This window comes from Motilimonas sp. E26 (assembly GCF_021278025.1).
In the GTDB taxonomy this organism is placed as follows: domain Bacteria; phylum Pseudomonadota; class Gammaproteobacteria; order Enterobacterales; family CBDFNC01; genus Motilimonas.
This window is the reverse complement of sequence record NZ_JAIBHJ010000012.1, coordinates 57,672-115,342: the sequence shown is the minus strand read 5'-3', so window position 1 is coordinate 115,342 and position 57,671 is coordinate 57,672. Positions and strand designations below refer to the sequence as shown.

The window sequence follows — 57,671 nt, the reverse complement described above, 5'->3', positions numbered from 1 at the left end:
ACGAACGATTAGATGGCTCTGGCTATCCAAAACAAGCCACAGAAAATGCCTTAGATGAAATGACACAGCTACTTAGCCTAGTCGATGCATACGACAGTTATTGCTTCCCACATCCATCCAATAAAGCCTTAACACCGCGTAATGCCATTGCATTGTTATTTAAACAAAGTCAGAAGAAATTCAATCGCTCCATGCTGGAAGTGATGGTGAAATTACTGGGCATTTACCCTCCAGGCTCCTTAGTAATGCTGAGTAATGGCATTCCCGCTCTGGTTGTCTCAACCAATAACAGCAATGCCTTGTGTCCAAATGTGTTGATGTTTGAGTCCGGTAAAAATGAAAGCACTGGGCTTATCTTAAACCTGGCTAAAGAGTCGTTAGAAATTACGAAGGGAATAAGCTTTGATGACTTGGAAGAAGCACCTGCACGCTACTTCAATAGTCACGTCCGTTATTGCTTATACTTTTCACCACTCCCCCCCAGCCATTAAAACCTATACCTCAAGTGTGCGATGAATCAGGACTTTCAGGGACGCCAAATGCTTCAATACTGCTGGATACATGAGCAAGAAACTCATTGGGTAAATTAGCAATACCGGCCGAAAACAGTATTTTCTTGTGGGGTCTAATCATCAGCAACACATCATGTTGTAGTTGCTCCGTTTCATGTGCCTGCAACCAATGTTCTGTGTTGGATTCTAAAATCTTACGTATCACCATGTCTTCAATTTCTTGAATACATTTCTTGGTTAAAAACATCCGAGAGCAAGCAATATTGGCTTTTTCGCTATCATTCTCAAATACGAGCTGTTTGAGTTTTTGATTAAATAGATAGCTCAGTTTTGACTGCTCTGAAAAACGATAATGACAAGGGCCTTTAAGAAAGAATTTATTATTTGGCATCAGCTCAATTAAACCAATCATCTCAAGGGCTCTCAAGTAAGCATAGGTACTTGTAGGCGTAAGCTCATAGGCTGCCACCATTTTGTCTAATGATTCAGGAGCCAACCGTAATTCTTGGAAAAAATCATAAAGCTCAGGAAATTGAAAAAAGACTTCATCCTGTATCTCAGTAAATAAATCATCACTTTGCGACTGAAGCAGCTTAGCTTGTTTGATCAACTCATCTAAACTGAGCTCAACCACACGACAATATTCAATTAACTTGTCTAGGGAAATAGCGGTACTATGCAAATGACGTTTTAGGGTCGACAGAGGAACGTCCAATTGTTGAGCCAACTGCGCATAGGTAAGGTGACTTTCTTTAATTCGTTCTCGAAGGGCTCTCAATAAATAGTCTGGTTTAATATTATGCATTTGCTGTTCCTACTTCACTAAACACCTTATTTGGAAAAGAAAATATCAATTAATTCATGCTCAGCGGTATTTTGTCGTATTGCTATATTATAGATTAGCTCGTGCCATTATAACGAGATGAAAATTAACTTTTAGCAATACACTTTTTACCACTAATCGTTTAAATCGAAAAATAGTGACTCAGAGAGCAATTAAAATCACTCTTAGTAAAGTATTAATTAGTAATGAAATTCATTATTAGTAGTAGAACGTTTTAGAGGACTTGTTTATCATTGAAAATTCATATCAAATAAAAACAAATACACTGTTGTATTAAAGATAACCATACACAGAAGCTGCCAAACAAACCAAACTAAGAATAAAACACTATGTAAACAACTAAAACCCAGAATAAATAACAACCAAAATAGACACTTCAATATATCAACCTAGTTAAGAGCAAAATATCCTTATATCACTCCAAAAGTGTGCTCTTTTTCAATTTTCATACTCGAATCACCAGAAGATCCCCAAAGGTTCGCCAAGTGAACCCTTACCTTGCCAAGATAAAAAAATGTTCATTTTTCATTCATTACAGTTTAAAAATCTCCCTTCTGTTTGTATGGGCGTAGATCTATCAAGTAGAAATAGCAAGCACACATACATAAAAAAAATCACAGAGTAGGCCAAGAACATGATATGGAAATTTTCTCAAGGCATTTTGTCCGCCGCAATTTGCTGCGTACTTTCAAATAATGCATTCGCTCAAGATAGTGAAGCGACTGAAACGGCAGTATTCGATCGAATTTCCGGTGCTATTGCTGTGGACTATTCACGAAATGCTTATGACAGTGACAGCTACAAAGCCCGTCGCTCAACCGGTATTAGTTATGGACTTAACTACACCACTGAAAATGACATCAAATTGGGTGTGAACGGCAGAACACAATACAGTTATGATCAAGAAATAGGTTGGTTCCCACAAGACTATTGGGTTTCTATGAGCAAAGGAAACCTCTACCAGCCCACCGATTGGCTGACCATTGGCGGCGACATCCGCGCAGCGATTCCAGTATCAGAGTACTCAGATAAAACCAAGCTGAACACAGCCGTACGTGGCGCTGTCACTTTTGCATTTGATTTATCAGCTTGGCTTGAAGGCTTCACATTTACCTTCCAGCCTCGCTTACTGAAAAATTTTCATGAGTACAAAACCGCTGGCGGCAGAAATCTAGTGGAATACGATGCTGGCGCATATTACGAGCTCGCTTACAGCTACCAAGATTGGAGCTTCATTGTTGGTGCTATCAATAACCACACATGGACCTACAAAGGTAATTACAACCACCCTTCTCTAACCCATCAAGAATACATCGGTTACCGCCTAACCGAGAAAGTAAGCTTAGGGCTAGGACACACAAACAGCGTCAGTTTCTTCGACCCTTCGCGTGGACCGGCTCCGGTATCGCGATTACTCGATTACAAGAATTCAACCTTTTATGCACTCGCTGTTTATTCATTTTAAAACAATAAAAATAGAACATCGTAAACACACGAAATGGAGTTACCTATGAAACTAACTAAACTAGCCTTCAGCGTTGCTGTTGGTTTATCGCTAGTTGGATGTGGCGCTGGAGACGCGCCTTACGACGAAGTAGTCAAGCCAAAAGAACAGTTAAAAAAAGACGCATTTGATACCAACAAGGTATACATGTATATGCCTTCAATGAGTAAAGCACCGCGCTATGCTGTTGCTATGGCTCCTTTCATGCAAGGCGATGAACAGTTAGTACGCTTAAACTTTAGTGAAGATGGTCTGCAAGTTCGTGCTATTAATTCTGATGTTGTGAGTCAAGCGCAACTTAATAATGGCGACTTTGGTCGCTGGAACGACAGCGTAAACGATAACGCACCAGTTTTAACCATCCCCGGTGATTACGCAGACTACCGTTGTCGACTTGATGACTATGATGAATGTACAAATAAAGAAGAAGAAAATAAAGACGCTGATGTTGAGTGGCATGACAAGCAATTTTTTACCCCTGACTTTGCCAGTTTAGAAAACATAAGTGCTTCTTGGAATGATCTTTCTCGTAGTAGTCAGTGTTATAGCCCTGTCGGCAGTGCTCGCTTAACTGAAGACCCAACGAAGGGTTGGAAAGGCTATGAGGTTTCTGCAGACGGTTCAATTTTCATTGAGGTTGAACAAGAATATACGGTTAAAAAATCTTGGGGCTGTTTGATTAACGGCCTAATTGCTGCTGATTTTAACTTTACCGAACTATCATTTACCGTTGCTCATACCTATTCAATTGTCCCTATTGAAAACTTAACCAGTAAAGATTATGAACCCATTCTTTACTCTGTTAATGATGAAGATACTTTTGGCTTCTTTACTAGTGAAGTGGAGCGGCCAACGGCAGCGAATATCGATGGAGCTGTTGGTAACAAGCATCAGTACCTAAACCGATTCAATCCAAATTTAGCATTCGTTGACTACCATTTAAGCGATAGTTTTAACAATAACGAATCAACCAGATTTTTTAAGCAAATCACCTTTGATGTAATGAATCGCATCAACCCACAGCTTAAAGCAGCAGGCGTACCGCAAGTTAATCTTGTCGAGCCATCTGGTAAACATTCAGGCGACTTGCGTTATAACGTTATCAACCTGATTGATGAGCCATTAGCAAACGGCCTTGCAGGTTACGGACCTTCTGCAGCTAACCCTGTGACAGGGGAAATTGTACACGCGCACATCAATCAGTACTCTGGTGTACTTGAAGCCGGTGCAAATTTTTACTGGGATACTATCTCTAGTACTTACAACCGCGGTGGTACAACCCAAAAGCCAACGGTAAATACGGACACAATTGACTCACAAGCATCAAACAATAAGCCTAGCTACAATTCTAATAACTCGGCTTTAGCTAGTGATGACATTAATATCGCTAAATCTGTAGGAGAAGTGGTTACTGAACAGTCTATTCCAAATACACAATACCTAGATAAAGAGTTACTGAAACTTCAAGATGAAGTCCACACGGAAAGCTTAGAACTAGTATTAGAGGAAATTGCTCGTTTAGACAACTTAAATGAGGATGATCTAACCAATGAGCAACGCATTAAACGTGACGATCTTGAAAAACGCGTTTGGGCAGAAAATAACATGTTCCCAGCTGCGTCACTTTGGACCAGCACAACAGCAAAAGCCTTACCAACTGGTATTGCTGGTCATAACATCGACTATACAGATGCTTCTCTTTGGGTAAATGGCGTCGTTGCCGAAGAATTCTCTGGTGTAGCGACAGACAAGCCTGCTCAACTTAAAAAGTGGGCTGATTTAAGTAATGCTAACCAAGTTAAAATCGGCCGTATATTAGCAGGTATCTCTTACGCGAAAACCTTAGTTCATGAACTAGGCCATAACTTAGGCTTGCGTCATAACTTTAAAGGTAGTATCGATGCATCTAACTTCTTTAGCCAACAGCAAGCTAAAGAAAACGGTCTAATCCACGTGCCTGCTTACAGCTCTATCATGGATTACAATCCTTCCATCCTAGATGCGCTACCAGTGTTTGGTCCTTATGACCTAGCAGCGTTGCAGTTTGGCTATAAGCGTGAAGTAGCAGTACTCGATGCGAAAACCAAAGCAATTACTGGCGTTCGCAGTGTGAAAGCTTATGACGAGAAACTGCTAAAAGAATACCTCGATATTAACGCTAGCGTATCTCAAGAGCTTAATGATGGCGTTGTTGCTGCTCTCGCAGCTGATTTAGAAGCGGAGGCAACAGCAGATTCAACATCAGAAGTTAAACCGTATAAGTTCTGTACTGATGGTAACGTTAGCGGGAATTCTGATTGTAACCGTCACGACGAAGGCCGTAACCACAATGAAATCAATAAGTTCGCTATCCAGCGTTACAGAGATTTCTATGAAATTCGTAACACACGTAACAACCGAGAAGAGTATACGGAATATAACTTACGTGGCTACGCTGTTGCACGTGAAAGAGAATTCTCTGCAATGCGCGATAACCTCGAGTTTTTGAGTCGTGCTTGGGGTGGCGATCTTGCGCAAGTTAATAACCAACTTTTGTTTGCTAACCACAACCTTGCAGCCGAGTTGAATTGGCCTGCCGATAACTGGACTACACGCTGTGTAACACCAGAAGTGTCATCTTTCTGGAACGGCGAAACACCAGAGAAAGATGCTTTCTTATGGGATATCTACTGTGGCGTACCATCAGCAGTAGCTCGTACTCAAGAGTTCTTTATTGAAACTATTGCACAACCCGATCATACGTGTGAAATTAAAAACAGTTCGGGTGAAGTTCGCTATTCATTGCTAACTGATTTAATGAATGGTAAGTATGATGGAGAGCGCACTGACACTAGCTCTATGTCTGCTGCCCCTGAATTTGCAATGGGAGAAGTACCAACAAGCTGTTTCAATGATACATTAACAGCTGCACTTGCTATTGATAACTATGAAGTATTGTCAGAAGCTGGCCGCTTCCTTAATAGTGGTCGTGCACCAGTTCGCAATCCAAATCATAAATACTCAAGTGATCGTGATTACTTAGGTACCTGGGTTGATAAACTGGTTGCCATGGGTCAATTGGTTGAGCGAAACACAAAAATGCCGATATCTTCTCGTCAATCAATGGCATTAGCCGACTTGTATGACTTTCAAGATAGCCCAAGCGGCATCATGCAATACCCAGCATTTAATATGTTGTTGAAAGACATGGTACTTCAAGGTAAGCCATTCTATGCTCCAAAGTTTAGAAACGCACAAGGTGAAGAAGTCGCACCACAAGGAGAATACCCAGGCCAGTGGAGCTGGGATACCAAGATTGAAGAGTTACCTCTTTACTCGGGTTGTCTATCTTGGTGTTATGGCTTATCGCCTAAAGGTGAAAACAACCTTATTGAAGCCTTACTTGAACAAGTAATGATTGAAAGCCGTGACAGCAGCTTAGCGGGTCGTGACCAAGCAGAAGCTTTGGCTCGATTTGTATCAATTCGTGTCAACGATAACAGCACATATACTGATGCAGTATACTGGGACTACAAAGGCAAACGTTATGCTGCCACGCCAGAAAATGGCTTAGCACATGAGATTATTGTCAGCATGCAAGAACTTGAAATGATGCTTGAGTTTGGTCATGTTTGGTCTGAACTGACTCCAGAACAAAAGAGTAAGATTAACAACATGCAATATATGCTTAAGTTTGCTGAAGCATACTTTAACGGTAATGATGCACAACGAGCTGAAATTATTGAGAAAGTACAAGGCTACAAAGCAGCACTACCAATGTTACCCCGTACAATTAACTAATAATTAGTTCGTAGTCACATAACCTGAGCAAAGCCAGCTTATAGACTAAGCTGGCTTTTTTATATTTTAGATTTCAAGTAGGCTTTAAAGCTCAGTATTTACTACATCAAGCCTGACTATTAATTGTACACAAATTTGATTTAAAGCCATGCAATGGGCTTTATTACTGTATACTTCGCGACCAAACTATTTGGACGTCTGCTGCGCAGCTCGTTATCTGAATATTTATTAATAATTTCGAGGTACAAGCTTTTGATCTCCACCGCAAACATCACCATGCAATTTGGCCCAGAGCCGTTATTTGAAAATATCTCCGCTAAGTTCGGACACAACAATCGTTACGGCTTAATTGGCGCTAATGGCTGTGGTAAGTCGACTTTTATGAAGATCCTAAGCGGTGAGCTCACGCCCTCTTCAGGTAATGTGTCTATCACTCCGGGCTTAAAAGTGGGCACCCTGAGCCAAGACCAGTTTGCGTTTGAGCAATACAGTGTTATCGACACAGTGATCATGGGTGACGTAGCACTGTGGAAAGTCAAACAAGAGCGTGATCGCATTTACGCTAAACCCGATATGACCGAAGCCGATGGCATGCGAGTCGGCGATTTAGAAAGTGAATTTGCTGAAATGGACGGTTACAGCGCCGAAAGTCGCGCTGGAGAGATCTTACTTGAAGCGGGTATTGAAGAATCATTCCACTACGGTTTGATGCAACAAGTGGCGCCAGGCTGGAAACTGCGAGTGCTGCTTGCCCAAGCACTGTTTGCTAATCCGGATATCTTGCTACTCGATGAGCCAACCAACAACTTGGACATTCATACTATTTCGTGGTTAGAAGACGAACTCAACAAACGTAAATCCACCATGATCATTATTTCGCACGACCGGCATTTCTTGAATGCGGTATGCACCCACATGGCCGATATCGACTATGGTGAGCTGCGAATTTATCCGGGTAACTATGAGTACTTCCTTGAGCAATCAAGCTTACTACGTGAGCAATTATTAGCAGGAAACGCGAAAAAGAGCGCCGAAATTGATGAACTACAAGACTTTGTCAACCGCTTTGGCGCTAACGCATCAAAGGCGAAGCAAGCCAGCTCACGCGCGAAAAAACTCGATAAAATTAAGCTCGACGAAGTGAAGTCATCAAGCCGTATAATGCCTTCGATTAGCTTTGCAGCGGGCAAAAAAATGCATCGCCAAGCACTTATATTAGAAAACCTTGCCCACGGTTTTGATGATGAACTTCTGTTCCAAGGCGGCGATTTAATTTTAGAAGCCGGTGCCAAACTTGCCATTATCGGTGAAAACGGCGTTGGTAAAACTACGTTTTTACGCTGCTTAGTCAATGAATTAAGCCAAAAAGAAGGCGTTGTTAAATGGTCGGAAAACGCTTCCATCGGCTATTGCCCTCAAGACAGCGGTAACGAATTTGATAATGACTTAACACTAATGGACTGGATGTCGCAGTGGCGCAGGCCGATACATAACGACTTAATGGTGCGAGGCATGTTAGGTCGCTTACTCTTTACCGATGATGACGCCAATAAAAAAGCCCGCAATTGTTCCGGTGGTGAAAAGAACCGCTTACTATTTGGCAAGCTAATGATGCAAGACATTAACGTGTTGATCATGGATGAGCCAACTAACCACATGGATATGGAAGCCATCGAAGCCCTCAACAGCGCCCTTAAGGCTTTTGAAGGTACCTTGATATTTGTCAGTCATGACCGTGAGTTTGTATCCTCATTGGCCACGCGTATTATCGACATTAAAGATAAACAAGTGGTTAATTTTCAAGGTACCTTTGATGAGTACCTATCAAGCCAGAAAGAGGCGAAAAAAGTCGCTTAGCTCTAGTTTGGATAAATAAATCTAGTATGAGTTAATAAAAAGGCATTGCGTGGGTGCGATGCCTTTTACTGACCACATAAAATACCTTACAAATGCGCAGTCCGCTCTTCAACACATTCGTATGATCCCATTTCAAACTCACGACAAATCCACGGCCTCAGCTCATAAATGCTGCACATCATGGTATCGCGATCAAGCGCCGAGCACCAACCATCCTCAAGTCTAAGCATGGTTTCACCACCCCAAGAGTCCACCGCTATGTGCTCTTCAGGTACACCTGTATCTGAAATAATCATCACTTCGAGCCGACAGCAACAAGCTTGGCAATTAGCGCATGTAATTTCGGGGGCTGATAGGTTTATTACATCAATAGACATTAACAGTGGCCAGTAACTTAAACTCACTCATACTACGCCGATAGTGCCGGAATATGAATCGTTATCTCAACTAACACTGAGAGCCTGTAATCACTTGCCCTTCTATTTCAGGTGTAGATAACAAAGCCGAAATAGCGCTTTGCAGTGCCATAGTTTGCTTAGCCAGCGCCATACTCGGCTTATTAGTACCCTGAGTTTGCTCAGGCAATAGCGGTAAATGCATAAAGCCTGCCCGCACAGCACTATCTCGCAGTGAATGCAACAATGCATATAACACATGATTACAAACAAAGGTGCCGGCCGTATTTGAAATGCTAGCGTTAATCCCTTGCTGCAATATGGCTTGGCACATCGACTTGATCGGCAATGTACTAAAATACGCTGCGGGGCCACCCTCAATAATCACTTGGTCTAACGGCTGTTGTCCGTCATTATCAGCAATCGGAAAATCATCTACATTAATCCCCACGCGTTCAATTGTAACATCAGACCGCCCTGCAGCTTGGCCGAGCACAATCACTATATCAGCTTGATAACATTCAATTAACTGCAATAATTTCTTATGTGCTTTTTGCCCTACAACAGGTATTTGATGACAATATATTTGCCCTTCCGCGAAGCGAAAATTTGCCAACATGGGCAAGATCTGACTGGCAGGGTTAATGGCTTGGCCATTAAACGGTTCAAAACCCGCCACTAAAATAGTTTTCATTACTGTTATTCAACTAACACTAAGCATAAAAAAAACGCCGCCTGACAAAAAGTGCTCGGCGGCGTCAAGGATAACTGGCTTTACTAATTTGACTGCACTAAATGACACGCAGCTTGATGACCGTTTTCACCAACACTAACCAAATCGGGTCGCTGCTCGCGACATAAATCCGTGGCATGGATACAACGAGCATTGAAATGACATCCCGCAGGCGGATCCATTGGCGATGGCACATCACCTTTGAGAATAATCCGTTTGTTGCGTAAGCGTGGATTGGGAATAGGGATCGCCGATATTAACGCTTGAGTATAAGGATGCTTTGGCTCTTTATACAACGTTTCAGCAGCGCCAATTTCTACAATTTTGCCTAAATACATCACAGCTATGCGATCAGAGATATGCTTTACCACTGACAAATCATGGGCAATAAATATCAGTGCTAGGTTCATTTCTTGTTGCAGGTCAAGTAACAGATTCACAATCTGCGATTGCACCGAGACGTCCAGCGCTGATACCGCTTCATCACATACAATAATTTTTGGCTTTAAGGCGATAGCCCTTGCAATACCAATACGTTGACGCTGCCCCCCAGAGAATTCATGAGGATAGCGATCTGCCGCTGTCTTTGGTAACCCGACTTTTACTAATAGTTCTTCTACCCATACGCGACGCTCTTCCGGAGTCCCAATACCATGGATTTCAAACGGTTCAGCCATGATGCCACCCACTGTATGGCGCGCATTTAAACTTTCCATAGGGTCTTGGAAAATAATCTGCATTTCTTTGCGCAGCTCAGCCATTTCTCTGACCGGTAAGTCAGTGATATCACGCCCTTCAAAGAAAATCTTACCTGAGGTTGGCTCGTATAACTTAAGTAAAGTCCGCCCTACGGTACTTTTTCCACAGCCCGATTCGCCCACCAACCCTAATGTTTCGCCGGCCTTAACATCTAAACTGATACCATCAACGGCATAAACAAATTTTTTCTTTGAAAACAAGCCTCCGCCAATAGCAAAGTGCTGCTTAAGATCGCGAATCGATAATACAACATCACTCATTAGCTTAACTCCTTCAACCTTAAGCAGCTCACCATATGATCATCAGCGATCATTTCAGGTACTGGCGTTTGGCTCTCACACTTATTTTGACGATCTGGACAGCGATTGTAAAAACGACAACCCTTTGGCATATCGGCAAGGGATGGCACTGAGCCTTCAATGGTGTTTAACCGTGTTTTCGGTTTGTCATCAAGGCGAGGAATTGAATTAAGTAAACCACGGCTGTATGGATGACGTGGATTTTCAAACAGTTCAAACACATTGGTTTTTTCTACTGCTCTTCCCGCATACATCACCACCACTTCATCACAAATTTCAGCAACCACACCTAAGTCGTGAGTGATAAAAATAATTGCCATGCCTGTTTCTTTTTGCAAGTCTTTCATCAAGCTTAAAATTTGCGCTTGAATCGTCACATCTAACGCAGTGGTGGGCTCATCCGCAATCAAAATATCCGGCTTACACGCAAGGGCAATGGCAATCATTACTCGCTGACGCATGCCGCCCGATAGCTCATGAGGGTAAACATCAAAGCGCTTTTCAGGTGCTGGAATATCCACTTTTTTCAGCATTTTAATCGCTTCAATTTTGCGCTGCTGTTTATTAAATTCAGGGCGATGTAAACGAAACACCTCACAGAGCTGCTCACCAATAGTATGCACTGGGTTCAATGCTGTCATTGGCTCTTGGAAAATCATCGCAATACGATCACCACGCATTTCATAGAGCTTTTCTGGTGGCAATTTCGTTACGTCCTGCCCCTTATAAATCACTTCACCGCCAGTGACTTGGCCATGGGGACGAGGTAATAAACCCATGATAGAAAGTGAGGTAACACTTTTACCGCAGCCAGACTCACCGACAATACCAATAGTTTGACCGCGCTTGGCTTGAAAGCTTACGCCATCAAGAACCTTTATGGGGCCTTGCTCAGTCGTAAAGGTGGTTTCTAGCTGACGCACATCTAAAACCACCTCGCCTAAATTACTTATTGCCTCTTGCTGCTCATGACTTGAGCTAAGGTTAGATTTTAAAGGTTTCATCTATCTTCAACTCCGGCTCAAAAGGTTCACGCTTTTTCTTGGCTCTTAACACCGCTTTTTTCTCTTCTTCATCAATCCAGAACAAGCCAAAGCGCGTTGCTCCGCCTAGCCTGAACATTTCACGAGACGAGCGCGTAATAGGTACTTCAGGTAAGTGCACCCAGCGCCAATGTGCCGCTCGAGAGGTTGACTCTTGATAGCCCGGAATGAACATCGCTTGCTCGTGTAGCATGTGCTGAATTTGCTTAGCTTGTTTAATGCGTACTGCGACATCGAATTCGCTACGATAAGCTTCAATCAATTTATCAAGCTCAGGATCCGCGGTGTTAGTGGTGTTATTAGTATTGTTTTGACCCACATGTACAGAATGGAAGAACTGCCAGTAAGCAGGAGCTAAAACACCCACTCCCCAGCCTCCCCAGTAGGCTTGATGCTTATTCTCTCCAACGGTGCGAATTCGGGTCGTAAAGTCCACTTTATTAAGTACTAAATCAACACCGGCCTTTTTCGCTTCCTCACGTAAAATAACCATCATGTCGTTGCGCTCATCTCCGCTATACATCAGCTCTACGGATAGGGTTTGCCCATCTTTAACGCGAATGCCCATGTCGTCACGTGCTCCCCAACCCGCTTTTTCAAAGTATTCTGCGGCTTTTTTCAGGTCAAACTCGCGCGGCTGAATATCAGCTTGATAGTCTCCATTACCCGATGTGAACTGCGGTAAACGCTGTACATCGCCACGTAATGCTTTATTTATCCCTTTTTGCATGTTGATTGCGTGTTGCAAGCCAAGGCGCACATTAATGTCAGACAAAATCGGCGACTGAGTGTTGAGGTAAATGCCCCAAGGTATGCGTGGCTTGTCGTTATACGCCAGTGTGCGCTTAATATAACCGTGAGCAAACTCTCGCTTTTTGGTTTTTTCATGCCAATAAATCGGCTCAGGCATTTCAAAAGTATCTAGCTTGCCCTTTAAAAAGTGCTTATAAGCAATGGCTTTATCGCGAATTACCTTGATGCGGATTTTATCCACATTAAAGCGATTTTTTTGAAATTTAAGATCCTTCGCCCACCAGTCTTTATTGCGCGTTAAGGTAACCGTTTTACCTTTTTTAAATTTAGACAGAATGTAAGGGCCTGTATTAGGTGCCACTTCCCAGTTGGCATCTTTAACCCAGTTTTTACCAATTCGCCCCTTATAGAAGTGCTCAGGCACGGGGATAATGCTTGTTGAACCAATCAGCTCTTCTTTCGCTTTCGCTTCACCTAACGTTACCGATATTGTGTAATCATCATATTTGGTCACATTCACCAGCTGGTTGGTGTAATACTCATGGTACCAAGGCGCTTTAATATTCGGATTTAAGTGAAACTCACGGGTATAAACAAAATCGTCAGCAGTTACTTTTTCACCGTCAGACCAACGCGCTCTTGGATCAAGCTTGAAATAAACGGTTTTAAAGTCTTCAGTGATCGCCCAATCGGTAGCAATTTGCGGAATATATTTTTTCGTGTTGGGATGCAGCATAGTCAACGCCATTTGATTGGCTAGAATATACTCTCTAAATTCACCATTGGAGTTTGGTCCAACCACGCGAAATGTCGGCGGGTAACTATCAGCAAACAGACGCAGCGTACCACCTTTCTTTGCTTGGTCAGAGGCAAAAACAGGCTCATCATTGTTGTTTTCCCACTGCAAGTTTTCTGGCAACTCGGCGCTATAAGCCGCCGCAGAAACTAAGCTGGCAATAACAAAAATGGCCTGATGCAATTTAAGACTTAACTTCATAATCTGTCCTTTTACTTTTGTCCATCGCGCTGTCAGCCACGAACTATCATGGCGACAGCGGGGTTAATCTGGCGCAACTCATTCACTTAGCGCCAGCTCACCTAGTTAGATATATTTAGTGTGCTTTTTCGGGTCAAACGCTTCTCGAATGGCTTCACCGACAAAGGTCACCATGGTTAGCACCAACACAATCGCCGTCACTACCGAGGCCACAATCCACACTGCGTCTAAATTATCTTTACCTTGTGACAACATCTCCCCCCAACTCGGCGTTGGCGGCGCAAGCCCCAAACCTAAGTAATCGAGTGAGGTCAGTAAGGTTAAGTTACCGACTATGGTAAATGGTGCCATGGTCACTATCATCATCAAGGTATTAGGCATGATGTGTTTAAAAATAATACGAGCAGTTGAAGCCCCTTGTGCTTTGGCTGCCATCACGTATTCACGAGCCTTTTCCTTATAGGTCAACGTGCGCATATACCAAGTCATCGCGGTCCAGTTAAACATCACGATGATCATGACAAAGAGCCAGAAGTTAGAGCCAAATATCGACACGATAATCATGATCACATAGATACCCGGTAGTTGACTCCATATTTCAATAATACGCTGGCCAAACAAGTCAACCTTGCCGCCCCAATACCCCATAAAACAGCCCACGGTAACACCAATGGCGTAACAAATAGCCATAACCAAAAAGGCAAAGCCCATGGCTAAACGAAAACCGTAAATCAGGCGCGCAGCTACATCACGGCCGTAAGTGTCTGTGCCAAGGTAATGCTTATCTTCAAATGAAGGTGCCGTTGGTGGGTATTCCCCCTCTGAATAATTGTTTTCAAATGGGTTATAGGGAATGATCGGCATCACTACCCAGTTATCACTGCCATCTTGCTCAAATTGCAATTGTAATTCGCGATACTTGGTTTCATAAGCGTAATCAAGACCGAAGGTTTTACCTGGGTATACATCACTGTAAGTTGGAAAATACCAATTACCTTCATAGTTCACCACGATGGCTCGATTGTTCACCCACAGCTCGGCAAAAGCCGACAGCATCATTAAAATGAATAAAATAACAGCTGAATAATAACCACGCTTAATAGAACGAAAACGATTAAGTTTTTTTAGGGTTAATGGATTTAATTTCATATCATCTACTTCCCAAACTTAACGCGTGGATCGACTATAGCAACACAGATATCCGATAAGATATTTCCGATCATCATGGCAATGGAGGTCATCACCAAAATACCCATCACGACAGGGTAATCGCGCTGTAATATCGCGTCGTAACCCAGTAAACCAATACCGTCGATATTAAACACGGCTTCAATCAAAAACGAACCAGCAAAGAACACACTCACTACCGCGCCAAAATGACTGGCAATAGGGATCAAACTGTTGCGCAATGCATGTTGTTTTAATGCTTTGTCAAAAGGCAATCCTTTAGCAATCGCAGTACGAACATAATCTGCTGACAAATTTTCCATTAGCGAGTTTTTCATGGTCATGGTGAGGATGGCGAAATCGCCAATTGCATAGGCCAGCAAAGGCAGCACGGCATGCCAGAGGATCTCATATGCTTGTTCGCCAAGGGTTTCTAAGTCTTCAAATTCATCACTGACAAAACCGCCAAATGGGAACCATTCCAGTTGAAATGAAAATACTGTTAACAGCAATATACCGACCACGAATCCGGGCAGCGCAAAGCCAACAAATATCGCAATAGAAGATAAATTATCAAACCAGCTGCCATGGTGACGCGCTTTGGCAATCCCTAAGGGAATAGAGACCCCATAACTGATAAGGAATAAACAAACGCCATAAAAGGTTGAAACAGGAAGCCGATCAAGAATCAAGTCTAATACCGGATCTTGATAAAAAGTCGACTCACCTAAGTCACCTTGTAACAACTTACCCATCCAATCGAGATAGGCCTGCCAAACGGGTTTATCCATGCCATAAAAAGCGCTTAAATCAGCTAATTGCTCTTCTGACAGCGAGTTGCTGCTCATGCTGCTGCCTTGAGACAAGCTCATTTGCTGCATTTCAGCAATGGCTCGTTCCATTGGCCCACCGGGCACAAAACGAGTGATGGTAAATACCAATACGGTGATACCAATAAATGTAGGGATAACCAGCAATAAACGCCGGATAAAATAGGCTAGCACAACCCTCTCTCCTTTTTGAGCTAATGATTCGTTATGAATCAGTACTGCCGACTCGGCCAAGCAATCATGTTGCCCGATAAGACTAAACTGAGCACCACCCTAACCACCTTAGTGTTAACAGTGCCGATTAAACAATGATTGAACAATGTTGGCTGGCTGTTGATAGTTGTCGCACCATTTTAGAATTGGCGCATTCTAGCACGGCATTTCCTTTGTCTTACTGCGCTCACCCCTAAAACCTCACTGCACGATACGCTGAGTATCAGTAAATGATCCTGCCCATGGCTTACCCAGTTAATAGCGCGAAAAGCAAGGAACAAAATCGTGTTTGTAACACATAATCGATTTTTTATAAGTGAAAATAATTATCAATTGATATATACCTGTTGCTCAGCTCAAGCCTCACTGAGTGCGCCTTTAGAGCTTATTAATAGACACTTTGTTAACTCAATGCGCCTTGTGTTATGCCTTGATAGATCCAATTTGGCATTATTCCACTAATTTGGCTGACACCTATTTCTCACTTTGGTGGCTCGGAAAACCATTTCACCTTAAAATTTGGAGTACACATGGAACAAGACAACTATTTATGGTTAGAAGAAGTGGAAAGCCAACTTGCCCTTGATTGGGTAAAGGAGCAGAACCAACGCAGCCAAGCCGAGTTAGAGCAAATCCCTGTATTTAAGCCATTTCAAGATGCGATTTTAAGCAGCCTTGAGAACAACCAAAAAATCCCCTATGGGACTCGACGCGACGGCAATTACTTTAATTTTTGGCAAGACAAAGACCATATCAAAGGCGTATGGCGTAAAGCAGCCTTTTCCGATTTTGTGGCTGGCAAGCCCAAGTGGGAAACCTTACTTGACCTTGATGCTTTAAATAAACATGAGCAAGCCAACTGGGTTCTTGGCGGCATAGATGTACTGGCACCAGGGCACAACAAAGCCTTGGTTAAACTCAGCCCAGGCGGCAGTGATGCAGGCATTATTCGCGAATTTAACCTTGAAACAAACAGGTTTGAAAAAGAAGGGTTTCACTTACCTAAAGCCAAGAACATGGTCGCTTGGGTAAATGAACAGCAAATAATAGTGGCAACGGATTTTGGCCCAAGCAGCTTGACTGATTCTGGCTATCCGGCACAAGTTAAACTATGGAGCCGTCAAAAAGATCTTAATAATAGTCAGTCGCTACTGACTATTCCGACTTCAGAAATGGGCCTTTTTACTTTTCGTTTAGAGCAAGGCGAACAATCATACACAGGCGTCACTCGCTGTGTTGATTTTTTCCATCACCGCACTTATATCCTTATTGGCCAGCAATTGATCGAACTGCCCTTACCTGAACAACACGATATTCAAGGGCTGTTTAACGACCATGTACTGGTCAGCTTAAAAACAGATTGGCTTGAGTTTAAACAAGCCGATTTAGTCGCTTTGCCAATGGCAAGCTTATTATCTAAACAGCCTGAGCCAACGCTGGTGTATCGCCCTAGTGGCAAAGCGGCAATCCAGCGCATTACGCCAGCCAAAAACGTACTTTACCTTGAGCTACTTGAAAACGTTAGTTCGCGCTTACTTGGCCTCGACAAAAGCTGGCATGCCACTGATCTCACGCCACAGGCAAACTTAAGTTTATCGGTTATTGATGCCAGCGAAGAGGACGACAGCGTACTCGTTAAAGCTGAAGGCTTCCTGCTGCCAGAATCATTATTTTTACTTGCTCCTAATCAGCAGCCGAAAATTTTATACCAATTAGCGCCTCAATTTGATCAAAGCAATCTTCAGGTGCAGCAGCATTGGGTTAACTCAAAAGACGGTACGCAAGTTCCCTATTTTCTGATCGCACAAAAAGACCTGTTACTCGATAGCAACACCCCCACTATTTTGTATGGTTATGGCGGCTTCGAAATTGCATTAAAGCCAAGCTATCTGGCGCATGCGGGTAAAACTTGGCTCGCACAAGGGGGCGCATATGCCATCGCCAACATCCGCGGGGGTGGCGAGTTTGGCCCAGCTTGGCATCAGGCAGCTCTCACTCATCATCGCCAACGCGCCTATGATGACTTTTTTGCTGTTGCAGAAGATTTAATCAATCGTAAGGTGACCCAACCAAAACACCTTGGCGCAATGGGCGGCTCAAATGGCGGCTTGTTGATGGGCGTATGCTTAACTCAACGTCCTGAACTGTTTAATGCAATTAATATTCTGGTACCCTTACTGGACATGAAACGCTTTCATCTACTTTTAGCCGGTGCCAGTTGGATGGCAGAGTATGGAAATCCCGATATTGCAGAAGACTGGGCCGTTATCAAAACTTACTCGCCTTATCAAAATTTAGTCGAAAATCGCAACTACCCTAAAGTGTTGTTGAGAACATCAACCAAGGATGATCGTGTTCATCCTGCCCACGCCCGCAAACTAGCCGCTAAAATGGCAGAATTTGGCCACCCATTTTTCTACTATGAAAACATCGAAGGAGGTCATGCTGGCGCGGCTGATTTAAAACAAAGCGCTTATACCAAAGCCATGGATTTTGCCTACTTCTGGCATCGCCTAGGCCATAAATAAAGCGCGCAAATTTGAATCACGAAGGTGAAGCTCATTTAACTTCACCATGTAATACAACGAAATAAACTGAGTGGTAATATGAACTTTATTTTTGCAACACCAGAACAAGCAATAACGGGCTCCCTTGTGGTTCCTGTATTCAAAGATGATCTCTGCGCCCTTTCGGGTTTATCAGCTGAAGCGCAAATTAAAACCTTGATCGAACAAGAGCAGATCAGCACTAAAGCGGGTGTTGTCACCCCGTTCTTCAACGCAGAGCAACCACTGATACTTGTTGGCGCCGGCAAACGTGAAAAATTCAGTGAAAATGAACTACTCAAATTAGTACAAAACTTAGCTGTCACCCTAAAAGAAAGCCAAGCTCAACTTAGCCTCTTAGTTGACGTACTCGTTCCTGAAAAGCGTGACATTAGCTGGACCCTAACGCAAATCACTCAGCAGTGGCTCAGCAGCCTGTACAGCTACGACATCACTAAGTCAGAAAAAACACCAGTCACTAAAACCGAGCTACTGGTTTTTATTACTGAAAATACCAATGATGCCGCGGTGACGTTAGGTCAAGCCATCGCCAATGGTATGAATGTCACCAAACAGCTGGGCGATTTGCCGTCAAATATTTGTACGCCAACCTACCTCGCCAAATTTGCCGCTAAGCTGGCTGAGCAACACAGCGAGTTTGAAATAGAAGTACTTGAAGAAACAGATATGGAAGCCTTGGGCATGGGCTCATTTTTGTCAGTATCAAAAGGCAGCGATGAAGCGGCTAAGCTGATTGTGCTGCAATACCAAGGCGGCGAAGCCAATCAAGCCCCACACGTACTCGTGGGTAAAGGATTAACTTTTGACAGTGGCGGTATCAGCCTAAAGCCAGGTGCTGGCATGGAAGAAATGAAGTACGACATGGGCGGGGCCGCTGCCGTGTTAGGTACCATGCATGTCTTATCTGAACTGAAGCCTGCGTTAAACGTCATTGCTATCATAGCTGCAGCTGAGAACATGCCTTCGGCACGCGCTTCTAAGCCGGGTGACGTGGTCACTAGCATGAGTGGTAAGACCATTGAAATTATCAATACTGACGCCGAAGGCCGACTAGTATTAGCTGATGCTCTGACCTATGCAGAGCGTTTTAACCCAGCCAGTGTGGTAGATATTGCGACATTAACTGGCGCAGTGATCGTTGGTTTAGGGGTGCACCCTACTGCGGTTTATGCCAATGATGATAACTTAAGCAGCGAACTATTAGCAGCAGGGAATGAGTCATGGGATCGCGGCTGGCCAATGCCTTTATGGGACGATTACGCAGCTGAAATTACCTCTCCATTTGCTGATTTGCGTAATACCGGCTCAATTGCACGCGCGGGAGGCTCAATTACTGCCGCCATGTTCCTCAAAGCCTTTGCTGAAAAATACACTTGGGCACATTTAGACATTGCAGGTACAGCATGGCAAGGCAGTAAAGGTGCAACGGGCCGCCCGGTGCCAATGCTGACGCAATACCTACTTGCAAAGCAAGCAGAGTAAGCGCTATCTGTATTGCTTAAAATATGGCAAAGATAGCTTAACTAGCTGAAATAACACAGCAGTTAGCCGCTCGGTTAACTGCTTCTTGGTCTATTGCGCTAACCTAGTCCTTTTTTCTTCCCTCTCGTTACTTCATTATCCTGCCCAACCTGTGCATAATAGCGCCGTTAAGGAGAATTAAATGACGCGCTGCCACTGTGGTAATGATTTACCCTATGAAAAATGCTGCCAACCTTTACATTTAGGTGAATTCGCGGCCCCCACTTGTGAAGCTCTCATGCGCTCACGTTTTAGTGCTTATATTGAGCAATTAGGGGAATATTTATTTAACACTTGGCACCCCGATTATCGTGCCGACCTTACACCTGAAACCTTAGCCCAATCAGGCAAAGAAACCGATTGGCGCAGCTTGCAAATTTTAGCCAGCCAAGGTGGGCCGAATGATAGCCAAGGCTCGGTTGAATTTTGCGCTTGGTTTATGGTCAATAACGAACTGCATTATCATCACGAAATATCGCAGTTTAGCCGTGTTGATGGCGCATGGGTTTACACCGACGGGGCATTTAATCCGAATAAAAAATCACGACTACCGGGGCGCAATGATCCTTGCCCCTGTATGAGTCAAAAGAAATTTAAAGCCTGTTGTGGCAAATAATTAATTAAAAATAATTTGAGTTGAGCACTAAGATGGAACGTAAAATACTGTTAACCGATTGCCAAGATCAAAAAGGCCTAATCGCGCAAATTACCAACATTTGTTACAAGCACCAGCTAAATATCATTAAGAATAATGAGTTTGTTGATAATGACTTTGGCCGCTTCTTTATGCGTACCGAATTAGAAGGCCACTTTAATGATGCGACGTTCTTAGCCGATATTGATTCAGCACTGCCCAAAGGTGCTAATCGCAATTTAGTACAAGCTGGGCGTAAACGTATTGTTATTATGGTAACCAAAGAAGCACATGCCCTTGGTGATATCTTAATGAAGCAAGCTTACGGTGGCATGGATGTTGAAATTGCTGCGGTGATTGGTAACTACGATGCATTGGAAGACTTAGTAACTAAATTTGATATTCCTTACCACACTGTGAGCCACGAGGGTTTGTCTCGCCCTGAGCACGAAGCCAAAATTGTTGAATTGATTAATCAATATGATCCAAACTATGTGGTACTAGCAAAATACATGCGTATATTAACGCCGGAATTTGTAGCTAATTACCCGAATAAAATCATTAACATCCACCACAGTTTCTTACCTGCTTTTATCGGTGCCAGCCCATATAAGCAAGCGTTCGATCGCGGCGTTAAAATCATTGGCGCAACCTCGCACTTTGTTAATAATGATTTAGATGAAGGGCCTATCATTACCCAAGATGTGATCCACGTTGATCACAGCTTTAGTGCACAAGACATGGCGAAAGCGGGTAAAGACGTTGAAAAATTAGTATTAACGCGTGCATTGTCGCTGGTGTTAGATGAAAAAGTGTTTGTTTACGGTAACAAAACCGTCGTATTCAGATAGTCGCTTCGACATAATAAGGCCTGTTAAGCAGGCCTTAATTTACGCCACCATATCAAGCTTATGTAGTTTTAGCTCTTTATCGTAGTCAAAGCCTTCAATGATCTGATTCATGCTAATCTCGTCGTATTTAACGGGCTCGGGAACCGTTTTGTTCATTTTTTCCATCCACTGCAAGCGCGTTTTTAGACTGACATTATCCAAAACTTCTTGGCCTAAACCGCCAGTGGGATCATTTTGACATAAAGGCGTAGGTTGCAATAACTGTTGTAAGCGAACACTTGCATTAAGGCCTTGGGCCGTTAACTCACTGAACGATTTTGCTCTGTCTGCCGAAATACCAGGCCCACGAATAGGCAGAGGTTGACCTAAACCAAATTCAGCCCGTAAATCAGCCTCTGGCTTTTTCATCATAGGCTTATCGGCTAAACCAAATTGAGGTAGTTCAGGAACATCAGCACAAAGCATGCTTAACAACAACGAGAACTGCGCTCGCTGTCCGTGATGAATAGCTTGATTAAGGCTTTGCCCTAACTGCAGTTCATCGGTAAGCAAATGTTGGCGAATTTGTCCTGATATCATCTCATCACACAAGTTAGCAAGGTTAAGATTGATATCGGCACAATAGAAGAAAACATGAATAAATATTTATCTTCACTTTATAATGCAAGCCCGATACATTTTTGACTACACTTTTGTGGCTGGCTTAAATTGCTTAAAGTACTGAATAAACACTAGGAAACCTCATTGGAACCAAAAGCTTATAGTTACCACAACAAGAAAGTGCTGATCGTTGACGATCAACGTGCTTTCCAAGTCATGTTAAAAGCCATGCTCACTAACTTAGGCTGTGGCTCTGTTTCTTTTGCCGACACTGCTGAAGCGGCGGTAAAACTCTGTCGTGAAACCTCCTTTGACTTATTGTTAGTGGACTACAACCTAGGTTCAGGTAAAAATGGCCGCCAGTTACTTGAATACTTACGTAACCACAACCTAGTCAGTGTTGACGCTATGTTATTTATAGTGACGGGCGATAATTCGCGTTCAATGGTGCTTACTGCCCTTGAACTTGAGCCTGATGATTATTTAATGAAGCCTTTTTCGGGCCATCAATTAGATACTCGGGTGCAACGCTGTTACCGAAAAAAATCCGATTTAGTGGATATTTATACCGCGCTACGCGAAAAAGAATACGATAAAACAGCAGCTTACTGCCGACGTAAACTCAAAGAAGATACTCGGTACAAAAATTACTGCCGTAACTTAATGGCAGAGATGCTGATCCGCACCGAGCGCTACGACTCGGCGCAAGTCTTACTAGAAAAAATTGTTGAACAGCGTGAGTTTACTTGGGCCTGTATTACCTTAGGTAAAGTATATTTTCTGCAAGGAAAATACGACAAGTCGATCACCACTCTCGAGAAAGTCATCAAATCAAATGCCTTACTCATTGATGCCTATGAATGGCTTGGCCGGGCTTATGAAGCAAAAGGCCATCCAGAGAAGGCTCTGAGTATTGTCACTCGGGCGGCAGAGTTAGCCTACCACAGCATTGATAGGCATAAACTGCTGGCGCGTCTTGCTACCGACGCCCAAGAGTTTGACATGGCCAAAGACAGCTTTGGCGCCATTTTACAACTATCGCGTAATTCGTTTTACCCCGCTGTGGAGCATTTAGCCAACTACGTACGCAGTATTTTAGATGCCGCAAAACACACAGAAGATCCTCACCGTAGAAACCGGATCCTGCAAGATGTACATTCAGCTCTGTTCAAAGGTCGTCATGAAGAAGGCCGCCAAGAAGACTTTGATTTTGATATGTACGAGCATATTTGTCATGCCCGCGTGCATGAAGCCAAAGGTGAAATGCTAAAGGCAAAGCGCACCTTATTACACGCCATTGAACCGATTTTAGAGCAGCATGATGATGCGTCGACCGCTATATTAGCGGAGTCTATGCTAGCCTTAGCCGGCATTGGTGAATATGAATATGCCGAGGCAATGGCCGATACCTTAGCCACACGTGATGTGCTTGATGATGTCACCAGTAAAACATTGGAAAAAGTGGCTCAAGGTGAAATGAAAGAAACCCTCGCCGCATTCAAAGATCTTAATAAAATGGGTAAGCAAGCATACGAGCATGGTGATTTTGAAGCCGCTCGAGGCTATTTTGATCGCGCCTTGAAAAAAGCGCCAATGAACTCAGGTGCTGCAATTAATAAACTTCAGGCCAGTATTAAATTGCTATTAGCGGATAAAAAGCAAGCACGTAAATTCATTGAAGAATGTGAAAGCTGTATTAGCACCTTAGAAGGCGTGCCTTTATCCGGCGCGCACAGAGAACGATTCCTAGCCTTAAAAGCAGATTTTCATCAAGCAGCTCGAATGCCAGGGAAAAAATAGCGCGACATGCAGCAGGCAATATTTTTGATTGCCTGCTGCATGGTTTTGGCTAACGACTTCTCACTGCTAACTACTTTGCTCGTCACGTAGATGAGGGGAATCAAAGTCAAGTTGAGGGCCGACAGGAATAACCTGAGTCGGATTAATCATAGTATGACTAAAATAATAATGACGCTTGATGTGTTCCATATTAACCGTGCCAGCGATACCTTGCATTTGATATAACTCTTTTAAATAGCCCTGCAAGTGAGGGTAATCAGCAATGCGCTTATGATTACACTTAAAATGCCCCACATATACTGCATCAAACCGTACTAATGTCGTGAATAAACGCCAATCGGCTTCAGTCAACGTATCACCAACCAAATAGCGTTGCTTGCCAAGTAAGCCATTTAGATGGTCAAGCTCATTAAACAATTCCGTAAAGGCTTGTTCATACGCTTGTTGAGTGGTAGCAAAACCACATCGATACACACCATTGTTTACTCGTTCATATACTCTTTGATTAATGGCTTCTATTTCTGGTCGTAACGCTAACGGGTAGTAATCTTGGTTATTACCTGTTAGCTCGTTAAATGCAGAGTTGAGGATACGAATGATCTCGGCCGATTCATTATTAACGATAGACTGGGTGTGCTTGTCCCATAAAATAGGCACAGTCACGCGCCCAGTGTATTGCGGATCGGCTTTTTGATAAACCTGATAGAGATAGTCATTTTGATAAAGATCATCCACCAGCCCAGCTTGTTGATCAAACTCCCAGCCGTTTTCAAGCATATCAGGACTGACCACAGAAACACTAATATGTTCGGTTAAACCTTTTAGCTGACGAAAGATCAAGGCGCGGTGCGCCCAAGGACAAGCTAAGGAAACATATAGATGATAGCGCCCAGACTCCGCGAAAAAGCCGGCTTCACTATCGGGTGTGATTTGAAAGCGAAACTGACTTTGCTCTCGCTTGAATTCACCTTGGCTTTTTTCGGTATCATACCACTGGTCTTGCCACTGACCTTTTACTAATAATCCCATCATTCCTCCCTTGTTAGTTTATTAAGTGTAATTAATAAAAATTCGATAACAAGCTAGATAATTCGCCAAAACCATTCAATTAATTAGAACTTTTTACCAACATTATCACTTTGCCCTCTCCCTATCTCCTGTAGCAAGCCAGATTCTTTCGCCTATACTCAGCTAAGGCATTAGTAGGGAAAGGGTTATGTCTGAACGCATTAAAGAACCATTAAGTGAATGCCAACATCATTGCCAGTATGTTGATCACTTAGGTGCGCAATGTGAAGCAGCAGCAGGCTCGTCAGGACTGTGTTTTTGGCACGATCCCAATACCGATAAGTCAGGTGAGGATATAGCCAGCCGCTTAGAACAATATGCCGCTCAAGGCGGAATGCTTCACGGCTTAGCGCTACAACACGCTAATTTAGAGGGCGTTAATCTAGTAAAGCGTCATTCTAAAACCGGTTATGATTTAACCGCCTGTGATTTCTACCGTGCCAACCTGCGCGGCGCCCACTTATTTAACGCCTCGATTTGCAAAGGCAGCCTAATGAAGGCCGATTTAACAGGAGCGAATATTCATTGCGTACACTTAGAGGAATGCAATTTACTTGGCGTTAAGCTGATTAAAGCGAAAATAGATAATGTAAAAATTGGTAAAAAACTACTGCAAGAACAACGCGCCGAACAAGCCTTAAAAGAAAATGATCTGAACTCCGCTTGGGATAACTACGAGCAGGCAGAAGAAATTTATCGTGATTTACGTAAAGCCAGTGAACAACAAGGATTATTTACACTCGCAGGCCCCTTCTTACAGCAAGAGCTAAAAATGCGGCGTTATCAAATGCCAAAATGGTCATTTGCACGGTTATTTTCTAAAACAGTCGATTTATTCTGTGGTTATGGTGAAGACCCACTGCGCGTGGTGTTGTTTTCGATTTTACTGATTATTGTCAGTGCTATTTTTTACTTTATTTTTGGTATTAGCTTTGCTGGTGAAATTGTTTCCTTCAATGTTAATCACAGCATAATGGAAAATTTTATCTCGTTGCTCGAATGTCTCTATTACAGCGTAGTCACCTTTACCACCCTAGGCTATGGTGACTTTACCCCGATAGGCCTATCACGCGGCATGGCGGCAATAGAAGCCTTCACTGGTAGCTTTACTATTGCCTTATTCGTGGTGGTATTTGTAAAAAAAATGACTCGTTAAAGTCTTTTCATTTATGCTGGATAAGCCCGACTATTACAGGTAAATTAGCTGCTAATTTAATCACCTGCAGTATATTAACGGACTAATTGCCATGCCTGCTAACCTCAGCCTAACCATTGCCATGATCATTTGGGGCAGCTCATACATCGCACTCAAACATGCCATTCAGTTTTATCCCCCTGAATGGGTCATGTTTTTACGCATGTCTATTACTTTGATTTGCTGCGCTTGCTTATGGCGCTGGGTACGTCAATTTAACTATCAGTCAGGCGACTGGAAACTACTACTGTTAATGAGCGCAGCTGAGCCTTGCTTATTTTTTTGGTTTGAAGGCCAAGCGTTACTTTATACTTCTGCCGCGCAAGCGGGCGTATTAGTGTCTTGCCTACCCATTTTTGTCGCAGTTTTGGCATGGTTTTTCCTAAAAGAGCGATGCTCTAGTGCCATTGCGGTGGGCTTTTTATTTTGCATTGGCGGCAGTATTTTACTGTCTGTGGTATCAAATACCTCCGAGCACGCACCAAACCCACTTTTGGGTAACGCGCTGGAAATGGGTGCCATGTTTTTTGCCGCGGTTTATACCCTGTGTGTGAAAAAACTATCCACGCGTTACTCGCCGCTTAGCTTGATTGCCTTACAAGGGATCAGTGGCAGCTTATTTTTTGCTCCCCAAGCGTTTGTTATCCCGTTCCCTGCAGAACAAGACTTAATGAGTTTGTTCTGCATTGTTTATCTTGGGGCTTTTGTTACGATTGGTGCTTACGGACTCTATAATTACGCCATCGCCAAAGTGAGCGTTTTAAAAGTGGCGGCATTTTCAAACCTGATCCCTGTTTTTGCGTTACTACTCGCCGTTTTATTACTGGGTGAAACTATTTCACTATTACAAGGGCTGGCCATTGCCTGTATCTTTATCGGCGTTTACATTAGTCAGCAGCATAAAAAAACGGCCCCTACGGCAGAGAAACCAATTGGCCAAAGCTAACATATGCCCAATCACCCCAGAGATACTTTGGGTATAGGATCCAGATTGAATCTTATTTATAGCTGCACTAGTATGTGGCCACATTCTGAATTGGATTTTTATCATGAAAATTGTCTCTTTTAACATCAATGGCCTGCGCGCACGCCTACATCAGCTGCAAGCGTTAATAGAAAAGCACCAGCCTGACGTCATTGGCCTGCAAGAAATTAAAGTTCACGATGATGCTTTTCCACTCGCAGACGTTGAAGCCATGGGTTATCACGTTTATTTTCATGGTCAAAAAGCCCATTACGGCGTAGCTATGCTGTGTAAGCAAAAGCCCCTTGCGGTACAAAAAGGCTTTGCGACCGATTCTGAAGATGCCCAACGTCGCATGATCATGGTCACGGTCGCAGACGCAAACGGCGAACCGGTGCGAATTTTGAATGGCTATTTCCCACAAGGTGACAATATTAACCATGAAACCAAGTATCCTTACAAACGCCAATTCTACCTCGACTTACAGCAGTATTTAGAAACCCAGCACCAGGCTGGCGAACAGCTGATTGTGATGGGAGATATCAATATTTCGCCAACTGATCTTGATATCGGGATCGGCGACATCAATGCAAAGCGCTGGCTAAAAACCGGTAAATGTAGCTTTCAGCCTGAAGAGCGAGAATGGCTCGCGCGCTTAACCAACTGGGGTTTAGTTGATACCTTCCGTCAATTAAATCCAACGGTTAGTGATCAATACAGCTGGTTTGATTACCGCTCAAAAGGTTTTGATGATAATCGCGGCCTACGTATTGATGTGATCCTTGCTACGGCATCCTTAGCTGAGAAAGCCACCGAATCTGGTATTGATTATGAACTCCGCGGCATTGAAAAGCCCTCTGATCATGCCCCCATTTGGACCAGTTTTAGTAACTAATTTATCTCAAACGGATGAGCGAGTATCCGTTCGCTCATCTGCCTTACCAGTGAAACAAAATAATGAATTATTGGCTGTTTAAAACCGAACCCGACGAATACAGTATCCGCGATCTACAACTAGCGCCAAACCAAACCGCAAAATGGGATGGCATTCGAAACTATCAAGCGCGAAACTTTTTAAGAGATAAAGTGGCCGAGGGCGACTTAGTATTTATGTACCACAGCCAATGTAAGCAAATTGGCATAGTTGGCGTGGCCGAAATTGTTCGCGCCGCCTACCCTGATCCCGCACAATACGATGAAAACAGCAAATATTTTGATGCTAAATCCACCTTTGATACCCCCCGCTGGTTTTGTGTGGATATTAAGCACAAATTGACCTACCCACGCGTGATCAGCCTTGGACGAATTAAAGCGCAGCCAGAATTAGCTAGTATGATATTGGTTAAACAAGGGCGGCTTTCGGTGCAGCCCGTTACCGAGCAAGAATGGCAACAAATTGAGGCTATGGTTTAACTTTCTGCGACAGCTCTTAAGGTAACGCGTTACAAGCGCTGTCACTATCTCCATTGGGTTAGCATTCGCTCTAGGCTAATCGCACCCGATAGAGGTATTTAAATCACCTCACTGTTACTGATATTTTTCATATTCCTGATATTTATCAATCCAGATCACACTTTTTTTGTTAATCTGTCGGCCTTTTTCATTCACTTGTAGCTGAGCCTGAACTTTGGAAACACAAAAAAATCCGTTTGATTCACTAATGCCGACTGAAATGGCGAAAAAAGCCGAAGAAGTTGGGATCTATAAAGCAACGAAAAACCCCTTTCAATCTTTAGTGCTGGCGATTTCTGCCGGTGTATTTATTTCCATCGCCTTTGTTTTTTACACCACGGTGACCATCGGCACAGCTGACATGGCCTACGGTATTTCTCATTTAGTGGGTGGCTTAGCGTTTAGTTTAGGGCTTATTTTAGTGGTAATTTGCGGCGGAGATTTATTTACTTCGTCAGTACTCACTACCATCGCCAGAGCCAGTGGTCGCATTAGCAGCTCACAGTTATTAAAAAACTGGGCCACTGTTTATGTTGGCAACTTAATTGGCGCGGCTTTTTTTGTACTGTTGGTTTGGTTTGCCAAACTTCACTTAGTGGCAAACGGCGCATGGGGGGTGAATGCAATGAATATTGCCCAGCACAAACTCCATCATGATTTTACCCAAGCGGTTGCGCTAGGATTACTGTGTAACTTGCTGGTTTGCTTAGCCACTTGGATGACGTTTTCTTGTCGCAGTGCCACCGACAAAGTAGTAGTGATGCTGTTACCCGTTGCTATGTTTGTTGCCACAGGGTTTGAACACAGTATTGCGAATATGTTTATGGTGCCAATGGGGATAATGGTTCACACTTTTGCCGACGCTGCCTTTTGGCAAAATGTTGGACTAGAGCCCGCATTATACGCTGACTTAACGTTAAAGCAGTTTGTGTTACATAACCTTATTCCGGTCACTATCGGTAACATACTCGGCGGATTATTGGTGGGGATGACTTACTGGATTATCCATTTAAAACCTAAAGTGTAACTCGACCAACTTGCTATAAGTGAGAAAACTTACTTTGTCATACCCAAGCAACGAACGCTTAAATAACTAGGTAAACTAATTTGCGTTCGTTCGCTTACTTTTATCGCGCAAGTCTAGCCTTAGGGTAAAACGGTAAATCGAGTTAAACCAATCAGCTGCCCTGACTCTGTTTCCACTTTAACTTGCCAGCTACCTTCCGCGTTACTTGGAAAGTTCATTTTATGGGTCCAGGCGCGATACCCTTCACTTCGTCCACCGCTAATATTCAATATAATACGATCAACTTCTTTCTGGTTGTGTAACCAAACATGGTAAATTTTTTCATTTAAGCCACGTGGAGCTTTAACAGCGGTCCAACTGTATAGCCCTAGGCGGTGAAGTGCTGCGGCATCTAACTCTTTAATACTATCCCCTGGTTTTTTTTGTTCGAGATCAAGTTCATGAGATAAAGTGATAGCTGTTAAACGTAAGGCTGCAGGAGGGATCAAACTAGGTAACATCCAAACGACCAAGCTCAATATACAGAGCAATGAAATAATAAAAGGAAATCGCCACCAGTGACCATTTGCCATAAAAATACCTATGCTTGGTATAGTTACAACAATGGTAACTAATAATGCGGTTGATAAGCTTTGACTGGTCGTTAGATGAAATAAAACGGGCAATGTTACTAGTAATACGACAAATAAAGCAAAGCTATGAAAAATAGAGAAGAGCGTGCGGTTCAAGGCAAGTTTTTTATAATAAAGTGGATCGACCAATGAAATGAAGGCGCAAAAAACAATCAAGGAAGTAAAAATGGCCTGGGGATGGTCCCATTGAGTGACAGCGAGAAAAAAGGGTAATGCAAAAAACAAGCTTTCCTGATGCACCATTTGTAATGCGAAGCGCATAATGTTAGGAGATAATGTCACACCGAAACGGCGCTCCAGTCGATCTCTTGCCCAATTATCAATAAGTAACCAGAGCCAACTGAGCAGCAAAAATATAGCCATCAATTGAGCGAGAGATTCTTTACGTTCAACTAATACATAACTCGCCACACCTGAACAAAAAGCCAACACGGCAAGAAGGCCCGGTTTCTTTTTCATAAAATAAAATAATTTTATGATCAGGTTTTTAAACTCATTCATTAAGTAAACAATCCATTCCCATGGTGTATGCTCGTTTTTTCTGTAAATAATTTATAATATTACTGATTTTAACCCCATCGTAAGTTAATAATCGACTGAAAAGCCAGTGTGAAACTACAAAAAATGTGAATATTGGGAGCAACCTTTACGACGAGAGCAAACCTTAACGCCTCCAGCCATAAGGTTAAAGCTAATCGCTCAGCTGTTGATATTACTGGCGGTATAAAGCTAAAAACCACCGCTATAAAAACCAACTAATCAATAGGTCTTATAACGATGGCTTACTAAGGTTTCAACTTACATAGCAAGCTATGTCTTACCAACCTTTTACAACACTACCTTGAAACAATTCTTGAGCCTTGTTGTAAACAGCTTCAGACTGGAATGCTTGAATAAATTGCACAACTCTTTCATCGTTCTTGTTATCTTCACGCGTTGCAATAATGTTCACATAAGGTGAATCTTTATCTTCAACAAACAAGCCATCACGTGTCGGTAATAAGTCAATTGATGAAGCATAAGTGGTATTAATGACCGCTAACGATACATCATCTAATGAACGAGGAAGTTGTGCCGCTTCTAATTCAATTAGCTCGAAGTTTTTCGGGTTGTCAACAATATCCATAATACTGGCATTTAAACCTGCATCTGCTTTTAAGGTGAACAAACCTTGCTTTGCTAACAATATAAGCGAGCGGCCTTGGTTAGTTGGGTCATTAGGAACTGCTATTTTAGCCCCCTCTTCAAGCTCACTGACATTTTTGACGGTTTTAGAGTAGCCTGCGATCGGGTAAACAAAGGTATTAGCAACATTGGCTAGCTTGAAACCACGATCTTTGATCATGGTGTCTAGGTAGGGTTGGTGCTGAAATGCATTGGCATCAATACTGCCGTCAGATAAGGCAATATTAGGTGTCACGTAATCGGTAAAAGTGACCACTTCAACATTGAGATTAAATTTCTCTAGTGCAACTCTTTTCGCTTCTTCGACTAATTGCGCTTCAGAACCCGCAATCGCACCGACTTTTAGGGTTTGTACTTGTGCGACAGGCGCCTCTGCAGGCGCTTGCTCAGTCACAGCTTTATCACCACAACCTGTTAATAATAACGCGGCTGCCACAGCAGACGAGCCAAACCAGTGTTTTAACGTTAGCTTCATTTTGATTTCCATTATCTATGGTCGACTTTATTCACTAGGTAATCACCTAGCATTTGTATTACCTGCACTAATGCAATAAGCACAATGACAGTAATAATGAGTATTTGCGGCTCAAAACGGTGAAAGCCGTAACGGATACCAACATCACCTAACCCCCCACCGCCCACTGCGCCAGCCATGGCAGAGTAGTTCACTAAGGTAACCAAAGTGATGGTGATGCTATTGATAATACCCGGCAAGGCCTCTGGCAAGCAGACTTTGCAAATAATTTGTAATGGCGTAGCGCCCATCGCATTGGCTGCTTCAACTAAGCCTGAAGGTACTTCCATTAGCGCCCCTTCAATTAAGCGTGCCACAAAGGGAATAGCGGCAATGGTCAAAGGTACTGTTGCGGCTAAGGTGCCAATGGAGCTACCAACGATGATGCGAGTAAGTGGAATAATGGCCACTAGCAAAATAATAAAAGGTACAGAGCGACCAATATTTACGGAAATACCTAAAATATGGTTAAGGGTTGGATTCGCCCACAACTCTCCCGCTTTGGTGTTGTGTAATAACACGCCTAGCGGGATGCCAAATACACAACTAATTAAGCCCGATAGCCCGACCATCATTAGGGTTTCGCCAAAGGCCTGTGTTAATAACGCTATCATGGCTTCAGACATTAGCCTGCACCTCTAGATAATAAGTGGAAAAAATGAAGATGGATGTTTGGCCGATAAATAGCCTAAATAAACTGACTGCTTTAGACATAGCCCAGCACCTCTACGCTAATATGATGCTCAAGCAAAAACTGAATGGCTAAATCTGTTTGCTCGGATTCGCCAAACAACTCGGCGAGCATATAGCCAAATTTAACGCCACCAGCGTAGTCCATATTGGCACTTAAGATACTCACATCAACATGGTACTTACGGCTAAGTTCTGAAATCAACGGCGCATCAACACTGGCCCCTGAAAAGCCAAGGCGTACTAAAGGAAATGAGCCCTGTTGAGGAGACGGAGCAAGGCGCATTTGGTAGTCATAGGGGATTTCAATATGTATCGTGGCCGCGATAAAGCGTTTCGCTAATTCTGTTTTCGGGTGTGAGAAAAAGTCAGCCACGCTATTTTTCTCAATTAGCTCGCCGCGATCAATAATAGCCACTTGATCGCAAATCGTTTTTATCACTTCCATTTCATGGGTGATCATCAAAATGGTGATTTGCAGCTTGTGGTTAATGTCTTTAAGTAAATTCAAGATCGACTTTGTGGTTTCAGGATCGAGTGCCGATGTCGCTTCATCACACAACAATACCTTAGGCGATGTTGCCAATGCGCGCGCAATCGCAACACGCTGTTTTTGTCCACCACTTAGTTGAGCTGGATACACATTCGCTTTATCGGTTAAACCAACTAATGCTAACAACTCTGCGACGCGCTGCTTGATTTTGGCCCCTTCATAACGTTCAAACTCTAATGGTAAGGCGATATTTTCGGCGACTGTGCGTGACGACAACAAGTTGAAGTGCTGAAAAATCATGCCGATTTTTCTACGTGCTTGGCCTAATTCTGTTTTGTTTAGCGAGGTTAATTCCGTGTCATCCACAATGACTTTGCCAGAATCAGGCCGCTCTAATAGGTTAACACAGCGGATCAGTGTACTTTTCCCCGCGCCTGACGCCCCTATCACACCAAAAATTTGGCCCGCTTCAATGTTAAGATTGACATGATTAAGAGCGACAACTTGTTGTTCTCCCTTGCCAAATATCTTATTAATATTTTCCAGTTGGATCATAGTGTTGGTAATGTCCCGAGTACAGACTAAGTGCAAAAGCAGTGATATTCGCTGTTAAAATTAAACCAGCAGGTTGTTAGGCCTAATAATAACCTAAATAAATGGGACATGATGCTAAAAATTATAAAAAATTAAGTCAATATATTAATTAAGACTAAACAGATAGGTGATTGGGAGACAGGTGCATAGGCGAAGTGAATCCATGCTAGGCACCACTCTCTTAACAACCATTAATATAGGGCGCTTCTTGGGTGAGTAACTCGGCCACTTCTTCAGCAAGTAAAGGTTTGGCAAAATAGTAGCCTTGAATGGTAGTACAGCCTAAGCTGATAACCTGCTCCAATTCGAGTTTACGCTCCACGCCTTCAGCCACTACGTTAAGACCCAAATTTTTTGACAACTCTATAATGGCACGCGTAATAATCTGCTGATCGGGTTTCTGATCAATATGGTCAACGAACGAACGGTCAATTTTAAGTTTACTGATTGGGAAGCGTGATAGGTAGGCCAAATTGGAATAGCCAGTACCAAAGTCATCCACGCTCAAACTCAAACCAAGCTGACGTAGCTGACTTAATGTCTCATACAGCTTTACTTCATCCTTCATCAATATACTTTCAGTCAATTCCAGCTCAATCAATGACCCTGGAACATTAGAACTGCCAAGTCGCATGGCAATATCTTTAACAAGATCATGTTGATGAAACTGTAAACCAGACACATTAATAGAGATAGGAACACAGGATAGGCCTAATGCTAACCATTGAGCCTGCTGCGCTAAGGCTTCCTCTAGTACAAATTTGCCAATATCAGAAATTAAGCCCGATTGTTCAGCAAAAGGAATAAAACCAGCAGGGCTGATTTCACCACGCTCAGGGTCTTGCCAACGGATCAAGGCTTCCATTCCTAATATGGTACCATTTAAGCCATTGACCATAGGTTGATAGCGCAAAAAAAGTTGTTTTTCTTCAATTGCTTGACGTAATCGTTTATCCATCGAAATTTGTTGTAGCGCGAGGCCGGCGAATTGTTCGGAAAACAGTTGGTAGCGCTTGCGTCCCGCTAGCTTCGCTTGGTACATCGCAATATCAGCATTCTTTACCAGCTCCCAACATTCCGTGCCATGTTGTGGATAAAGGCTAATGCCCATGGTAACCGCTAAGTCAAACTCAAAAGAGTCAATTTCACAACGCTGACAAACACTTTCCATGATGGCGGTAGACCAACGTTGAATTTGTTCGCTGCCAACAACGCCTTGAGCAACTAGAACAAACTCATCACCACTTAGGCGATAAATTTGTGTATCTGCGGGGGCACTTTGCCGTAATCGCTTTGCGGTTGCGATGAGCGCTTGGTCTCCCGCGGCATGTCCCATGGAGTCATTGATTAATTTAAAATTGTCCATATCAAGAAAAGCGACCAGTAAACTCGACGGTTCACACGCCAGTAATTTAGTTAGGTCTTGCTCTAGCGAATAACGATTAGCCAACCCCGTTAAAGAATCAAAATGCGCCAAATGTGCCAGCTTTTCTTGAGCTCTCTTGCGCTCACTTATGTCTCTTGCCGTGCCCGCGGTGCCAACTACTTTACCTGCTTTCACTACCGGCACTTTAATTAACTCAATCCAAGATTGCGATCCATCCACCGCTGTAGCGAAAAACTCTTGCCTAAGTTGCTGCCCCGTCTCCATTACTTGCAGGTCATCTTGGCGGTATTGTTTGGCATCCGCAGGATGGGAAAGATCAAAGTCTGTTTTCCCAATCAGCGTTTCGTAGTTAATGCCAAATGCGTTTTCAAACTGAGCATTCACTGTTAGAAAACGCCCTTTGGTATCTTTTACCCAAGCTAAGTCAGGCAAGCTATTCAATAGTGTTTGATATTTTTGTGTCTGATCAGACAAAGCCGCAACATCAATATGTAAACGACGATTTGCCCGCTCTAACTGCACTTTACTATTGTGCAGTTGGGTAATAGTGCTGTTTAAACTTTTCACGTTAAAATAAACGACTAACAGCAGATTAAAGAAAAGTGAATAAATCACTAAGCTCAACACACTGATTTCATTATGGAAAAAATAATACACTAAGGTATCAACTAAAACCGTAAGGAAGCACGACACAAGCAAATAATAGCGGCTAATACTAGTTGGATGGCTATCTAGTTTAACATTCATGCAATGATACACCTCTTACTACTTAGATCGTGAGCATATGTCGCTTTTACTCGACTAGAATACAGAGTTAGATATTAATAATCACACCATTTACAAATCATTGAACAAAACTAAAACACGGCTTGCAAAATGCTTATGCCAATTTCAAGATTAATCAGCAAAACTTGAAACTACAAAGTTCTATGCTAATGGCGCCACAACTAGAGAATTGATAATAAGAAGAGCGGCCCTTAATACAGATCTTCACGACCAAAATATCGAGCTTTAATTTCAGTAAATTCAGGCTCTATCATTAGCTCTTTCAATGCTTGTTCAATCTTACTTGATAGGTAGCGATGGTTAGATAATTTTGAAAAACCAATATACAGCGCCAAATCCTGCTTGGGTTGATAAGCGGCTTTGGATAATTGTTGCCAAAGACCTCTTTTGTTTATCTCATACTCAACCTGACAATCTGTACCAATAAATACTTCCAAGTGCCCTTTTTTAGCCATTCTAAGCAGTTGAATTTCTGTTGGAACCCCATGTTTTACCATTGCATCATCAGAGTCAAAAGGCTCAAAGTAGGCAGAGTCCAGTACATATCCAACACGATAAAAATACAAATCTTGGTAACTATTAATGGGCTTAGGGATGTCTTTTTGCGTATAAAAAGCGGGTCGACAATGATAGTAACTTGTTGGTATATAATCGATAAATTGTTCACGTTCGGCCGTTTTAGCTAGCCCAACCATCATGTCGACTTGACCTATCTCCATGTGACTTAAGGCCCTCGCCCAAGGGTAACGCTTAACATTGAATTGGATCCCCGTTTTAGCACTTAAAGCCTGTAGCAAGTCAATATCAAACCCTGTAAACCCCCCTTTCTTATCAATGCTAATACGAAAAGGAGGCCACTCGTCAGTCGCCACTATGACACTGCTATTCGGCGCAGGTGAAGACAGACTGGGCATTGCAGGATTGGAACAAGCTGCCTTAGGTATGAGTACCAGCATAAAAACCATAGTAACGATAAGGGCTTCTCTCATAGCTAACCTCAACGGTAGACAGCAAACTCTAGGGCTTTAGTGAGTATAGATGAGTTTACTCTCGTTAGCGGAGCGCCCCCTAATCGCGAATGAAAACCATTAAGTAAAATCGCAACTAATACGTGCATCACACCTGCACCTTTACGGTACGGCAATTGACATCACAAAATCCCATCGCAATTAATTTTTTATAATTGCATTTAACTTGTTTACTTTGTCTTGAGCTGTGTTAATATCGTACACGGCCTGTCAGACAGACCTTTGTTTATATGTAATACTACAATGTTATGCTTTAGAAACCTTCGTTCCATCTGTTAATCAGTTAGTGTCATGAAGTCTTTCCTTACATAGTTTTTGCAACACATAAATAATTCTTTTCTGGCTACTACAACGCATTTTATGCGAATTATTTTTGAAAAGTTAGGAGACAAACATGTCTAAATCAACTGGTATCGTTAAATGGTTCAACGAAGATAAAGGTTTCGGTTTTATCACTCAAGATAACGGCGGCGCTGACGTATTCGTACATTTCCGTGCAATCGCTTCTGAAGGCTTCAAAACGCTAGCTGAAGGTCAAAAAGTTTCTTTTGACCTAGAGCAAGGCCAAAAAGGTCCTCAAGCTGCTAACGTAACAACTCTTTAATTTAAGAGTTTTTACTTAGTAAAAAAGCTGACTTAGGTCAGCTTTTTTTGTTTTTACACTTTCTTAATTATTTGTCCCATCATTTTCTCCCTGATTTCTAAGCTTTATCAATAAAAAACGGCTGATGTAAACACACCAACCGCTTTGATTATTAAGTGGATGCTTTAAGAGAACTGATTCATCGTATTATTTTGTCCCGATGCTTTCAGAGCCTGATTGCCTGAAAAGTACTCTTTGTGATCATCACCAATGTTAGAGCCAGACATGTCTTGATGTTTAACCGAGGCGAGACTTTGTCTGATTTCTTGTCGCTGTACCCCTTCCACATACGCCAACATGCCCTGCGTGCCAAAATAGTCTTTCGCAAGATTATCTGTTGACAGCGCTGCTGTATGATATGTTGGTAAGGTAATCAAGTGATGGAAAATACCTGCCTGTTTAGACGCATCTTGCTGGAAGCAACGAATTTTCTCATCCGCGACTTGGGCTAGCTCACTGTCATCATACTGTTGACTCATTAAGTTTTCACGGTGATAACTGCTTAGATCTCTGCCTTGCTCTTGCCATGCATCGAACACTTGTTGCCTAAAGTTTAGTGTCCAATTAAATGACGGGCTGTTGTTATATACCAGCTTAGCATTTGGGATAACTTCTCGAATGCGATTCACCATACCTGCAATTTGCTCAACGTGAGGCTTTTCGGTTTCAATCCACAATAAATCAGCACCGTTTTGCAACGAAGTAATGCAGTCTAAAACCACTCTGTCTTCACCCGTATTGGCTTTAAATTTTACTAAACCATTGGCTAAACGAGTTGGTTTGATCAATTTATCTCCTTGGCGGATCACCATATCCCCTGAGTCTAAACTGCTTACATCTGTTACTTCTTCACCGTCAATAAACCCATTGTATTGATCTGCCAAGTCACCAGCGAATTGTGAAACTGGAATTTTTTGTGTTAACCCCGCGCCTAATGAGTCGGTGCGCGCCACAATAATACCGTTCTCAATACCTAACTCCATAAAGGCATAGCGCACCGCATTAATTTTGGCTAAAAAGTCTTCATGTGGCACGGTCACTTTACCGTCCTGATGGCCGCATTGCTTAGCATCAGACACTTGGTTTTCAATTTGGATACAACAAGCACCTGCTTCGATCATTTTTTTAGCTAGCAAATAGGTAGCCTCTTCATTACCAAAACCAGCATCAATGTCAGCAATAATGGGGACGACATGCGTTTCAAAATCGTCAATACGTTTTTGCACAGCACGCTCTTTGACATGATCGCCCTCTTGTCTTGCGCTATCTAAATCTTTAAACAAATGATTCAACTCTCGAGCATCGGCTTGTTTTAGAAAGGTGTATAGCTCTTCAATTAACGCTGGCACCGAAGTTTTCTCGTGCATCGATTGATCTGGCAATGGACCAAACTCAGAGCGCATGGCTGCCACCATCCAGCCTGATAGATACAAATACCGACCTTTAGTCGTGCCAAAGTGCTTCTTAACTGAGATCATTTTTTGCTGACCAATGAAGCCATGCCAGCAACCCAAAGATTGCGTGTATTGGCCTGCATCATTGTCATAACTTTGCATGTCACGGCGCATAATATCTGCGGTGTATTGTGCGATATCCAACCCAGTTTTAAAGCGATTTTGTAATCGCATTCTTACGACAAACTCAGGGTTAATCGCGCGCCATGTATCACCTTGTTGCGCTAAAAAATTGCTGGCATGAGTCATTTGTGTTGTATAAGTCATCATATTTCGCCTCTTTTATCCTATGGTTTGTGCGCTGGCCATAGCAGAATTATTCAGCCATGTGCAAGCGGGTTGTATCTCACTTATTTTGTGACTGTTCGCCAACTTTCGGTGTCGATCTTTTTAGCTCGCCCACTGAACTCAACTCAGTGGGCACCTTCCTTCAGTACAACTTCACGCGACGGCGTTAAGCTTGTTTCGCGAGTTGTCGATATTGATGTAACAATGGCTCGGTGTAGCCACTTGGTTGATGCTCTCCTTCAAATATCAAGGCCTTAGCAGCTTGAAATGCTAAGCTTTGCTCGGTATTTGGACTCATATTGCAATAACCCGCTAAGCCCGCGTTTTGCTGATCTACCTGCTGCGCCATGCGATCCATTACGGCCTCCACGTGCTGCTGTGTGCAAACCCCATGCTTTAACCAATTAGCGATGTGCTGACTAGAAATACGTAAGGTTGCCCTGTCTTCCATTAAGCCTATATTATTAATATCTGGCACTTTTGAGCAGCCAACCCCCATCTCAACCCAGCGCACCACGTAACCTAAAATGCCTTGGATATTGTTAGCTAACTCATTTTCAATTTGCTCATGGGTCAACCCTTGCGGTGCCGTCATTAATGGAATAGTTAACACCTTGGATAATGGGGTAGCAGTGCGTCCTTTGAGTTGCTGCTGCACTTCATTTACATTTACTTGGTGATAGTGCAATGCGTGTAGCACTGCTGCGGTGGGTGAAGGCACCCAAGCCGTACTCGCACCTGAGCGAGGATGATCAATTTTTGCTGTTAGCATCGAAGCCATTTCATCGGGCATCGCCCACATACCTTTGCCTATTTGCGCTTTACCAGGAAAGCCGCAGGCTAAACCAGCATCGACATTGGCGTTTTCATAAGCTTGGATCCACACCTGTTGCTTAATCTCATTTTTAGGTAGGAAAGGCCCCGCTTCCATGCTGGTATGAATTTCATCACCGGTGCGATCTAAAAATCCTGTGTTGATAAAAAATACCCGCTCTCTCGCTTCATAGATACAGGCTTTAAGGTTAACAGTAGTGCGACGCTCTTCATCCATAATGCCTAATTTGATGGTATTGCGCGCCAGCCCTAACATGTCTTCAACCCGTGCAAACAAACGACAAGTAAACGCCACTTCTTCAGGGCCGTGCATTTTCGGTTTAACAATATAGATGCTGCCAGTACGACTATTATGAATATCGCGTTTGCTCATATCCGCATCATGCGCATGTTGCAGATCCAACATACCAATCATGCTAGTTACCACTGCATCAATCATACCTTCAGGGGCAAAATTACCTTGGGCATCTTGCATCAGCTCGGTGTCCATTAAATGGCCAACATTCCTAACAAGTAACAACGAGCGACCATGCAAGCGATACTCTTCACCATTTTTGCAATTGAAAATTTTGTCGGGATTTAAATGGCGCGCCATTATGTGGCCGTTTTTTTCAAACTCAGCGGTTAGGTTACCTTGAATTAACCCCATCCAATTACGGTATGCGGCAATTTTGTCATTGGCGTCTACTGCAGCAATGGAGTCTTCAAAGTCCATAATGGTACTAAGGGCGGCTTCCACTTTAATATCATCAATGCCTGATAAGTCGTGCTGGCCAATAAAGCCTTGTCGGTCGATGATAACTTCAATATGCAAACCGTTATTTTTCAGCACAATAGAGCTAGGATCGGCTTTTGAGTTAGCGAAAGCAACAAACTGGCAAGGTGACACTAAGCCTGATTCAGAGCCATCGGGAAAGTAAGCTAACAAATGCTGGAAATACACCGTATAGCTGGCCACATCATGATGGGAGCCTTTTTCTAAAGGACACACTTGATCGAGAAAGTCTTTTGCAAAATCAATTACATGTTTGCCGCGAGCTGGATTATATTTACGACAAGGTGCCAACCCTGAATCAGCAGGGATCGCATCGCTGCCGTATAACGCATCGTATAAACTCCCCCAACGCGCATTGGCTGCATTGAGTGCAAAGCGAGCATTCATTACTGGAACCACTAACTGGGGACCCGCTAATTCTGCAATTTCTTGGTCAACATTGTCAGTTGTGATAGTGAAAGCGGCTGGTTCATCAACTAAGTAATTAATTTCACGAAGAAAGGCTTGGTAACTTTCCATATCGAATTGAGGATTAGCACGATGCCACTGATCAATTTGGTCCTGCAACTGCTGACGTGTTCTTAATAGAGCGCGATTTTCAGGGGCAAGCTCATCGACTAATGCCGTTAAGTCATCCCAAAATTTCGCTGAATTAAGACCAGTAAGGGGAAGAACTTCTTCGTTGATAAAGCGATAGAAGCCCTGATTAATTTCACATTGTTTTTTAAGCGCTTGGTTCATGGCCTCTTCCTCTAAATACGATCAGGCGGTTTATGGTTAAAGTGTGAGCAATGGTTGGTGTTTATTTGTTCACTGAATGGAAGTGTAGAGGAAGACTGACTAAAATTTCACAATAGAAATTTCACAGTGTAAATTTTACAAAATGAAAAATAGTAAAAGTTTATTCCGTCAATCGCACTTTCTTGGCACAAAAATCCGCAATTTACGCAAGCGAAATAACCTTACACTGGAAGACTTATCTGCGCGCTGCATTAAAGTCAGTGCAGAAGAAGCGCCATCAGTCTCATACTTATCGATGATCGAGCGCGGTAAACGTGTCCCCAGTGAAGAAATGCTCACCGTCATCGCTACCGTATTTCAAAAAGAGGTGCAGTGGTTTTTAGATGATGAACCGGAACCACAAGACATTACTCCGGCCAAAGGCAATCATGGTGGCATCAGTGGCATGGCGCTTGAGCCAAGCTTCTTGTTCTCTGATGAAGTGCTACAAATTGCCATACCCGAAATGCTGTCGCAAACCGGTACCACAGGTCGACAATTTGCCCATTTGCTGATCCGCGCTCATCAAGAGCACCATCAAAATCATTTTCCTGATCTCGAGCGTGCCGCTGAGTCTGTTGGCCATAAAAAAATGCCTCTGCATGTCGAAGACTTAGTTGAAATAGCTGAAAATGTGGGTTTAACCGTTAAGTGGTTTGACCGCGCTAGTGAAGAAATCATTGACGATCAAGGCGAACAATCAAAACGAGTGATCAGCTCGTTTTTCGAGCCACCGGCAACGGTTTACCTCAATGAACAACTTAAAAAGCAACAAACCCGCTTGAAATATGATTTGGCCGTGCATATCGGTCATTGCGTATTACACAATAATGATGGCGTGAAAAGCGTGATGGTAGCGGGACGCAACCAAAGCTATGGCTTACACGAAGATCACTCTCAGCAACATTCTGCTGCCACGTTAGACTCCCAAGATATACTCCATGCTTGGCGAGACTTTGAATGTAGTTTTTTTGCCGGCGCCTTGCTTTGCCCTAAAGTACCCTTTCGCCAATTACTTGATCGTCGTGGCTATGAGATCAATGTCAGTGAATATTTAGCGGTGTCGGAATCTGTGGTAATGCGGCGGATGACGGCTGTATCACCCTATCCGCACTGGCATTACTTTGATGCCTATGCCCCTGGTAAACTCAAAGCAGTGTACCGTGGCAATGGCATCCCTTTGCCTTGGGGCAATATGCGTTTGGTTAACGATCCTTGCCAGCATTGGTCGGTATTTCGCATGATAAATACGTCGTCTACTGGTACAGCTGCGCAAATATCGATATTAAATCAAGGTGAAATCCCAAAAATCTATTGCTGCGAATCAATTAAAGTGGAAGATTTGGCGGGCAACCATCATGTTCTTTGTACTGGAATCGATCTCAACCCTGCATTGGATGCACAAGGGCATGACAGTCTCATTATCGCCACTGAACTTAAATTAGCTTGTATGAAAAACGGCGGAGAAACGATTATTCCAGCAAAAATAAAAAAAATCCTACTCAGCGTGGCTCAAATCCTTAACATTGCCTGGATTGAACGCGGTATAAATAATGAAGCGAGGTTAATTTGCGCTCGCGGTATCCAGTGTCCACGAGAGCCAAAATGTTACGCCAAGGATACCTGTCAGCAAGATGTGTTTGATGTTCAGAAAATACAAGCACAGATTATTCAATCACTAAGTAATTAATAAATCAAACCCACTCGCTAGCTTCACTTCTTTCACTCTAAACCACAAAACGGGCGACATCATGCTGCATCTCTGCAGCATGAGTTTGTAAATTTTGGTTACTCGTCCGACTACGTTGCGCATCAGCTAATAACTGTTCCGCAGCACAAGATATACTCTGAGTGGCATCACTAACATGAGCAACCGTGCTTTTTTGCTCTGTTGTTGCAACGGCTATTTGTGCGGTCATGTTTTTTATTTTTTCAAATTCACAACGCGTTTGTTTTATATATTCGCTGGCTTGATTGACTTGCTCAACAGTGCCATCGACTAGTGTTAAACCGCTTTGCATTGAGCTAGAAGACTGCTGAACGGCTTGCTGTAATTGTGTAATAATTTTTTCAATATCGACAGTGGATGTTTGTGTACGCTGCGCCAGCGTGCGCACCTCATCGGCAACAACAGCAAAGCCTCTACCTGATTCACCCGCTCGCGCCGCTTCAATCGCAGCATTGAGAGCCAATAAATTCGTTTGCTCCGTAATTTCACGGATCACCGCAACTACTTGACCTATTTCTTGGCTCGCTTGTGATAAATATGAAATGTTATCAACACTTTGTGTTATCTGCTGCTGCAATTTATCAATGCGATTTTGGGCTTGCTGCATGGCTTCATCACTTTGGCGAATAATGACATCAGCATGCTCAGCACTGTGGGATACCTGCTCAGTGTGCGCGGCGACTTGCTCTACAGCTATCATCATTTGCTCTACAGAGCTAGCAACAGCTAAGGTTTTATTGCGCTGCTCTTCTATGGCTTGGCTAGAGCTGTTCGACAATTCCACACTATCTTGTGCGCTGCTACCAACAATATTACCTTTATTTTTTATCTCTATTACCAGCGTGGCTGTCGTGCGAATAAAACTATTAATCGCATGAGCAAGGCGGGCAATTTCATCTTTGCCTTCAATCTCAATTTTTTGAGTAAGATCGCCATCGCCATTGCAAATGTCCTCCATACGTGAAGTTGCGCATTTTAAGCGCTTAGTCACACGAATAGATTGCCAAATTAAAAATGTGGCTATCAAAGTCGTTAATAACGCGGCCATACTGATACCACTTAGACGACCTTGATCCAGCGCAGCAGCTGACTGTAACGCTAATAAGTCACTTAATTGCGCTATCTCTTCTTCCACTTGATGAATATTCCCCCTTAACTCTCCCCTTAACCCTGACTGTTCATCAAGTCCACGTTCAATAAGCGATTCAACTAATTGGTTACTGACCTGTTCAAAAGCGCTGACAGCCTGATGTTGAGAGCTATTAGGATCAGAAAAGTTGGTTTTAACAACGGCAATATGCTGATTAAGCTCAGGATGTAAATCAATATCTCGGCTGGCCATAAAATGCTGTTCAAGCAATATTAACTTAATAATATCAGCTTGTTTGCTGGTATCTTGAACATAGCGTACGCTTTGATAAACATTATTTTCGGCTAGTTTTAACGCAGCTTGTAGACCTTGACTATGGTCTAAACCAATACGCTTATCGACTGCTGTTAATTTCTGAAAAGTAGCCGTATATTGGCTTAACAAAGCCTGACTGTTATGGATGTCAGTTTGAATATGGCTATCAGGCGCTAAAGACTGCTTGAACCAATCTAAGCGCTGCGTCATTTGCTCAAAACGCAGGTTAAACTGGTCGATGTATTTTTCATTCTTGCGTAATAGAAAATCTTTTTCATGACGTCGTAACATCAACATATCTGATTGTAATTCTTTAGCTTGAATCTGTTGTAAACCGAACTGCTGCATCTGACCACTGGCTTGCCAGAGTAAATACGTCATCAACCCCATGCCTAATATCACTAATAATGAGATCAATAAAAACACTTGTTTAATGGAAAATGACATGAGGCGCCTCAGCTTTAAATCGATCTAATTAACAATTAATACAATAGTAGTGGATAAAAGGGATATTAGCTTTTATGCGGACGAGTGGTAAAATAACGCGATAAACGAGTAAAAAAATCGATTAAAAAGCTATTTTTTAAGCAAACGATGCAAACGCCCGCAACATTAATAATATGCAGGCTCGTCAGGAAAATAAGTGATGTTGATTAGGCGGGAAATTGAGCTAAAAAAGGGCCATTATTACTTGGATAAATGATGTATTCTCCGTGATATTTCACCTTAGACTTGTAATCCGTTACTTTAAAAAGTAGCAAATTTTCCGCTAGAGCTAATGAAATTAACTGCTCGACATTACCACGAATATAGCAAGATAACGGTCGAATAAGCCGCTTTTCCTCAGGGTGTATGGCCCGTTCATATTGCTGACGACAGATCACCAAAGAGTCCATTCCGGCACTATTGCGTTTCATTTTTCGGTCAATAACTGAGTCAGTGATCAACGACCAACCCGCCTCCGCTAATTGATCAAATAATGCGTCAATTTGAGTTTCATATACCTTGGCGAGAGAGCCTTGCTCAGACAAAAAAGAGCCATAAATTCTAACGATATTTTCAAACGTCTGTTTAAGTTGAGCATGTTTACCCAAGCTTCGACCTTGCTGCTGCCAGACCAATAAAACAGCCGCGACACAATGCTCAAAACGCTGTGTTTTAATCGCTTTAGTCACCCAAGCATTAAGGTAATGGGTTTGATTTACTGGGGTACGAGAGACGCTGCCATCTAAGTGAGCTTGCTCTAACTCGTTAAGTGCGATGCTAGCTAAATCATAAACTGCTTTAGCAAATGTAGGACTGGCTTGGCTGGACATTGAAAAACTCAAAGTAAAAAAACACTATTTTACCTATTTTGTATTTCGCTGACTATGCTTCATGACTTTGACTGCGAAAACTGCTGGCGAAACTCGCTCGGTTTCATGCCTTTGTAGCGCTTAAATTGACGATTAAAGTTAGCCAAATTATTAAACCCGACACGATTAGCGATGGCTGAGATGGCCTGATTTTTATTAATCAACTGCTCACAAGCTTTGCCAATACGGTACTGGGCAAGGTGCACTGAAAAACTGTTGTTAAAATGTTTTTCAAACATGCGATAAACGCTGCTCTTACTCATATGTAAATGTTGGCATAAGTCATCGACAAGGATCGGTGTGTGATAATACTGCTCAATAAACGCGGTGGCCTTCGTCAGCTTGTTATGCTGTTTTTCGGTTTCTTCAACATAGGGTTGTGAGCTGGATGTGATTAGTTTTTGCTCAGATGACTCAGCCATGATAGCTAAAATAGCAAGAACATCATTCACTTGTTTCAGCGGACTGGACTGAGCATGAAATTGAAGGTGCTGATAAACTTGTTCTGCGGCTTGCTGACTGAATAAAAGCCCTTGATTACCACGCTTTAGCATGCGCTGGATCCCTTGATATTCCGGCAGTAGCTTAATCAGGCTATTAATCCATTGACCACTAAACCAAATCACAAATGTATCATTGTGAACAGCATTATTGAGCAGTGAGTCGATAGTATTGGTGTGAGGTAAATGAGGGCCAAATAAAGCCAAGGTATTGTGGCTAAATGGCAAAATAGCATCGCCCACGAACAGCTTACCAGCACAGTCGCGCTTAAGCACTATTTCGTATTCTAGATGGTAGTGCCAATCGAAATGACTCTCTGTACATTGGTAATGCATCACTCGCCAAGGTCGCGTGTGATCGCCACACATTTTTTCAATATAAGGTTTCATTCCTACTTCTTTATTCTATTTATTCATTTATGCCCAACCGAACGACCTTATAGTATCAGAAGCTGAAACAAATGAATCACTTTTCCCCTGTCAAACACCTACATTAACGCCATCAGATTGACCAAAATAATCCCTAATCAAGGCAGTAACATGATAAAAAATCCCGTCTCTATAATATTTATAGTCACGACCTTTATTTCCGGTCTCAGCACGGCCCTTGTTTTTCCACTTACTAGCTTATATTTGGTAGATGCTATTGGCTGCTCACCATTAGAGATGGGGGTTTTCTTAGTGGTGATGGTGCTAAGTAGTGTGATTGCTTCGATGTATTTAGGTAAAAAATCTGATTCACATTGGAGCAGAAGCGCCATACTAAGCGCAGCACAAATTAGCTTTTTTATTGGCGTGGTTATTCTTGCTTTTACCCGTGATTATTACATCGCACTTGTCGCCGCTATTGTCTTCTTAAGTGTGGGCGGTGCAGCCTTACCACAAATTTTCACATTAGGCCGTCTTTACGCCGATAAAGAGCTGAACAATAACAGCGCGCAATTTTTATCAGTGATACGTGCGGGAATAGCCTTAGCTTGGGTAGTCGGCCCGCCCATCGCCTTTTTACTCAAAGAGCAATTAGGCTTTACCGCCACGTTTGTTTGCTCTGGCCTGTTGGCATTATCGATGTTGTTGTTAATCAGCTATCTACCTGATCACTCAAAATCTCTAGCAGACCAACCTAGCAGCAACGATGAGCCGGTACCGAATGCCCAGCATTGGCTGCTGATCCCAGGTGTTGCTTTGTTTTTACTTAGCACGCTCGCCATGTTTTCTGCTAACAATATGTATATTACAGCACTACCTATCTACCTTACCAAAGAGCTCACATACAGCGCACAATGGGCTGGCTATCTAATGGGAATGGCTGCATTTGTGGAAATTCCATTTATGGTGTTAGCGGGTAGCTTAGCAAATAAAATAGGGACAACCCGACTACTTATCGTCGGCGTTATTTCTGGCATAATCTATTACAGCGGCTTGCTTGTTTTGACAAACATTTGGCAGTTACTTGCACTGCAACTGTTCAATGGCATTTTTATTGCGATAACCGCCAGTCTTGGCATGATTGTGATGCAAGATTTAATGCGTAGTCAAATGGGACTGGGCACCACACTGTTTAGCAGCGCACAGCAGCTGAGCATGTTAGTAGGCAGTTTGTGCGTGGGTCTAATTGCACAATACTTCGATTATTACGCTGTTTTTATTGGCTCATTAGTGGCCAGTATACTGGCTTTAACTATCCTTTTGGGTGTAATGCTTAGAACGAGTCAGCAAAATAAGCTGCTAACCAGCAGCCAAACTTCAGCATAGCCTGCATTGCTAAGCGAGCATAAATAACAGACTTACTTTATTTAGGACCCAAATCATCATCCTTGATTAAGCGGAATAGTCGATGATGGACTATCCCGCTTAGCCCTTTAAGGCGCTAATTTAACCGCTTGATATAAACCCTTTTGATATGCAAGGCTGCCCCACAACGCGTGGGCTTGAGCATTAAGCTGTTCGTCCTGTGACATCGTCGTCACCTGCTGCTGATTGTTTTGAGCATCATAGGTAAATGCCTGGGGCGCTTTTTCCGGCGCGAAGACTATCATCTTGTCATTAGTTTAATAGCCAAAATTCCTATCAAACTGCATTAATGCCCGCTCTTGGTTTGGTAATAACGTTTTTGTCATATCGTGGCCTAATTTTGCCCCAATCAAAGAGAGCAGCGTAGGTGGCATATCAATATTACTAACTAAACGCTGATCTTGGCGTGCTGTAATTCCCTTACCCAAAATAAGAGCCGGAATGTGAAAACGATCGACTGGCACTAATGCCCCCGTTTTGGGGCTGTTGTCATGATCATGATCGGCTATCACAATAAAAATAGTATTATCCCAATAACTCGATTGTTTTGCTTGCTTAAAAACTCACCGATAGCCCAATCAGAATACTTAACCGTGTTATTGCGGGTATTTATATCCTTGCCATAACATGCTGATGACTTCTTTAGGGTAAATAAGGTATTCAACAAACAGACGGTTCGGCCGTAGATCATACTCTGAAATGAAGGTGGGAGTGGCTAGTTCCATATAAACCAATAACCATAGGCTGGCCACAAACCAGCAGCGCAAGGCGAACAGCCAATACTTTTGCCATGTAGCCTGATTTGGGATTAAGCAATGGATAAACGCAGGTAATATCAACAGCCAGCATAAGCTTAAAAAATCGACCCGGAGCCCTTGAAGAAGTATTTGTAGCCAAGCTTCCTCCCCCTCAATGCGCTCATTAAACCAAAAGGCTAATCCCATTCGCGGCAAGGTTAATATAACCAGACTGACGCCAATAAAACGTAAAAAAGGAGAAAGGTAGTACTTTTGCTGCAACATAAATCCGCTCTACGTAAACTGGTTAACCAGTTGTGAATCCCTTCAAACTGAGAAATACTCAAGCGAGTAAATATCAGTCCGGCGTACGAGGCCGTATGTTACTTAGGGTGATGATTGGCGAGTGTTTGGTCGTGCAGTAATAATTTTAGAGCAATTTATGCAAGCAGACTCACGTTACTATGTCTACATTGAGTGCCAACGCTAAAATATAGACAAAAAAAACGAGACTTATCGTCTCGTTTTATCAACTGTTTACATCATTTTCTGATTCTACACTACTTAATAGTGAGCCATCAGAAATGCACCATTATAGCGGTACGATGTTCTCAGCTTGAGGACCTTTTTGGCCTTGAGTAACTTCAAACTGAACTTTTTGACCTTCAGCTAAAGTTTTGAAACCAGTACCAGTAATTGCACGGAAGTGAGCAAAAACGTCAGGGCCATTCTCTTGTTGAATGAAACCGAAACCTTTAGCTTCGTTAAACCATTTTACTGTACCAGTAGTTGTATTAGACATAATCTATTTCCTGTAAATCAAGAGTAATAAGCTCATCGAGCTCGTTGTTTTGCTGGAAGTGTTGCTATTACTTATGAAAACAGGATTTAAGAGGTAAATCTTTAATCCGGATGGTGCGCATAAATATAAACCGTACTTTCAAGCTAAAAAGATTATAAACCCCCTGTACGTTAAGTCAACGAATTTTACACCGTAAAAACAGCCTTTAAATCAAGATAACATAAATATGAAAAAACGATTACAATCAACAAGTAACACAAAACTACAAAAGGTGTATTTGTTTCAGAAATTTTAACGCTATGAGAACATTACACAATTACCACTACCTCAAAAGGCTATGAATAAGTCGTATTTATTTCTGGCCAATTCAAATGACTAAGATCGCCTAATGCCTGTAATTGCTGCTGACATTCAGGGCGCATAAACCAATCGCCACGGCTAGGAGCAACTTGATAGAAGTAATCTTTCTCACCATAACGAAAGCTTAATTGGTAAGCATGCAAATAGCCGCGATCGCTCTCATCTTGGCCATAGCGCATGTCACCTAAGATAGGAGCAGCAATGCTTTTCAGCGCCACACGCAACTGATGGGTTTTACCCGTGGCGGGCTTAAGTAGATAAAGGCGAATGCCGGGCACTAAGCTTTGACTAAAAAATTGGGTAACAGCTGGATTATGTTGGCTTTTAGTTAGCTTCCAACTGCCACGGCGGCTTTTTTCCATATCGCCTTTTATCAACCCTTGTTTTTTATTGGGCTTTTGCATGCTTAAGGCGAGGTAAAACTTGCTCATTTTCCGCTGCGCAAACAATTGCGTAAAGGCTGCCGCGGCAGTGGATGACTTGGCCAATATTAAAATTCCTGACGTCATTTTATCGAGTCGATGCACGCTGTATAACTTCAAAGATAAGGCACGTTCAACCTCAACCACTAGCCCAGCTTCGCCGTCTTCACTGTGAAAATTACAATTGTCGGCTTTATTGATCACCACAAAATCCGCTTCATCTGCCACTAATTCAAACATCGAATACCCGCCCCTAAAAAGAAAAAAGGGCCAGAAGGGCCCTTTTCAACATGATTATACCTTGAGCGGCTTGAGATGTTTATGCCAGCGCGCTTCCCACTTTTTAAATAAGAATACAATCACAAACGTTGTCATCATATAAAGTATGCCGGCCGTGATGAAGGCTTCAAAAGGCGCGTAGTAGCGTGAGTTTACAATCCGTGCGGCACCCGTTAAATCAACGATAGTGACCACCCCTGCTAGCGCACTGCCATGTAGCATAAAGATAACCTCATTGCTGTATGCAGGTAAAGCGCGTCGAAACGAGCTAGGCAGCACTATGCGCGACATGATCTTAAACCGACTTAAACCATAGGCCTTAGCAGCTTCAATTTCACCTGAAGGCATGGTATTGATACTGCCCCTCACTATTTCTGCGGTGTATGCGCCGGTGTTTAAGGTAAAGGCCAATAAGGCACAAAACCAGGCTTCTTGAAACCAAGGCCATATGGCTAACGCAATAGGGTGTTCATTATTTGCCAAAAACTGACCCGCTCCGTAATAAATCAGGAACAGTTGAATCAATAATGGTGTGCCACGGAAAAAGTAGATAAACGCCCACGCAGGAAATTTAATCGCCCAATTGTTGCTGTTATTCATAATGCCCGCTGGCACAGCAATAAATAAACCAAGGAATAAGGATAAGGCAACTAACCAAAGGGTGGTCCAAAGACCAGATAAATACAATGGCCACTCGTTTATCAATAACTGAACATACTCAAACTGGCTAAACCAAAGAAAAAAAGCTTCTAATGACATTGGCTACCTCGACACTATTGCGTATTTTTTCTCAGCATGACTTAACAAGCTGGTCGAAATAGCGGTAAAGACTAAGAAAACTAACGCCACCACAAAGTAAAAAGTAAATGGCATTTGTGTCGAGCCACCCGCATCGCCGGCCGCTTTAACCATGTCTTCTAAACCTATGATAGAAACAAGGGCCGTTGTTTTGAGCAAAACCAACCAATTATTACCAAAGCCCGGTAAGGCATGGCGCATCATTTGCGGAAACATCACTCGACGAAATACCATCCAGCTACTCATGCCATAAGCTCTTGCAGCTTCTAGTTGGCCTTTATCGACTGCAATAATGGCACCACGAAAAGTTTCGGCCATATAAGCGCCAAAAATAAAACCTATCGTCGCTACGCCTGCAAAGAACGGACTGACGTCAACATAATCCGGTAAATAACTGACCCATTCATGAGCAGCGTCTTGCCCTTGAAAATACTCATTGAGCCAATCATTAATCGTAACGTTAAATTCATTAATGAAGATTTGACCACCGAAAAAGATCAGCATCATTAAAATCAAATCAGGGATACCACGGATCACTGTGGTATAGAGGGTTGCCCACCAGCGCAAAAAAGTAATAGAAGACAACTTTGCCAGCGCGCCAAGCATGCCTAGTACAACGGCAACGAATAATGACAATAATGCCACTTGTAATGTGACCCAAGCACCAGACAAAATAGTGCTTTCATAGCCTTGTAGGTCTAACAACATAATAAGTACTTACATGTGCTTGAAAGAAAAGGGAGCCTTAGCCCCCTATCAAATTTGGCAATTAGTCGCCGTAAACATCAAAGTCAAAATACTTATCTTGTAGCTCTTTATACTTGCCATTGGCGCGAATCGCTTTAATAGCTGCGTCAAACTTGGCTTTTAGTTCAGTGTCGTTTTTACGCATCGCAATGCCTGCACCTTCACCAAACCAACGTGGATCGTTTAATTTTGGACCAACAAATTCAAATGCATCACCACCAGGCTTGTTCAATAGGCCATCAGAAATAGCAGCAGAATCGATCATTACGTAATCAAGGCGGCCCGATTTAAGGTCTAAATAAGCCTCATCAGCCGTGCCGTAACGTTTAACTTGCGCTTTTGGAAAGTTGTCTGTCACATAAGTATCCATCGATGTTGCACGTTGCACACCAATGCGCTTATCAGACATAAACTCAGCGGTTAATTCAATGGCGGTGCCTTTTTTCGCAGCAAAACGCGCTGGAATATGTTGATATTTATCTGAGAACGCAACTTTCTTTTTACGCTCTTCGGTAATATCCATGGTCGCGATAATCGCATCGTATTTGCGTGCCAACAGTGCAGGAATGATGCCGTCCCAATCCTGTTTCACTAAAGTGCATTTCACCTTCATTTCTTCACAAAGGGCATTAGCGATATCAATATCAAAACCTTTTACTTCACCGTTTGGCTCGGTCCAACTAAATGGAGGGTAAGCGCCTTCAATACCAATGCGTACATTTTTCCATTCTTTAGCATGCACACTGCCTGCGACAGTAAGCATCATAGCTGCAGCGATGATCAATTTTTTCATCTGATTTCCCTTTTCGTTTGCTAACAAGTTAAACAGGTTTGTTGTTGTGTTTGTACTACTTATAATTTTGTTTATCAGTCGTGTATATCAAGCGGTAACGCTTTTTTAGTATAGTAATGCTTCTCTTAATACACAGATGATATGAATTGTTTAAAGCGTTCTGATTTTGGCTGGGTAAAAATTTGCTCCGGTTCGCCTTGCTCTTCAACTAAGCCTTGATGTAAAAACATCACTTTATTTGATACATCGCGAGCAAATGCCATTTCATGGGTCACCACTAACATAGTGCGTCCCTCCTCGGCTAGATTTCTCATTACCGTAAGCACTTCCCCAACCAATTCAGGATCTAACGCTGAGGTAGGCTCGTCAAATAACATCACTTCAGGGTCTACTGCTAATGCTCTGGCAATCGCTGCACGCTGCTGCTGGCCGCCAGACAAATGGCCAGGATAATATTCGCGGCGATCATATAACCCAACTTTGTTTAGGTATTCATGCGCCGCTTCAATGGCTTGTTTTTTGGGCATGCCCAGGACATGCACAGGCGCTTCAATAATATTTTCTAATACGGTCATGTGAGACCATAAGTTAAAACCTTGAAACACCATGGCTAAGCGCGCGCGAATGGCTTCAACCTGCTTTTGATTTGCTGGAATACGTTCGCCATTCTTCAAAGGTTTCATTTGGATCAGCTCACCTTTTACATAAACGTCACCGGCATTGGGCATTTCTAATAAATTAATACAACGCAAAAATGTACTTTTACCAGAGCCTGATGATCCCAAGATAGAAATGACATCACCTTGGTTCGCGATCAAATCTATACCTTTAAGGACTTCGTTATTACCGAATTTTTTATGCAGTGCCTTAACTTCTAATGTGGGTATAGCATTCATTATAATTTCGCAATCCTTGACGTTGGTATGAAGTATGAACCTTGTTAATGAAGCGTAACAATCAAAAAGGCCAAACCATTATTGAACAGTATTATAACAACATATCCTATGGTCAATGATTTGCAAAGCCATAGAAACCGCCATTAAAGGCGACGAATCTAACATCTAACAATTCACCAATAAAGCATATTTAGTCAAAATACGATTTTTTTGATAACTGGATCGAAATAGACGATTTTTAAGCCCGACACTCATTAATATGGCTAACAATCAAACAAAAAAGCAAAAAAACTGACTAAAAGTTATATCAACGACGCACTAAACCCAGCGAATAAGTTTGAAAAAAGAGTCAACTTAGCCATATCAACCAGCCATATTGAATAACAAAAAACATAGCATTAAATATTAAAAAAAAAACAGTGCTAAACGCTATTTTAAAATCTAAAACAACCGATAAAAACACACTCAAAACAAACAAATTACCACTGAAAAGTGCCAAGGCCCGTTAACTTTGTTATTGAATTGTTAGTAAGTTTGCGCAGTTTTGAAACCAGTATTTTACAGTCAGATTAAATCGTTAAAATATTAAAAAATATGCTAGGAATGTGATCTACATCCTGCTACATTTCGCGCACTTTCACTCTCTGCTAATTTAAAGGGACAAACTAACGTGTCGACAAACTACGCAAATCCAGGCCCACTTGGCTTAATGGGCTTTGGCATGACTACAGTATTACTGAATATTCATAATGCAGGATTTTTTCCTATTAGTGCCATGATCTTAGCAATGGGGCTGTGTTACGGCGGGTTGGCTCAGATAATAGCAGGCGTGTTAGAGTTTAAAAAAGGCAATACGTTTGGTTTAACCGCTTTTACTTCTTACGGCTTTTTCTGGATCAGCTTAGTCGTATTACTTATTTTGCCGGAGCTAGGTTTAGCAGAAGCCACCCCTCATGCTTACATGGGATTTTACCTTTTAATGTGGGGGATTTTTACCGCATTCATGTTTGTCGGAACCCTAAGCCACAATAAAGCAACGCAATTTATCTTTGCTAGCCTAACCCTTTTATTCTTCTTACTGGCGGCACGAGATTTCACCGGCTCTGCTTTTATTGGCACCTTAGCAGGCTTTGAAGGGATTGTTTGTGGCGCGAGCGCTATTTATACCGCCATGGCGACCGTTATTAATGGTGAGCTCGGCCGTGAAGTATTACCCTTAGGTAATAAGAAACCGGAGCCAGCCGTAGCTGAAAATGAAACCAGCGTTGCGCAAGCTGCTTAATCATAGCTTCGACAAAAAATGAGCCATATGGCTCATTTTTTTTGTCTAGGGTTTCATCAAAGGCGAGAAAATCTAGCCCAACAAACCGCTAATTGATATTATCTTCAGCTTTATTTTGTTAACAGCTATTTGTTAATTCTTTTATCAATCTTAATCATGCAAATTGCGGAGTCCGCCTTGTCAAACGATCAACCCCAAGTTAACAGTACTGGATTAGCCAATAAAAAAACCGCTTATTACCGCGTCAACTTTACTGGACAGGCGGGTGAATACTTTAAAATTTGGATAGTCAACATCGCGTTATCGATTGTCACTCTTGGTATTTACTCAGCTTGGGCGAAAGTACGTACACAGCAATATTTTCACACCAATACCTTAATCAATGGCACTGGTTTTCAATACCATGGCCAACCTTTAAATATTTTAAAAGGCCGTATTATTGCTGTTGTATTGTTTGTTTTATATTCTTTTGCCGTCAATAGCATGCCAATTATCGCACTCCCGGTAATGTTGATATTTGTGATTGCATTACCTTGGATTGTGATCCGAGCCCTTGCCTTTAACGCACGCATGACGTCATTTCGCGGTATACGATTTAACTTTGAAGCCAGCTATGGCGAAGCATTCCAAATAGTGTTGCTGTGGCCATTATTGATTATTGTGACATTTGGCTTAATCATTCCACTGATCAAGCATAAGTACTACGAATTTGTCATCAACCACAGCAGCATGGGCACAACGTCGTTTCGCTATAACGGTAAAATCTCTGAAATGTTTATTATTTACCTTATCGCCATGGCGATTGCGGCTGGTATATCGACCGCCATGATGATAATAGGCATGGTTTTCGCTTTGTTTGCTGGGTTGGCATCTGCTGCTGACGAATCATCAGCATTGATGATTTGGCTGGCTTCAAGCGGTGCATCCATCGTTATCGTATTATATTTGGCCTTATACTTGCTGATGTGGGCATTTATCAAAACCAAAACCACCAACCTCATTTTCAACAATTTGTCGTTAGATGAGCACCGCTTTTACGCGGATCTCAATTTTTCTCAAATGGCGATCATTCAATTTACCAATACCTTAGCCATTATATTCAGTTTAGGCTTGGCTTATCCTTGGGCAGCCATACGCATGACACGTTATCAGGCATGCTGCATTCAAGTGATCGTAAGTGATAATCTCGATAACATCATCGCTGGAGAAATCAAAAAAGTCGGCGCATTAGGTGACGAAGCCGCTGGCATATTTGATGTGGAATTAGCCATTTAATGGAAATATCCGGCGTTTACTACTCAGGAAAAAGCAGCGCTGCCCTAAGCAGCGCACTTATTTTGCACGCAGAGAACAGAGTAAGCATCAACCAAACTGACATTTACTTAAGCCTTGATGAACTCGATATCGCACCGCGAATAGGCAATGGCAATCGTTGGGTTTATTTTCCCGATGGCAGTAGCTTTGAAAGCCAAGATAATGATGCTTTGGATACCCTGAGTAAGCGCCAACGCAACCATGGTTTAAGCTTACATCTGCTAGAAAGTAAGCTGCGTTATATAATACCTAGCCTGATTTTCACCTTGATTTTTTGTGTCTGCTTTTTTATTTGGGGCGTGCCAGCCAGTACCCAGTTAATTGCTCAAACATTGCCTGACAACACCAGTAAGCTATTAGGCAGTCAAAGCTTAGAAATCGTCGACCGCACGCTTTTCGATCCCTCTGAATTAAGTGATGAGAAACAACAAACCTTACAAACCTTATTTAAACCGTATTTAAGCCCAGACCAGCGAGTGCTCATTCGCAGTAGCGAAGTGTTAGGCGCAAACGCTATCGCCCTACCCAATGGTATATTAATTTTTACCGATGAATTGATAAACATAACGACTGACCAAGAGCTGCTGGCCGTGTTAGGTCATGAGCTCGGGCACGTTGAGCATAAGCATGGCTTACAAGCCCTGATCCGCAGCTCATTATTACTGTTTGTTTATACCTTGATCACAGGTGATGCTGCAGGGGCCTCATCCACTATTGCCGCGCTGCCAACGCTGTTGCTCGAGCAAGGCTACTCGCGAGACTTTGAACGCGAGGCAGATGATTATGCGATGGACTTTTTAAAGCAACATAACATCCCCAGAACGGCACTAATGGGCGCCTTAAACAAGATTTACCAAGCCCATGAAATCGACAAAAAAGAAAGCCTGAGGGATTATCTGTCATCGCACCCCGCGCCAAAAGAACGCTTGGAAAGACTTACCGCTGTTGAATGAGATCAACAAGCAGCAAGGATACTATTCAAGCTCAGCTCTGTTTAAGCCTATCGCAGC

General features: G+C 42.7%; 49 protein-coding genes and 1 pseudogene (1 of these 50 only partly in view). 20 read left to right on the top strand and 30 right to left on the bottom strand.

The window, feature by feature from the left end; all coding sequences use genetic code 11:
• Window positions 1-491, top strand: partial view of a DUF3391 domain-containing protein gene (locus K1M91_RS12035; protein WP_232802009.1) — the 3' end only. 781 nt of this gene lie to the left of the window's left edge; 491 of the gene's 1,272 nt are visible here — the last part of the coding sequence; its start codon lies off the left edge, out of view; its stop codon occupies window positions 489-491.
• A 10-nt stretch (window positions 492-501) separates the two neighbouring features.
• Here the strand turns inward: K1M91_RS12035 and K1M91_RS12030 are convergent, their stop codons facing one another.
• Complete coding sequence (locus tag K1M91_RS12030; protein ID WP_232802008.1) at window positions 502-1,317, bottom strand: helix-turn-helix transcriptional regulator; 816 nt, start codon at window positions 1,315-1,317, stop codon at window positions 502-504.
• Window positions 1,318-1,990: 673 nt separating this feature from the next.
• Here K1M91_RS12030 and K1M91_RS12025 point away from each other — a divergent pair.
• The 3 genes from K1M91_RS12025 to K1M91_RS12015 all read left to right on the top strand — a co-directional run bounded on the left by K1M91_RS12025 (window position 1,991) and on the right by K1M91_RS12015 (window position 8,497).
• Window positions 1,991-2,821, top strand: a complete 831-nt coding sequence (locus tag K1M91_RS12025) for a hypothetical protein (RefSeq protein ID WP_232802007.1) — start codon at window positions 1,991-1,993, stop codon at window positions 2,819-2,821.
• 45 nt (window positions 2,822-2,866) lie between these two features.
• On the top strand, window positions 2,867-6,640 hold the full coding sequence (locus K1M91_RS12020) for a zinc-dependent metalloprotease (protein WP_232802006.1): 3,774 nt from the start codon (window positions 2,867-2,869) through the stop codon (window positions 6,638-6,640).
• Between the two features lie 252 nt (window positions 6,641-6,892).
• Window positions 6,893-8,497 carry an ABC-F family ATPase gene (locus tag K1M91_RS12015; RefSeq protein ID WP_232802005.1) on the top strand — a complete coding sequence of 535 codons (1,605 nt, stop codon included), beginning with the start codon at window positions 6,893-6,895 and terminating at the stop codon, window positions 8,495-8,497.
• 86 nt (window positions 8,498-8,583) lie between these two features.
• Here K1M91_RS12015 and K1M91_RS12010 read toward each other — a convergent pair whose 3' ends face one another.
• From K1M91_RS12010 to K1M91_RS11980, 7 genes are all read right to left on the bottom strand, one after another.
• A complete protein-coding gene (locus tag K1M91_RS12010; protein ID WP_232802004.1) occupies window positions 8,584-8,874 on the bottom strand; it encodes a YkgJ family cysteine cluster protein in 291 nt (96 codons plus the stop codon).
• Between the two features lie 70 nt (window positions 8,875-8,944).
• The gene (gene pcp, locus K1M91_RS12005; RefSeq protein ID WP_232802003.1) at window positions 8,945-9,586 is read right to left on the bottom strand and encodes a pyroglutamyl-peptidase I; all 642 of its coding nucleotides are present in this window, start codon (window positions 9,584-9,586) and stop codon (window positions 8,945-8,947) included.
• 83 nt (window positions 9,587-9,669) lie between these two features.
• Window positions 9,670-10,644 carry a dipeptide ABC transporter ATP-binding protein gene (locus K1M91_RS12000; RefSeq protein WP_232802002.1) on the bottom strand — a complete coding sequence of 325 codons (975 nt, stop codon included), beginning with the start codon at window positions 10,642-10,644 and terminating at the stop codon, window positions 9,670-9,672.
• Window positions 10,644-11,687: an ABC transporter ATP-binding protein gene (locus K1M91_RS11995; protein WP_232802001.1), complete on the bottom strand. Its 1,044-nt coding sequence runs from the start codon at window positions 11,685-11,687 to the stop codon at window positions 10,644-10,646. The genes K1M91_RS12000 and K1M91_RS11995 overlap by 1 nt, the downstream gene beginning before the upstream one ends.
• A complete protein-coding gene (locus K1M91_RS11990) occupies window positions 11,668-13,476 on the bottom strand; it encodes an extracellular solute-binding protein (protein WP_232802000.1) in 1,809 nt (602 codons plus the stop codon). Before K1M91_RS11990 ends, K1M91_RS11995 begins: the two co-directional genes overlap by 20 nt.
• 105 nt (window positions 13,477-13,581) lie before the next feature.
• Window positions 13,582-14,625, bottom strand: a complete 1,044-nt coding sequence (locus tag K1M91_RS11985) for an ABC transporter permease subunit (protein WP_232801999.1) — start codon at window positions 14,623-14,625, stop codon at window positions 13,582-13,584.
• 5 nt (window positions 14,626-14,630) lie between these two features.
• Window positions 14,631-15,647 (bottom strand): ABC transporter permease subunit, encoded by a 1,017-nt coding sequence (locus tag K1M91_RS11980; RefSeq protein WP_232801998.1) that lies wholly within the window; start codon window positions 15,645-15,647, stop codon window positions 14,631-14,633.
• 569 nt (window positions 15,648-16,216) lie between these two features.
• On the opposite strand from K1M91_RS11980, the gene K1M91_RS11975 reads away from it, so the two are divergent.
• From K1M91_RS11975 to purU, 4 genes are all read left to right on the top strand, one after another.
• On the top strand, window positions 16,217-18,214 hold the full coding sequence (locus K1M91_RS11975) for a prolyl oligopeptidase family serine peptidase (protein WP_232801997.1): 1,998 nt from the start codon (window positions 16,217-16,219) through the stop codon (window positions 18,212-18,214).
• Window positions 18,215-18,292: 78 nt separating this feature from the next.
• The gene (locus tag K1M91_RS11970; protein ID WP_232801996.1) at window positions 18,293-19,735 is read left to right on the top strand and encodes a leucyl aminopeptidase; all 1,443 of its coding nucleotides are present in this window, start codon (window positions 18,293-18,295) and stop codon (window positions 19,733-19,735) included.
• A 181-nt stretch (window positions 19,736-19,916) separates the two neighbouring features.
• Window positions 19,917-20,390 carry a YchJ family protein gene (locus K1M91_RS11965; protein ID WP_232801995.1) on the top strand — a complete coding sequence of 158 codons (474 nt, stop codon included), beginning with the start codon at window positions 19,917-19,919 and terminating at the stop codon, window positions 20,388-20,390.
• A gap of 32 nt (window positions 20,391-20,422) precedes the next feature.
• Window positions 20,423-21,259, top strand: a complete 837-nt coding sequence (gene purU / locus K1M91_RS11960; protein ID WP_232801994.1) for a formyltetrahydrofolate deformylase — start codon at window positions 20,423-20,425, stop codon at window positions 21,257-21,259.
• A 39-nt stretch (window positions 21,260-21,298) separates the two neighbouring features.
• Here purU and K1M91_RS11955 read toward each other — a convergent pair whose 3' ends face one another.
• A complete protein-coding gene (locus K1M91_RS11955) occupies window positions 21,299-21,838 on the bottom strand; it encodes a VC2046/SO_2500 family protein (RefSeq protein ID WP_232801993.1) in 540 nt (179 codons plus the stop codon).
• 165 nt (window positions 21,839-22,003) lie between these two features.
• Here K1M91_RS11955 and K1M91_RS11950 point away from each other — a divergent pair, with 165 nt between their 5' ends.
• On the top strand, window positions 22,004-23,659 hold the full coding sequence (locus K1M91_RS11950; protein ID WP_232801992.1) for a response regulator: 1,656 nt from the start codon (window positions 22,004-22,006) through the stop codon (window positions 23,657-23,659).
• A gap of 66 nt (window positions 23,660-23,725) precedes the next feature.
• Here the strand turns inward: K1M91_RS11950 and K1M91_RS11945 are convergent, their stop codons facing one another.
• Window positions 23,726-24,688 carry a glutathione S-transferase family protein gene (locus K1M91_RS11945; protein ID WP_232802020.1) on the bottom strand — a complete coding sequence of 321 codons (963 nt, stop codon included), beginning with the start codon at window positions 24,686-24,688 and terminating at the stop codon, window positions 23,726-23,728.
• Between the two features lie 187 nt (window positions 24,689-24,875).
• On the opposite strand from K1M91_RS11945, the gene K1M91_RS11940 reads away from it, so the two are divergent.
• From K1M91_RS11940 to focA, 5 genes are all read left to right on the top strand, one after another.
• The gene (locus K1M91_RS11940) at window positions 24,876-25,883 is read left to right on the top strand and encodes an ion channel (protein ID WP_232801991.1); all 1,008 of its coding nucleotides are present in this window, start codon (window positions 24,876-24,878) and stop codon (window positions 25,881-25,883) included.
• Window positions 25,884-25,974: 91 nt separating this feature from the next.
• Window positions 25,975-26,868, top strand: coding sequence for a DMT family transporter (locus tag K1M91_RS11935; protein WP_232801990.1), 894 nt, complete (start codon window positions 25,975-25,977; stop codon window positions 26,866-26,868).
• Window positions 26,869-26,971: 103 nt separating this feature from the next.
• Window positions 26,972-27,781, top strand: a complete 810-nt coding sequence (gene xthA / locus K1M91_RS11930) for an exodeoxyribonuclease III (protein WP_232801989.1) — start codon at window positions 26,972-26,974, stop codon at window positions 27,779-27,781.
• A gap of 62 nt (window positions 27,782-27,843) precedes the next feature.
• Window positions 27,844-28,299, top strand: coding sequence for an EVE domain-containing protein (locus tag K1M91_RS11925; RefSeq protein ID WP_232801988.1), 456 nt, complete (start codon window positions 27,844-27,846; stop codon window positions 28,297-28,299).
• A gap of 214 nt (window positions 28,300-28,513) precedes the next feature.
• Window positions 28,514-29,365 (top strand): formate transporter FocA, encoded by an 852-nt coding sequence (focA, locus tag K1M91_RS11920; RefSeq protein WP_232801987.1) that lies wholly within the window; start codon window positions 28,514-28,516, stop codon window positions 29,363-29,365.
• Window positions 29,366-29,484: 119 nt separating this feature from the next.
• On the opposite strand, the gene K1M91_RS11915 is transcribed toward focA, so the two are convergent.
• From K1M91_RS11915 to K1M91_RS11890, 6 genes are all read right to left on the bottom strand, one after another.
• Window positions 29,485-30,498, bottom strand: a complete 1,014-nt coding sequence (locus K1M91_RS11915) for a DUF5924 family protein (protein ID WP_232801986.1) — start codon at window positions 30,496-30,498, stop codon at window positions 29,485-29,487.
• Window positions 30,499-30,814: 316 nt separating this feature from the next.
• Complete coding sequence (gene metQ, locus K1M91_RS11910) at window positions 30,815-31,657, bottom strand: methionine ABC transporter substrate-binding lipoprotein MetQ (RefSeq protein WP_232801985.1); 843 nt, start codon at window positions 31,655-31,657, stop codon at window positions 30,815-30,817.
• An 11-nt stretch (window positions 31,658-31,668) separates the two neighbouring features.
• Window positions 31,669-32,322, bottom strand: a complete 654-nt coding sequence (locus K1M91_RS11905) for a methionine ABC transporter permease (protein WP_232801984.1) — start codon at window positions 32,320-32,322, stop codon at window positions 31,669-31,671.
• Window positions 32,323-32,402: 80 nt separating this feature from the next.
• Window positions 32,403-33,434 carry a methionine ABC transporter ATP-binding protein MetN gene (gene metN, locus K1M91_RS11900; RefSeq protein WP_232801983.1) on the bottom strand — a complete coding sequence of 344 codons (1,032 nt, stop codon included), beginning with the start codon at window positions 33,432-33,434 and terminating at the stop codon, window positions 32,403-32,405.
• Window positions 33,435-33,654: 220 nt separating this feature from the next.
• Window positions 33,655-35,607 (bottom strand): GGDEF and EAL domain-containing protein, encoded by a 1,953-nt coding sequence (locus K1M91_RS11895; protein WP_232801982.1) that lies wholly within the window; start codon window positions 35,605-35,607, stop codon window positions 33,655-33,657.
• 230 nt (window positions 35,608-35,837) lie between these two features.
• Window positions 35,838-36,635 carry a transporter substrate-binding domain-containing protein gene (locus K1M91_RS11890; RefSeq protein WP_232801981.1) on the bottom strand — a complete coding sequence of 266 codons (798 nt, stop codon included), beginning with the start codon at window positions 36,633-36,635 and terminating at the stop codon, window positions 35,838-35,840.
• Between the two features lie 433 nt (window positions 36,636-37,068).
• Here K1M91_RS11890 and K1M91_RS11885 point away from each other — a divergent pair, with 433 nt between their 5' ends.
• Window positions 37,069-37,278, top strand: a complete 210-nt coding sequence (locus K1M91_RS11885; protein WP_232801980.1) for a cold-shock protein — start codon at window positions 37,069-37,071, stop codon at window positions 37,276-37,278.
• A gap of 164 nt (window positions 37,279-37,442) precedes the next feature.
• Here K1M91_RS11885 and K1M91_RS11880 read toward each other — a convergent pair whose 3' ends face one another.
• Window positions 37,443-39,038: an isocitrate lyase gene (locus tag K1M91_RS11880; RefSeq protein WP_232802019.1), complete on the bottom strand. Its 1,596-nt coding sequence runs from the start codon at window positions 39,036-39,038 to the stop codon at window positions 37,443-37,445.
• A 187-nt stretch (window positions 39,039-39,225) separates the two neighbouring features.
• Entirely contained in the window at window positions 39,226-41,409 is a 2,184-nt protein-coding gene (locus tag K1M91_RS11875; RefSeq protein ID WP_232801979.1) for a malate synthase G, read from the bottom strand.
• Window positions 41,410-41,551: 142 nt separating this feature from the next.
• Between K1M91_RS11875 and K1M91_RS11870 the strand changes: the two genes are divergently transcribed.
• Window positions 41,552-43,138, top strand: coding sequence for a DUF3612 domain-containing protein (locus K1M91_RS11870; protein WP_232801978.1), 1,587 nt, complete (start codon window positions 41,552-41,554; stop codon window positions 43,136-43,138).
• 37 nt (window positions 43,139-43,175) lie between these two features.
• Here the strand turns inward: K1M91_RS11870 and K1M91_RS11865 are convergent, their stop codons facing one another.
• The 3 genes from K1M91_RS11865 to K1M91_RS11855 form a co-directional block, all read right to left on the bottom strand.
• Window positions 43,176-45,029 (bottom strand): methyl-accepting chemotaxis protein, encoded by a 1,854-nt coding sequence (locus tag K1M91_RS11865; RefSeq protein WP_232801977.1) that lies wholly within the window; start codon window positions 45,027-45,029, stop codon window positions 43,176-43,178.
• Window positions 45,030-45,235: 206 nt separating this feature from the next.
• Entirely contained in the window at window positions 45,236-45,898 is a 663-nt protein-coding gene (locus K1M91_RS11860; RefSeq protein WP_232801976.1) for a DUF2913 family protein, read from the bottom strand.
• Between the two features lie 59 nt (window positions 45,899-45,957).
• A complete protein-coding gene (locus K1M91_RS11855; RefSeq protein ID WP_232801975.1) occupies window positions 45,958-46,827 on the bottom strand; it encodes an AraC family transcriptional regulator in 870 nt (289 codons plus the stop codon).
• Between the two features lie 150 nt (window positions 46,828-46,977).
• Between K1M91_RS11855 and K1M91_RS11850 the strand changes: the two genes are divergently transcribed.
• Window positions 46,978-48,192: a sugar efflux transporter gene (locus tag K1M91_RS11850; protein WP_232801974.1), complete on the top strand. Its 1,215-nt coding sequence runs from the start codon at window positions 46,978-46,980 to the stop codon at window positions 48,190-48,192.
• A 107-nt stretch (window positions 48,193-48,299) separates the two neighbouring features.
• Here K1M91_RS11850 and K1M91_RS11845 read toward each other — a convergent pair whose 3' ends face one another.
• From K1M91_RS11845 to K1M91_RS11805, 9 genes and pseudogenes are all read right to left on the bottom strand, one after another.
• Entirely contained in the window at window positions 48,300-48,476 is a 177-nt protein-coding gene (locus K1M91_RS11845; protein WP_232801973.1) for a hypothetical protein, read from the bottom strand.
• Window positions 48,477-48,488: 12 nt separating this feature from the next.
• Window positions 48,489-48,782: pseudogene (locus K1M91_RS11840) on the bottom strand (sulfatase-like hydrolase/transferase); the annotation flags it as partial.
• A 45-nt stretch (window positions 48,783-48,827) separates the two neighbouring features.
• Window positions 48,828-49,253, bottom strand: coding sequence for a hypothetical protein (locus K1M91_RS11835; protein WP_232801971.1), 426 nt, complete (start codon window positions 49,251-49,253; stop codon window positions 48,828-48,830).
• A gap of 307 nt (window positions 49,254-49,560) precedes the next feature.
• On the bottom strand, window positions 49,561-49,770 hold the full coding sequence (locus tag K1M91_RS11830; protein ID WP_232801970.1) for a cold-shock protein: 210 nt from the start codon (window positions 49,768-49,770) through the stop codon (window positions 49,561-49,563).
• 335 nt (window positions 49,771-50,105) lie between these two features.
• On the bottom strand, window positions 50,106-50,792 hold the full coding sequence (locus K1M91_RS11825; protein WP_232801969.1) for a TIGR01621 family pseudouridine synthase: 687 nt from the start codon (window positions 50,790-50,792) through the stop codon (window positions 50,106-50,108).
• 54 nt (window positions 50,793-50,846) lie between these two features.
• Window positions 50,847-51,590, bottom strand: coding sequence for an ABC transporter permease (locus K1M91_RS11820; RefSeq protein ID WP_232801968.1), 744 nt, complete (start codon window positions 51,588-51,590; stop codon window positions 50,847-50,849).
• Between the two features lie 3 nt (window positions 51,591-51,593).
• Complete coding sequence (locus K1M91_RS11815) at window positions 51,594-52,337, bottom strand: ABC transporter permease (protein ID WP_232801967.1); 744 nt, start codon at window positions 52,335-52,337, stop codon at window positions 51,594-51,596.
• Window positions 52,338-52,398: 61 nt separating this feature from the next.
• Entirely contained in the window at window positions 52,399-53,169 is a 771-nt protein-coding gene (locus tag K1M91_RS11810; protein WP_232801966.1) for an ABC transporter substrate-binding protein, read from the bottom strand.
• Window positions 53,170-53,294: 125 nt separating this feature from the next.
• Window positions 53,295-54,056 (bottom strand): ABC transporter ATP-binding protein, encoded by a 762-nt coding sequence (locus K1M91_RS11805; protein WP_303512388.1) that lies wholly within the window; start codon window positions 54,054-54,056, stop codon window positions 53,295-53,297.
• A gap of 679 nt (window positions 54,057-54,735) precedes the next feature.
• On the opposite strand from K1M91_RS11805, the gene K1M91_RS11800 reads away from it, so the two are divergent.
• The 3 genes from K1M91_RS11800 (at window position 54,736) to K1M91_RS11790 (ending at window position 57,614) form a co-directional block, all read left to right on the top strand.
• Complete coding sequence (locus K1M91_RS11800) at window positions 54,736-55,347, top strand: acetate uptake transporter (protein WP_232801964.1); 612 nt, start codon at window positions 54,736-54,738, stop codon at window positions 55,345-55,347.
• A 177-nt stretch (window positions 55,348-55,524) separates the two neighbouring features.
• Complete coding sequence (locus tag K1M91_RS11795) at window positions 55,525-56,622, top strand: YjgN family protein (RefSeq protein ID WP_232801963.1); 1,098 nt, start codon at window positions 55,525-55,527, stop codon at window positions 56,620-56,622.
• Window positions 56,622-57,614: a M48 family metallopeptidase gene (locus K1M91_RS11790; RefSeq protein WP_232801962.1), complete on the top strand. Its 993-nt coding sequence runs from the start codon at window positions 56,622-56,624 to the stop codon at window positions 57,612-57,614. Before K1M91_RS11795 ends, K1M91_RS11790 begins: the two co-directional genes overlap by 1 nt.
• The last annotated feature ends 57 nt before the right edge of the window (window positions 57,615-57,671 follow it).

Excerpts from the sequence above, each read along its gene's own strand:
- K1M91_RS12030 (WP_232802008.1), bottom strand. The coding sequence starts at position 1,317 with ATGCATAATATTAAACCAGACTATTTATTGAGAGCCCTTCGAGAACGA.
- K1M91_RS12025 (WP_232802007.1), top strand. The coding sequence starts at position 1,991 with ATGATATGGAAATTTTCTCAAGGCATTTTGTCCGCCGCAATTTGCTGC.
- K1M91_RS12020 (WP_232802006.1), top strand. The coding sequence starts at position 2,867 with ATGAAACTAACTAAACTAGCCTTCAGCGTTGCTGTTGGTTTATCGCTA.
- K1M91_RS12010 (WP_232802004.1), bottom strand. The coding sequence starts at position 8,874 with ATGTCTATTGATGTAATAAACCTATCAGCCCCCGAAATTACATGCGCT.
- pcp (WP_232802003.1), bottom strand. The coding sequence starts at position 9,586 with ATGAAAACTATTTTAGTGGCGGGTTTTGAACCGTTTAATGGCCAAGCC.
- K1M91_RS12000 (WP_232802002.1), bottom strand. The coding sequence starts at position 10,644 with ATGAGTGATGTTGTATTATCGATTCGCGATCTTAAGCAGCACTTTGCT.
- K1M91_RS11995 (WP_232802001.1), bottom strand. The coding sequence starts at position 11,687 with ATGAAACCTTTAAAATCTAACCTTAGCTCAAGTCATGAGCAGCAAGAG.
- K1M91_RS11990 (WP_232802000.1), bottom strand. The coding sequence starts at position 13,476 with ATGAAGTTAAGTCTTAAATTGCATCAGGCCATTTTTGTTATTGCCAGC.
- K1M91_RS11985 (WP_232801999.1), bottom strand. The coding sequence starts at position 14,625 with ATGAAATTAAATCCATTAACCCTAAAAAAACTTAATCGTTTTCGTTCT.
- K1M91_RS11975 (WP_232801997.1), top strand. The coding sequence starts at position 16,217 with ATGGAACAAGACAACTATTTATGGTTAGAAGAAGTGGAAAGCCAACTT.
- K1M91_RS11970 (WP_232801996.1), top strand. The coding sequence starts at position 18,293 with ATGAACTTTATTTTTGCAACACCAGAACAAGCAATAACGGGCTCCCTT.
- K1M91_RS11965 (WP_232801995.1), top strand. The coding sequence starts at position 19,917 with ATGACGCGCTGCCACTGTGGTAATGATTTACCCTATGAAAAATGCTGC.
- purU (WP_232801994.1), top strand. The coding sequence starts at position 20,423 with ATGGAACGTAAAATACTGTTAACCGATTGCCAAGATCAAAAAGGCCTA.
- K1M91_RS11955 (WP_232801993.1), bottom strand. The coding sequence starts at position 21,838 with ATGATATCAGGACAAATTCGCCAACATTTGCTTACCGATGAACTGCAG.
- K1M91_RS11945 (WP_232802020.1), bottom strand. The coding sequence starts at position 24,688 with ATGGGATTATTAGTAAAAGGTCAGTGGCAAGACCAGTGGTATGATACC.
- K1M91_RS11940 (WP_232801991.1), top strand. The coding sequence starts at position 24,876 with ATGTCTGAACGCATTAAAGAACCATTAAGTGAATGCCAACATCATTGC.
- K1M91_RS11935 (WP_232801990.1), top strand. The coding sequence starts at position 25,975 with ATGCCTGCTAACCTCAGCCTAACCATTGCCATGATCATTTGGGGCAGC.
- xthA (WP_232801989.1), top strand. The coding sequence starts at position 26,972 with ATGAAAATTGTCTCTTTTAACATCAATGGCCTGCGCGCACGCCTACAT.
- K1M91_RS11925 (WP_232801988.1), top strand. The coding sequence starts at position 27,844 with ATGAATTATTGGCTGTTTAAAACCGAACCCGACGAATACAGTATCCGC.
- K1M91_RS11915 (WP_232801986.1), bottom strand. The coding sequence starts at position 30,498 with ATGAATGAGTTTAAAAACCTGATCATAAAATTATTTTATTTTATGAAA.
- metQ (WP_232801985.1), bottom strand. The coding sequence starts at position 31,657 with ATGAAGCTAACGTTAAAACACTGGTTTGGCTCGTCTGCTGTGGCAGCC.
- K1M91_RS11905 (WP_232801984.1), bottom strand. The coding sequence starts at position 32,322 with ATGTCTGAAGCCATGATAGCGTTATTAACACAGGCCTTTGGCGAAACC.
- metN (WP_232801983.1), bottom strand. The coding sequence starts at position 33,434 with ATGATCCAACTGGAAAATATTAATAAGATATTTGGCAAGGGAGAACAA.
- K1M91_RS11895 (WP_232801982.1), bottom strand. The coding sequence starts at position 35,607 with ATGAATGTTAAACTAGATAGCCATCCAACTAGTATTAGCCGCTATTAT.
- K1M91_RS11890 (WP_232801981.1), bottom strand. The coding sequence starts at position 36,635 with ATGAGAGAAGCCCTTATCGTTACTATGGTTTTTATGCTGGTACTCATA.
- K1M91_RS11885 (WP_232801980.1), top strand. The coding sequence starts at position 37,069 with ATGTCTAAATCAACTGGTATCGTTAAATGGTTCAACGAAGATAAAGGT.
- K1M91_RS11880 (WP_232802019.1), bottom strand. The coding sequence starts at position 39,038 with ATGACTTATACAACACAAATGACTCATGCCAGCAATTTTTTAGCGCAA.
- K1M91_RS11875 (WP_232801979.1), bottom strand. The coding sequence starts at position 41,409 with ATGAACCAAGCGCTTAAAAAACAATGTGAAATTAATCAGGGCTTCTAT.
- K1M91_RS11870 (WP_232801978.1), top strand. The coding sequence starts at position 41,552 with ATGAAAAATAGTAAAAGTTTATTCCGTCAATCGCACTTTCTTGGCACA.
- K1M91_RS11865 (WP_232801977.1), bottom strand. The coding sequence starts at position 45,029 with ATGTCATTTTCCATTAAACAAGTGTTTTTATTGATCTCATTATTAGTG.
- K1M91_RS11860 (WP_232801976.1), bottom strand. The coding sequence starts at position 45,898 with ATGTCCAGCCAAGCCAGTCCTACATTTGCTAAAGCAGTTTATGATTTA.
- K1M91_RS11855 (WP_232801975.1), bottom strand. The coding sequence starts at position 46,827 with ATGAAACCTTATATTGAAAAAATGTGTGGCGATCACACGCGACCTTGG.
- K1M91_RS11850 (WP_232801974.1), top strand. The coding sequence starts at position 46,978 with ATGATAAAAAATCCCGTCTCTATAATATTTATAGTCACGACCTTTATT.
- K1M91_RS11845 (WP_232801973.1), bottom strand. The coding sequence starts at position 48,476 with ATGATAGTCTTCGCGCCGGAAAAAGCGCCCCAGGCATTTACCTATGAT.
- K1M91_RS11835 (WP_232801971.1), bottom strand. The coding sequence starts at position 49,253 with ATGTTGCAGCAAAAGTACTACCTTTCTCCTTTTTTACGTTTTATTGGC.
- K1M91_RS11830 (WP_232801970.1), bottom strand. The coding sequence starts at position 49,770 with ATGTCTAATACAACTACTGGTACAGTAAAATGGTTTAACGAAGCTAAA.
- K1M91_RS11825 (WP_232801969.1), bottom strand. The coding sequence starts at position 50,792 with ATGTTTGAATTAGTGGCAGATGAAGCGGATTTTGTGGTGATCAATAAA.
- K1M91_RS11820 (WP_232801968.1), bottom strand. The coding sequence starts at position 51,590 with ATGTCATTAGAAGCTTTTTTTCTTTGGTTTAGCCAGTTTGAGTATGTT.
- K1M91_RS11815 (WP_232801967.1), bottom strand. The coding sequence starts at position 52,337 with ATGTTGTTAGACCTACAAGGCTATGAAAGCACTATTTTGTCTGGTGCT.
- K1M91_RS11810 (WP_232801966.1), bottom strand. The coding sequence starts at position 53,169 with ATGAAAAAATTGATCATCGCTGCAGCTATGATGCTTACTGTCGCAGGC.
- K1M91_RS11790 (WP_232801962.1), top strand. The coding sequence starts at position 56,622 with ATGGAAATATCCGGCGTTTACTACTCAGGAAAAAGCAGCGCTGCCCTA.